Genomic DNA, 56,994 nt, shown 5'->3' on the forward strand with positions numbered 1-56,994 from the left:
TTTTGAACTTTTGCTTTGTCACAGGATGTCGCTACAGGGTCAGGAGTGTGGTGATCTGATCCTAATTTCGGCTAAAAGTTCGATTTATTCAACAAAGCCGTGCTGGCCATGATGCAGGCCGTAAGGCGGGGGGCTACCGGGGAACGGGACTATTGTCTGATCCTGCTGGCATTCCGCCACGGTATGCGTATTAGTGAGCTGCTTGATCTGCATTACCGGGACCTGGATCTCACTGAAGGGCGAATCAATATCCGGCGCCTGAAAAATGGCTTTTCGACCATTCATCCGCTGATGCCCGATAAACGTGATGCCATCGAAAGCTGGAGCCGGGCACGTAAAAACTGGCATGCGGCCCATAAAACCGATGCGATTTTTATTTCCCGCCGCGGGACACCGCTTTCCCGCCAGCAGGCTTACCGGATTATCCGCAGCGCTGGCGAGGAGGCAGGTACCGCCACCAGTACCCATCCGCACATGCTGCGCCACGCCTGTGGTTATGAGCTGGCGGAAAGGGGAACCGACACCCGGTTGATCCAGGATTATCTTGGCCATCGTAATATCCGCCATACGGTACGCTATACCGCCAGTAATGCCGCCCGGTTTGCCGGATTATGGGATCGGAATAATTTGCTGGAGAAAAATTTACAGGAACAGCGATATTGGCTTAATACGTTGATTGAAAAGGAAAAATGAAATTGCGAACAAGTCAATTGGGGCCATTTTGACCCATCGTTATAAATGGCTTATTTTTTGACTTTTTAGCGGTATGGTTGGTGATTAGTTCTTTGAATTGATGATTTTTAAGATGCTAAATCTAGTAAATTACCGAGATAAAAAGCAGAAAATGCGGGGGATAACGTGCGATACTGCCGGGCAGTCGGGAGGTTATCAGGCGGGAATGTAAAGAAAGCGCTTAAAATAAACTTATGAAAATAAGTCTGATAATTAATTTTTTTAATAAAGTTCACACTTATTGGTTGCAAAAAATTATAAAACATTTTTATCATGTAAACGGTTTGGCCCCAATTGTCCCATTAATTGGGTGAAAAACGTGCAGAACCGGCAGCCAGATCATGAGACGGACCAGAGGGATGCCTGGATGGTGCACTGGCTGCCAAATAAGGTTCGTAATATTGATTTTGTTCAAAGGAAAAAGACATGAAAATCAAAGCACTGGCAATTGTTGTTCTGTCAGGTCTGTCCCTGTGCTCTGCGGCGGCCCTGGCCGATACGGCCACGGTTAACGGCGGTACTGTGCATTTTAAAGGCGAAATTGTTAACGCCGCCTGTGCTGTCGATGCTGGCTCTATCGATCAGTCCGTGCAACTGGGGCCGGTCCGTTCAGCAAAACTGGCGACCGCTGGCAGCACCAGCTCGCCGGTTGGGTTCAACATCCAGCTGGATGATTGCCATACCACCGTTTCCACTAAAGCCTCGGTTGCCTTCTCCGGGACGGCGGTGAACAGCACCAATACCACCGTACTGGCCCTGCAGGGTTCCGCAGCGGGCGGCGCGACCAATGTCGGCGTACAGATTCTCGATCGCACCGGCACTCCGCTGGGTCTGGACGGGGAAACCTTCAGCAGTGCAACGGTACTGAACGACGGGACCAACGTCATTCCGTTTCAGGCACGTTATTACGCGACTGGCGCGGCAACAGCAGGCACGGCCAACGCCGACGCCACCTTTAAAGTGCAGTACCAGTAAGTCAGTAACCAGACAGGGATGCTATCCGGGCCAGGAGGGCCCGCTATACACAGAGGGACTGGGGTGATAACGATGCAAGGGATGAAAGCCGGATGGTTACTGATGTTGCTGCCGCTGAGTGTCCAGGCCGGTAACCGGTGGAACGTGCTATTGCCCGGTGGTGAAATGCGCTTTCAGGGGGTCATTATCGCTGAGTCCTGCCGGGTTGACACCGGGGATCGTCAGATGACGGTCAACATGGGGCAAATCAGCAGTAACCGCTTTCACGCTGTGGGCGAGGACAGCAATCCCGTGGCTTTTGAGATTCACCTTCAGGACTGTACGACAGCGGTCAGCCAGCGGGTTGGCGTGGCATTTCAGGGGGTTGCCGATGGTAAAAATCCTGATGTGCTCTCAGTGGGGGAAGGGGACGGGATTGCCTCGGGCGTTGGCATTGCGCTGTTTGATGATAAGGACCGCCTGCTGCCGCTTAACGCGCCACCACAAACATGGACCCGGTTATACGCCGGGCCGACAACGCTCCATTTTGTCGCGAAGTACCGGGCAACCAGCCGCCAGGTGGTGGGCGGTGTGGCAAATGCCCAGGCGTGGTTCTCCCTGACGTACCAGTAGCAGGCCCGCCGCCATTGCGCCAATTCGGCACAGACGCACAACAAGAGAGAAAAAAGAGGTAAGTGTGAGAAATAAAGGGGATATCGCGCGCGGTTTACTGGCGGGATTATTGCTGGTGGCCACGCTGGGAATGATGCCGCAGGCACAGGCCGGGGTGGCGCTGGGTGCTACCCGGGTTATTTACCCGGCGGGGAATAAACAGGTACAGCTGGCGGTGACAAACAACGATGACAGCAGCACCTATTTGATTCAGTCGTGGATTGAAAATGCCGCCGGCGATAAAGACAGCCGCTTTGTGATAACACCGCCGCTGTTTGCCATGCAGGGTAAAAAAGAGAACACCCTGCGCATTGTCGACGCCACCAATAACCAGTTACCCCAGGATAGGGAAAGCCTGTTTTGGGTAAATGTGAAAGCTATCCCCTCGATGGATAAAGCCAAACTCAGCGATAACACGCTGCAACTGGCGATTATCAGCCGAATCAAACTCTATTACCGCCCGGCAAAACTGGCGCTGCCGCCGGATCAGGCCGCCGAAAAGTTAACTTTTAGCCGTAGCGGTAACGCGCTGGTCCTGAACAATCCCACGCCGTATTTTCTGACGGTGACCGAACTTAATGCGGGCACCCGTGGGCTGGATAATGCGCTGGTCCCCCCCCATGGGGCAAACCCGGGTGAATCTGCCGCCAGACGCCGGGAGCACCATCACCTACCGGACCATCAATGACTACGGCGCACTGACCCCAAAAATGAAAGGCACGCTGTAACCGCAAGGGGACACACCACTTCCCCAGGGAATAAAAAGCACTGACAGCCGGGCGATGTTGACCGGAGGGACTATGTCACATTTACAATATGGGGTGGGTCACCGGGGAGCCCGGTGCGCCGGGCACAACACTCCGGGTTCTGTTTTTACTGTTACGCCTCTCTTCTTTGCCATTTGGCTGGCGTTACCGGCGGCATCAGTACAGGCCAGTGCCCCCGGGGGGGATCTCTATTTTAACCCGCGCTTTCTGGCAGATGACCCCGCGGCGGTGGCGGATCTCTCCGGGTTTGAGAAAGGCCAGGAAGTCCCGCCGGGGACGTACCGTGTCGATATTTACCTGAATGATGGTTTTATGACCACCCGGGATGTGGCGTTCAACGCCGGGGAAGGCGGCCACGGCCTGGTGCCGTGTCTGACCCGGGGGCAACTGGCGGGGATGGGGATCAATACCGCCGCGGTTGACGGAATGGCGGTACTGGCAGCGGATGCCTGTGTCCCCTTGACCGGGATTATCAAGGATGCCACCAGCCGCTTTGATGTCGGCCAGCAACGGCTGTACCTCACAGTGCCCCAGGCATTTATGGGCAACCGCGCCCGTGGGTATATTCCACCGGAATTGTGGGATAACGGCATCACCGCCGGTCTGCTCAACTACAACCTCACCGGGAATAATGTCCATAACCGTACCGGGGGCACCAGTAATTATGCGTATCTGAATTTACAGAGCGGCCTCAATATCGGCGCCTGGCGCCTGCGGGATAACTCGACCTGGAGCTACAGCAGCGGCGGGGCGGCCACCCACGAAAATAAATGGCAGCACGTCAATAGCTGGCTGGAACGCGATATTACCTCACTGCGCTCGCGGCTGACGCTGGGGGACAGCTATACCAATGGCGATGTGTTCGACGGTATTAACTTTCGCGGTGCGCAGCTGGCCTCCGATGACAATATGCTGCCGGACAGCCAAAAAGGGTTTGCCCCGGTTATTCACGGTATCGCCCGGGGTACTGCTCAGGTGTCTATCCGGCAAAATGGCTATGAAATCTATCAGAGCACGGTGCCGCCAGGGCCATTTACCATCAATGATCTCTATGCGGCGGGGAACGGCGGTGATCTCCAGGTCACCATTAAAGAAACCGACGGCAGTAACCAGGTCTTCACGGTGCCCTGGTCCACGGTGCCGAACCTGCAGCGTGAAGGCCATACCCGTTTTGCGCTGACCGCCGGGGAGTTTCGCAGTGGCGGTGGGCAACAGGAAAAGCCCCGGTTTTTCCAGGGCACGGCGCTGCGTGGCTTTGCGGCGGGCTGGACCCTGTATGGGGGAACCCAACTGGCCGATCGCTACCGGGCTTTTAACGTTGGGATAGGGAAAAACCTCGGCGAGTTTGGGGCGATATCCGTGGATATCACCCAGGCGAACGCCACCCTGCCGGATGACAGCCAACACCAGGGCCAGTCTCTGCGCTTTCTGTATAACAAATCGCTCAATGATACCGGCACCAATATTCAGCTGGTGGGCTACCGCTATTCCACCGAAGGCTATTTCAGCTTTGCGGATACCACCTACCGCCGGATGAGTGGGTATAACGTCGAAACCCAGGACGGGGTGGTTGAGATGAAACCGAAGTTTACCGATTACTACAACCTGGCCTACAGCAAGCGCGGCCGTATCCAGGCCAGCGTTACCCAACAGCTGGGGCGTACCGCGACGTTATACCTGAGCGGTAGCCACCAGAGCTACTGGGGGACGGGACGCACTGATCAGCAACTGCAAACCGGGCTGAACGCGGCCATTGATGATATCAACTGGACGGTGAGCTATAGCCTGACCAAAAACGCCTGGCAGCACGGGCGGGATCAAATGCTGGCGGTTAACGTCAATATTCCCTTCAGCCACTGGTTGCGCTCCGACAGCCAGTCCGTCTGGCGCCACGCCAGCGCCAGTTACAGCATGTCGCACGACCTGAATGGCCGGATGACAAATCTGGCAGGGCTGTACGGCACCCTGCTGGATGATAATAACCTCAGTTATAGCGTGCAGACGGGCTACGCGGCCGGCGGTAATGGCAACAGTGGTGATACCGGTTATGCGGCCCTGAACTATCGCGGGGGGTACGGCAATGCCAACCTCGGTTACAGCCGTGGCGACGGTATTAAGCAGCTGTATTACGGCGTCAGCGGCGGCGTTCTGGCCCATGCCAATGGCATCACCCTTAGCCAGCCCCTGAACGATACCGTGGTGCTTATCAAAGCGCCGGGGGCCGGGAATGCCCGGGTGGAGAACCAGACCGGGGTGTATACCGACTGGCGGGGCTATGGGGTTATCCCTTACGCCACGGAATACCGTGAAAACCGGATTGCGCTGGATACCAACACCCTGGCGGATAACGTCGACCTGGATGACGCGGTGGTTAACGTGGTGCCAACCCACGGCGCGATTGTCCGGGCCGATTTCAATGCCCATGTGGGGGTGAAAATGTTGCTGACGCTGACCCATAACGGCAAGCCGGTTCCCTTTGGGGCCACGGTGAGCACGGGTAATAGCCAGGGGGGCAGTATTGTGGCGGATAACGGCCAGGTCTACCTGAGCGGGATGCCGCGCCAGGGCAAGGTGCAGGCGGTATGGGGGGAGACGCCGGATACCCGCTGTGTGGCGCAGTACCGGCTGGCGGATCAGGATAAACAACCACTGCTGACCCAGCTGTCCGCTGTGTGCCGCTAAGGAGCCGATGATGACAGCACTATTACATTCTGCACGGGGGGGCGTCCTGGCCATGATACTGGCACTGATGGCCGGTTATGCCCAGGGGGCGGACAGCACCATCACCATCAGCGGCAATGTCCGGGATAACGCCTGTGCGGTGGGCAGTGAATCAAAAGACTTCACGGTCGACCTGATGAATAACCCGTCAAAGCAGTTTTCTGCCGTCGGGTCCACGACGGCGCTGGTGCCGTTTCGGATTGTACTGTCGCCCTGCGGCAGTGCGGTGAGCGCGGTAAAAATTGGCTTTACCGGTAATGCCGATACCAGTAACACCAGCCTGCTGAGGCTGGACAGCGGCGCGGCGTCGGCCACCGGGCTGGGGATCCAAATCCTCGATGCCCGCCAGCACGCGCTGGCGCTGAATGCCCCGTCGTCCGCGATCCCGTGGACCGCGCTGAATCATGGGCAAACCAACACCCTGAACTTTTATGCCCGCCTGATGGCGACCCGGCTACCGGTCAGTGCCGGGCATGTCAGAGCCACAGCGACTTTTACACTCGAATTTCAGTAACCGGAGGAAAAATGAAACGGCATTATGCGGCATGGCTGCTGGCGGGATTACTGGGCCCGGCCCCGCTTTTTTCCCCGGCAGCGGATATCACCATCACGGTAAACGGGCGGGTGGTGGCCGGGCCCTGTACGGTGTCCACGCCTACCCCCAACGTGCCGTTGGACGATTTGTACACCTTCAGTCTGGCTTCTGCCGGGGCCAGTTCAGCCTGGTATAACGTGACCCTTAACCTCAGTAACTGCCCGGTGGGGACATCACGGGTGACCGCCACATTTAGCGGTACCGCCGACAGTACCGGCTATTACAAGAATCAGGGGACTGCAGGCAATATTCAACTGGAGTTACAGGACAACGCTGGCGCCACACTCAATAACGGCAGCAATAAAACGGTGACGGTCAACGGCACAACCCAGGCCGCCAGTTTTCCGCTGCAAGTCAGGGCGCTGTCGGTGAAAGGCGGCGCTACCCAGGGAACCATCCAGGGGGTGATCAATGTCACCTACACCTGGGCCTGAGTCAGGAGAGTCAGTGAATGAAAAAAATACTAACCCTGTTCAGCACGCTGTTGTTGCTGGGCTGGTCGGTGAGTGCCTGGTCATTCGCCTGCAAAACCGCCAGCGGCGCCACTGTCCCCATTGGCGGCGGTTCTGCCAATGTGTATGTCGATCTGGCCCCCGCCGTGAGCGTGGGGCAAAACCTGGTGGTGGATCTGTCGACCCAAATTTTCTGCCATAACGACTACCCGGAAAAAATGACCGATTACGCGACTCTCCAGCTGGGATCGGCATACGGTGGGGTGCTGTCCAGTTTCTCCGGTACGGTGAAATATAACGGCAGCTCCTACCAGTTCCCGACTAACTCGGAAACGCCCCGGGTGGTCTATGACTCCAGAACAGACAGACCCTGGCCCACGGCGCTGTATTTAACCCCCATTAGTACCGCGGGTGGGGTCACCATTAGCGCCGGTTCGCTGATTGCGGTGCTGATCCTGCATCAGACCAATAACTTCAGCGGCGACTCCTTCCAGTTTATCTGGAATATTTATGCCAACAACAATGTGGTGGTCCCGACCGGGGGCTGTGATGTTTCTGCCCGTGATGTGACGGTGACCCTGCCGAATTACCCGGGATCGATGGCGGTACCGGTAACGGTACGCTGCGCGCAGAACCAGCGCATCAGTTATTACCTTTCCGGTACCACGGCGGATACCGCCAATACCGTGTTCACCAACACCGCATCAGCGTCCGCCGCTCAGGGGATTGGGGTGCAAATGACCCATAACGGCAGCGCGGTGGCCGCTAATAATCCCGTCTCGCTTGGCACCGTGGGGACCTCGGCGGTGAACCTTGGGTTAACCGCCACCTATGCCCGCACCACCGGGCAGGTGACCGCAGGCAACGTCCAGTCAATTATCGGGGTGACCTTTGTTTACCCGTAATCATGATCAGCGTGTTATGCGGGAGCGTGTTATTCAGGATTATGTACTCTCGCCGTGCCACTGGGCCGCGAATGGGCTACGGCTGTTGATGGCGTCAGACCAGCAGCCCGTATCACTGCTGCCTGCTGAAGGGCAGGGCAACGGGCCGCGGTTTATGACCGCAGATGTGAAGCGGCTGGTGGTCTTCCTGCCGGGGGAACCCTACTGGGGGCTGGCCACGCTGCACCAGGTGGCGGTGCTGATAGCCCTGGCAGAAAAACCCCTGCCGGTGTTGATCCTCAGCCGCAGCCCGGCGGCCTGGTTATGGAAAACGCTGCTCAACTGGGTAGGGAACCCCCGGCAACTGTCCGCGGTTCACGCGGCGCCCTCGGACTTACCCTATCCGCGCCTGGCGGGGCTGATGCAGCAGCGTTTTCGCTATTGCCCGCTGCTGAAACAACTCTTTCTGGAGGATGCTGAGCGGCGCAGAATACCCAGTGAAGGGCTGACCCGGGCTGAACTGCAAACCGCGCTGGATATGCTGCGCGGCAAAAATATTCATGAGCAAGTAAAACGGCGCGGCATTAGCCTGAAAACCCTTTATCGCCAGAAGACATCAGGGCTGAAAAAAATGGTTGAGTACCATCCCGAGCTAGCGGCCAGGTTCCCCAAATCACTCCCCAGGCACCGGTCGCTGGTGACGCTATCGGCCTTTGAGCGGGCATTTATGCGCGCCATCAGTGAGCAGCAGATAATTCCGGTGTTCCAGCCGATTGTCGACAACAACCGGCGGCTGAAAGGGGTTGAGATCCTGGCGCGCTGGCGATGCAACGACAATAGTCTGTTATTGCCCGGGGAGTTTTTACCCCATCTCCAGGCTGACATCGTGTGGCAGCAGCTGACGGCCTGGGTTCTTCAGGAAGCGGTGTGCGGGATTAATCAGTATGCCGGGGCGTTCTACTTTACGGCTAATATCCCCGCCAGCGTCGCCCGGGAACGGCACCTGCTGGCCATGGTGAAGGCGGCTACGGCGCAGTTGCACCAGCCCCAGTGGGCCGCGCGGCTGGTACTGGAATTTACTGAAACGCTTGATCTCAACCGTTTCCCCCGGGCGGCGGCGAACCTTGAGCAGCTGCAACAGGCGGGGGTCCGGGTGATGCTTGATGACTGCTTCTCGCGTAATAGCGTTTTTTTCCCCGTGAGGACCGCGCATTTTAATGCATATAAGCTGGATATGAGTATTGTCAGCGATGCACAACACGATGATCATGCCCGTAACCTGATAAAAACACTGGTGTATTATTGCCGGCTGACCGGCAGTGGCTGTATTGCGGAAGGGGTGGATAGCCAGGAAAAACGTAGATTACTTGAGGTGTTGGGGATCACGCATTTCCAGGGGTATTTATTCTCACCGCCGGTAACCCGGGAATATTTGCCCGCGCTTATTGACCATTTTTTATCCGACGATACGGTAAAATAGCAAGATAATTCTTATCTATTATAACGCTCGTTGTCAGGTAAATTGCCCGGCGGTCAATATATCAGTGATGCTATTAACAAATAACGGCTGATACTTTTTTATCAAAAACAGTTACTCGCGGTATAAGTATAGTCTATTTTTAATTTCCCGGGGGGATATTTCCCCATCTGATATTCAGTAAATTAATTGTCCCGCAAAAGTCCACATTTTAGTGTGAATTATTAAGATACTTGAACTTTTGTGAACCCCATCAATAAAAAAGTTCCAGCACTATCTTAACTTACAGTAAAGCAATGTTGTGTTGTCGTGGAGAGGGAAATATGGCTGACTTAATTGATTTCACTAGCAGACATTTTGGAAAATTAGCCTTCACCTGGATTATTCTGGGGTTTGTAGGCTGGACATCTGTCGCATATTTCGCCTGGAACAGCGGCCACGCCGGCTCCCTTGGTGGCTATGTGTTAACCAGCTGGCTGGCGTGGGGCCTTTTTCACCTTGCCCCATCATGGGCGATGTCGATGATCTTTTGGGTCAGACGTCGTATTACACCGCCCCGTTTCGGTCATTAATCTGAACATTAATTCTACCCCAGATAAAAAGGCCCGCAAATGGGCCTTTTTATAGTGAGGATAACTCGGCAGTACACATAATAAACGTATTATTTAATGCACAGTCGGGTTATTCACCGGAATACCGCGAGAGATTAATTAAATACCATACCGCCATCAATAATCAGCGCTTGCCCGGTCATATAGTCAGAGTCCGGCCCCGCCAGATAGGACACACAGGCCGCCACGTCTTCCGATTCGGAGATCCGCCCCAGCGCCACGTTTTTAGCCCACTGTTCCAGCCCCCATTCGAGGGATTGGCCGTTTTCATCAGCCACTTTTTGGGCAATACCTTCCATCATTGGGGTCCGCACGATACCCGGGCAATAGGCATTGACCGTGATCCCCCTGGCGGCCAGATCCCGGGCGGCAGTTTGGGTGATACCGCGCACTGCAAATTTAGTGGCGCCGTAGACGGCTAAATCGGGGTTCCCCACCTGGCCTGCCTGTGGGGAGGCATTGATAATTTTGCCGACAATATCGCCGCGGCGCGCCGGGGTCCGGGCGCTAAAATGTTTTAATGCGGCCTGGATACCCCAATAGACGCCGCCGACATTGACATCAAAGACCTTGTGGTAAAGTTCCGGGGTGATATCTTCCAGCGGTGTTGTTGGCCCCAGGCCGGCATTATTGACCATGACATCCAGGCGGCCATAGCGTGCCACGACGGCATCCACGGCAGCAATCACCTGGTCGCGATTGGCCACGTCCACTTTTACGGCAAGGGCGCTACCGCCCTGATCTTCGATTAATTTCACGGTTTGCTGTGCGGTTTCGTTATTGAAATCCAGGCAGCCAACTTGAAAGCCATCTTTTGCCAGACGACACGCAATTGCCCGGCCAATACCCTGACCCGCGCCGGTAACCACGGCGACTTTTGCTACTGTATTCATATTTCAGTCCTTACATAATGTTTGCTTGCGCAATGAATCTGAAATTAATAACTGCGACAAAAAATCACAGGCAGACATATCACGGTGGTGAATATGTCCTGGTCTGGTATAGCAAAAAAAATGTGTGTCATCGACCATAAAGAATAGATTTTCCCGCGTGTTATTGTTTGCCATGACAAGACGCAATAAATCGCGGCCGGAGGGGAGAATATCGGGTGGTGGGGAATCGGTTATTGTCACTATTGGTGATTATAATGACAATGAACCATTATTCGCCCGGGATGATGGGATTATACGTAAAGTGACGCACTGCCGCCGGGGCGGGTTTTAAAACGGCGATGCACCCATAAATATTGCTCCGGTGCCCGCATAATTTCGCGTTCAATGATCCGGTTCATCCATGCGGCAGCGGCAGACTCATCGCTGGCCGGATAGTCGTGCAGTTCCGGTTCAATCACCAACTGGTAGCCGCGATCATGCGGTTTACGTACCATGGTGATGGTCAGCATGGCGGCATTAGAGAGCCGCGATAAAACATAGGTACCATTGGTGGTGGCCGCATTGGGGACCGCAAAAAACGGGGCAAAACAGCTGCCTTTAGGGCCGTAGTCCTGATCCGGCGCGAACCAGACCGCTTCCCCCTGTTTCAGGGCGTTGACCATCTCTTTCAGGTGGCGGCGATCGATCATGCCTTTATTGGAGCGCATCCGCCCTTTGGTCTGGACCCACTCCAGCAGCGGGCTGTTGTGGCGACGATACACCGCCATCATCGGCTGGCAGATCCCCATAATCCGGCCACCCAACTCCAGGGACATAAAATGAACGCCGATCACCAGTACGCCACGTTTATGTTGCTGGGCATCAACCAGGTTCTGAAGGCCATCAACACTGAACCAGCGGCGCAGGCGTTTATCTGACCAGAACCAGGCCATGCCGGTTTCCAGCAGCGCCATACCCAGCGAGACAAAATTCTGTGTGATCAGCTCTTCGCGTTTTTGTTCTGTCAGTTCAGGAAAACATAGCGCGATATTCTGGCGGGCGATCCGTTCCCGACGAGCCAGAAAGCGGCGTGAGGTGCGGCCAGACCAGCGGCCGATGGCGGATATCCACGGGTAAGGGAGCTGAACCAGTAGCCACAGCACGCCTAATCCAAACCATGTGAGCCAGTAGCGCGGATGCAGCAGCGCAGGGGTAAAACGTTGATGTTGTGTCATTATAATAATCTGCGAAGGAGAAGGGGGATGTGTGCGTTGGGGTGAGCGAGCGCTACACGGCTCTTGAACAACGCTATTTAACCACAGTTCGCCCCCAGGAATAGGATGAAATCATGGAGAAATGTGTTATAAATGTTGTGGTTGTTACACAGAAGAATAATCGGCGTATCTTGATGATTTTGATAAATTAATTATCAAAAATATTGTTATCCAGCCAGTGAATAAACAATATTTTGTTGATGAATTCAGTGGTAAATGCTGTAACTGCCGCGTAATGACGGGATCTACACATTAATACATCACAAAACAGTGGTCAGATGTAACCGCAGACGACCGGTTACCTGCTGGCCGCCTGCAGCTGGTTATTTACTGAAATAGTCAAACGCCACCACTGCCAGTGCCAGCACAATGAAGAAAATAGTGGTCTTTTTCATTAGGTATTCCTGTCGCTTTATTCCCGTGGCCTGGCGTCTGGTACGTCATGCCTGTTACAACGCGTGCGCTATCATAGCGGGTGTGGCCGGTGGTGTCCCGATACGGGATCACGTTATCTGGCCGGTCCGGTGATTATTCGGCGTTTTCCAGGGTGCGGCAATCCACCAGTTTCAGTGGGTTAACGGAGTTCATATTGCGGCAGCGCGGCGGCTCGGCACTGAGCCACTCGATCAGGTACATGATCAGCGCATCAAAGAGAATTGCGGAGAGTGCGACGCCGCACAGCCAGAAAACTTTCTTGTTCAGCATAACCTTAACGTTCCTTACGATCAGTCAGCCGTGGCGGCAGTGTACGCACACGATACCATAAACGAGGCTGCAAATTAGCACGGGCCTGGCGGGGGTGCAATGGAGGTGTGCATGGCGGGCGGAGAAGGCGAAAAATAAAAAAAAGGCCGCGAATCAGGGGGAAACGCGGCCAAATATCATTGATTATGGAATGATGCTCCCCGGAGATACCGCAGAGCACCGCTACCATAACCGGTAATCGTGCAGCTAAGATGGAGAAACTAAGGAGAGATAAGCCGCTTGCGGTATGTTTATCTACGGTTAATATTTCCAGCGGGCCGCGGCAGGTGGCCCGACGGTGGCTAACAGGCAGGAGACAACATGGGTAAATATCTGGCAGTAATTAGCGCGCTTATCTTCACGGGCTGCACCAGCACGGCAGCACCGGTAACCGCCCCCGGGGCAGCGGGAATGGCGAACCCGGCGTCAGTATATTGCCTGCAGCAAGGCGGCACTCTGCGCCAGGTCCATTACGCTAGTGGGGTGAGTAATAACTGCCACTTACCCGGCGGTGAGGTCATTGATGAATGGGCGCTGTTCCACCGCGACCACCCCCGGTGAACTCAGGCCGGAGTGGGGCTGAGCCGCCCGGCTATCATCTCTGCCAGTACCAGGGCATGGTTTTGATGGGTGTTTTTGGCGCCATACAGCAAGGTGAGCGGCTGCTGCTCGCTAATACGCGCCAGGCGATCGAGATCGGGGTTACCCGCCAGCTCCTGGCGGTAGAGCGCCCGGAACCCCGCAAAGTCGATAATCTCGCGGTGCCACTGCTGGCGTATCGGGCTGGAGGGGGTTAATGACTTACACCATTCATCGTAGTGCAGCGCCTCTTTTTTAATCCCTCTGGGCCACAGTTTATCCACCAGCACCCGGTAGCCATCGTCTGCTGCCGGGGCGTCGTATACCCGTTTACACCTGATCATCATGATCCTCGCTATTGATTTGCTGTGGATGCCTGGCTGCCAGTGTAATGCCGTGGATTATGCAGATTCAAGCCATCCCGGCAGGGGGATATTCTGATTGCCATTAGCGGGGCGCTTCTGTACGCTGAGGTTCCTTATGTGCCCGTTCCATCCTTCACCATAAGGTCCCTTTCTATGACTGATTCAAGCCATATCCCCGTTATCCGTATTGCCCTGGTTGGGGACTACAGCCCCGAGATTACCGCCCATCAGGCGATTCCGTTAGCCCTCGACGATGCTGCCGCCGTTAACGATGTGCTGGCCCAGTATGAGTGGCTGGCCACAGACGCGCTGCACCACGATGAGCAACTGGCGGAATTTGACGCCATCTGGGTGGTACCCGGGAGCCCGTATCGCAGCGAAGCAGGGGCGATCAGGGCAGTGCGCTACGCCCGGGAGAATGCGGTGCCTTTCCTGGGAACCTGTGGAGGATTCCAGCACGCCATTGTTGAATACGCCCGTAATGTGCTGGGCCGCGAGGATGCCACCCACGGGGAGACGGCCAGCGAAGGCTGGACAGTTATCGCCCCGCTGGCCTGTAGCCTGGTAGAGGCCCAGGACACCATTGAATTGCGCCAGGGGACTGCCATTGCCCGGGCCTACGGGAAAGCGGAAATCAGTGAAAAATACCACTGTAATTACGGGGTCTCCCCGCTGTTCAGTGAGCAACTGACCCATCAGCCATTAAAAGTCACCGGCTGGGATGAACAGGGGGAGATCCGGGCGGTAGAACTGACCACCCACCCGTTCTTTGTGGCGACCTTATTCCAGCATGAACGCCACGCCCTTGAAGGGCGGCCATCGCCGCTGGTACAGGCCTTTGTGCGCGTCGCGGCGCGCTAAGCCGCTTATGGCTGTGCTGGCTGGGGCAAGTCGATAACCCGATCGCGCCCCGCCAGCATGCCGGAGAGGGCCATCAGCGCCGAGAGCAGAGCACACACCATCAGCGCCAGGGCCCAGCTATGGGTGATGTCATGCAGCCGCCCCATCAGCGGTGGCCCGAAAGCGGCCAGTAAGTAACCCACTGACTGGGCCATACCGGACAGCGCGGCGGCCTGGTGGGCGCTACTGGCGCGCAGGCCGATAAACACCAGCCCGAGGATCATGGTGGCACCGGAGCTAAACCCGTACAACACAATCCACAAGCTGGCCAGCCCCGGGCTGAGCCACAACCCCAGCAGACTTATCACGCCGAGTAACCCCACCAGCAGCGCAATACCACGCTGATCTTTCAGGCGGCTGATAACCAGGCCTATCACCAGCCCCGGCGCGGCGGTGGCCAGTTGCAGCAGACCGTGCAGTGAGCCGGCTTCGGCAGTGCTGTAGCCGTAATTGACCAGGATAGCCGGAAGCCAGGCAATCACCACGTAGTAGATCAGTGAGTTCAGCCCGAGGAAAAAGGTCACTTGCCACGCCAGCGGAGTACGCCAGATCTGGCGCTGGCTGAGGGCGCTGCTGCGTCCCACGCCGTTGCTGGCTTGCTGGGGTAACTGGGGCAGCCAGACTAACAGCGCGGCCAGCGGGAAGATAATCAGCGCCAGGAAGGCTCCGCGCCAGCCCAACCCGGCCTGGGCAATCGGGACGATCAGCAGGGAGCCCAGGGCGGCGGCCACCCCCATGGTCAGGGAATAACGCCCGGTCAGCCGGGCTACCTGATCCGCAAAGCGCTGTTTAATCAGCGCGGGCAATAACACGTTACCGAGGGCGATGCCGCAACCGATCACCGCCGTGCCGACATAGAGCAGGGGCAGGCTACCGGCAGATCGCAGGCCAATACCGCCGCAGATCAATAACATCGCGAGGAACAGGCTGCGTTCGGTGCCCAGCCGGCGAGAAATACCGGCCGCCAGCGGCGAGATCAGCGCAAAGGTGATTAAGGGCAGCGTGGTCAGAATACCGGTCTGGGCGGTGGTTAGCCCGTAGTCGTGGCGCAGTTCGTCCAGCAGCGGCGCAATGGCCGTGAAGGTGACGCGCAGGGTGGCGGCAATCAGCAGGATCCCGGGCAGTAAAAATAGCCCCGGGCTGCGGGTGGTGGTGGGCATCAGGTATTCCTCAGTGTGTCGCACGGTTTTTCAACGACAGATACCTTACGGCTTCCCGACGTGGCGATAAACAGACTAAAATGACAACCTATCGCTAAATTCGGACAATTTTATGCGCCAGGGGACAGAACAGCGGCTGGGGCTGAACGGCTTTGAGCCAGATTTACACCACGGGCCGGCGCTGGCTTTCCAGGTAAAAGTGGATGAGCAGCAGACCGAGATCCCGTTACATCATCACCGTAAAGGGCAGTTGATCCTTGCGCTGCACGGCGGGATCAGTTGCCACGTTAGTCGCGGGGTGTGGATGATCCCACCCCAGTATGCGGTCTGGATCCCCGGGGGGATGCCGCACAGTAACCAGGCCACCCCCAACGCGCGGCTCTGTTTTCTGTTTATCGAACCCGGGGTAGTGGCGATGCCGGAGCAGTGCTGCTCGCTGGCGATTTCCGGGCTGGTGCGGGAGCTTATCCTGACCCTGGCAGCGCGGGAAGGGCAACCGGTGACCGCCGAGCGGCAGCGGCTGGAAGCGGTATTATTTGATGAGCTGCCCCGCTTGCCCGCCGGACATTTGCAGTTGCCGGTATCGGATCACCCGAAGATCCGCGCCATGGTGGCTTTTATGGTGGCCCATCCGGCTATTCGCCGTACCCAGTCGGCGTGGGCGCGGGAGCTGGCCATGAGCGAGCGCAGCCTGCTGCGGCTGGTGGAGAAAGAGACCGGGCTGAATTTTCGCCGCTGGCGTCAGCAGCTCCAGATGATTCTGGCGATTCGGATGTTGATTGCCGGGCAAAACGTCCAGCAGGTATCCCATGCCCTGGGGTACAGCTCTACCACGGCGTTTATCACGTTGTTCAGGCAACAGGTTGGCCAGACCCCCGGCGCATGGCTGGCGGAGCTCGCCAGCCATGCCTGACAGTGGCCTGGTAGAGGGTTACCGTAGCGCGATGCGCGCAATACTGTCCGGCCCGTTGGTGGAATGGTCTTTGTTAAACGCCTGCTTGAGCGACACATACAGCGTATTGCCATCATCAGAAAGCAGCAGGCTGTTGGGGTTGGTATCAAAGGACCAGCGTTGTTTAACCGCAAAAGTGGTGGCATCCAGTTGCAGGACGTTTTTCGATTCACGCTGTGAAATATAGAGCGCGTTATGCGGTGCGCTGAATTTGATCCCCAGCGCATCGCCGGGGATACGGTTAATCACCTTACCGCTATGCTCATCAAAGACCAGCGTGGCTTTGCCCTGGGCGTTATCGGTAACGAATAACCGGCCGGTTGCCGGGTCTTCCGCCATATTCAGGAACAGGTAATTTTTCCCGTCCTGTGGTTTCCAGCGTTGTTCGATTTTATGCGTCCCGGGGTTGATAACCAGGATTTCACCGCCGCCATTAGCGGCATATATTTTATTGGTCAGCGGGGAGTAGATTATCCCGGTGACCCATTTCCCGGCATTTTTAATGGTGGTTTTTAGTGTGAATGTCCGGGTATCAACCACATCAATAAAACCGGGATCGGCGACCCGGCCAATATATAACTGCGTGCCGTGGAGCAGCATTTCGCGGGCGCCAGCCGGATTGCCGTCTTTATCTTTACCGCCGCTCAGCGCCAGGCGCTGAATAATCTTGCCGGTCCTGGCATCCACTTTTGAAATACTGCCGTCAAGCGAGTTAGTGGTGTAGAACAGCGTGCCATCATCGCTACGCACCATCCCAAAATTTTTCAGATCAGTATGGGTCTCCCCGGTGGTCTCCAGGGTGGCGGGGTTGAGCCGGTATAGCATTCCGCCCTGGGTATTTTTAAACCCCTGAGCACTGGCAACATAGATGGCATTTGCTGCCGGGGAGTAGACCAGTTCATAGAGGCCTTCCCCCAGCGGGCGCTGGATAACACGCTTATCCGGTACTGTCGCCATTGACGTTATGGCCGGTGCGGCGACGCTGGCTTGCTGAGCATGGCAGACCCCCAGAGTGAATGTTGCCATCACGGCAACGGTCAGCGAGGCCCTGGGTAAACCCAATAATGCTTTCATTCCGTCATCCTTCTGTGAATAACCCTGTTTCCCATGGCAATACCAGGGCGCAGGTATTTTTATCGTCATGCGAATAATACGCATTTGCAATAACTAAGCAAATCATCGGCGAAACCGGTATTAGCACCGGTTGCTGTTCTGCAATGAAACCGCCGCGTTTTCTGTCTGGAATGCACAACAGGCAGACGGCATCCGGTGAGAGACATCCCAATAAGCAGCAAGGTAAAGGGAGTAATTTATTGATTAATATAATAGATATATTTTGTTACATATTATGGCCATGGCCAGCAGGAGGGGGCGGCCGCATCGGGGCGCTGTCTGGGTGAGGTATCCGTTCTGGGCGGTATGGGGTGGTGGAAAGCAACATCAGCCAGCAGTGGATGCCGGCTGATGCTGTGGTTACTCGACGGTGGAGCCTTGCTTGTGGAACAGCTCCCGGAATACCGGGTAGATATCCTCCTGGTCGCGAATATGCTGGATAGCAAAATTATCAAACAGGGTTTGCAGGTGTTCATATTCACGCCACAGGGTCTGGTGGGCGCGCCGGGTGATCTCGATATAGCTGTAGTAACGCACTACGGGCAGGATCTTCTTCGCCAGCAGTTCGTGGCACAGTGGTGAATCATCGGCCCAGTTGTCGCCGTCGGACGCTTGTGCCGCGTAAATGTTCCACTGATCCGGATCGTACCGGGCCTTGATGACCTCATCCATTAATTTCAGGGCGCTGGAGACGATGGTCCCCCCGGTTTCCTGAGAGTAGAAAAACTCATGCTCATCGACCTCTTTGGCCTGAGTATGATGACGGATATAGACCACGTCGACATTTTTATAGGTCCGGCTGAGGAACAGATACAGCAGAATATAGAACCGTTTGGCCATGTCTTTAGTGGCTTGATCCATTGAGCCGGAAACGTCCATCAGGCAGAACATCACTGCCCGGCTGGAAGGTTCTGGCCGTTTTTCGTAATTTTTATAACGTAAATCGAAGGTGTCAATAAACGGCACCCGGGCGATTTGGGCGCGCAGCTCGGCAATCTCTTTGCGCAGTCGCTCTTCTTCCAGCAACTGGGCCGGTTCACATTTTTCCGTGTCGTCGAGCTGCTCCTCCAGCGCGTGCAACTGGCGACGTTTACCGGCGGTCATGGCGGTACGGCGCGCCAGTGAATTTTGTAGCGAGCGCACCACGCTAATGTTGGCGGGCACCCCGTTGGCGGTGAATCCGGCGCGGTGGGTTTTATATTCGTTCAGCTGACGGTGCTGGTTGCGTTTCAGGTTTGGCAAGGCGAGATCTTCGAACAACAGATCGAGATATTCGTCTTTCGAGATCTGAAAGACAAATTCATCCTGGCCTTCACCGTCCTGGCTTGCCTGACCCTGGCCGCTACCGCCACCGCCGCCACCGCCCCCCTGGGGCCGTTCAACCCGGTCGTTTTGCACGAAGTGGTCGTTACCCGGATGCACCCGGTGGCGCAGGCCGCCACGGCCCTGGTGAAACATCGGTTCGCTGATGTCTTCGTTTGGTATAGAGACCGATTCTCCGCTCTCAATATCGGTGACCGAGCGTTTGTTGAACGCCTCGGAGATCGATTGCTTAATTTGCGATTTGTAACGGCGTAAAAAGCGCTGGCGGTTTACCGCGCTTTTGTTTTTGCCGTTCAGTCGCCGGTCAATGAACCAGGTCATAGTTCCCCCCCAATACTGCTAATGCCAGCGCTGCAGAAGGCCGCAGCGGCGCTGCGGCCTGACGGGTCCTGGCGTTATGATGATTTGCGTACCCGCAGATACCATTCACACAACAGGCGAACCTGTTTGCGGGTGTAGCCTTTTTCCATCATACGATCGACAAAATCGTCGTGTTTTTTCTGCTCGTCGGTGGACGTTTTGGCATTGAACGAAATCACCGGCAGTAACTCTTCGGTGTTCGAGAACATTTTCTTCTCGATAACGGTACGCAGCTTCTCATAGCTGGTCCAGGACGGGTTACGGCTATTATTATTGGCCCGGGCGCGCAGCACGAAGTTAACGATTTCATTGCGGAAATCTTTCGGGTTGCTGATCCCGGCGGGTTTTTCGATTTTCTCCAGTTCGGCATTGAGGGATTCGCGGTCAAACAACTGGCCGGTATCCGGATCGCGGTATTCCTGATCCTGGATCCAGAAATCCGCATAAGTGACATAACGATCGAAAATGTTCTGCCCGTATTCCGAATAGGACTCCAGGTAGGCGGTCTGGATCTCTTTGCCAATAAACTCGGCGTATTTCGGGATCAGGTAGCCTTTGAGGAACTCAAGGTAACGTTCAGACTGCTCCTGGGGGAACTGCTCACGTTCTATCTGCTGCTCCAGAACATAGAACAGATGGACCGGGTTTGCCGCCACTTCCGCGTGGTCAAAGTTAAACACCCGGGAGAGGATCTTAAAGGCAAAGCGGGTGGACAACCCGTTCATGCCTTCATCGACACCGGCATAGTCCCGGTACTCCTGGTAGGACTTGGCCTTCGGATCGGTGTCTTTGAGGCTTTCACCGTCATACACCCGCATCTTCGAGTACATGCTGGAGTTTTCCGGCTCTTTGAGGCGCGACAGGATCGAGAAGCGGGCCAGGGTTTCCAGGGTCCCCGGTGCGCACGGGGCGTGAGTCAGCTCACTGTGGTTAAGCAGTTTTTCATAAATGCGCATCTCTTCAGAAATTCGCAGGCAGTAAGGCACCTTGACGATATAAACACGGTCGAGGAATGCCTCGTTGTTTTTGTTATTGCGGAAGGTGACCCATTCAGATTCGTTGGAGTGGGCCAGAATAATTCCGCTGAACGGCAGGGCAGAGATCCCCTCGGTACCGTTATAGTTACCTTCCTGGGTGGCTGTCAGCAACGGATGCAGGACTTTAATCGGCGCTTTGAACATTTCGACAAATTCCATGATCCCCTGGTTGGCCCGGCACAGGGCGCCGGAATAGCCATAGGCATCAGGATCGTTTTGGGCAAAATGCTCCAGCTTACGAATGTCCACTTTACCGACCAGCGCAGAGATATCCTGGTTGTTCTCATCACCGGGTTCGGTTTTGGCAATAGCAATCTGCTCCAGAATAGACGGCCATACCTTCACCACCCGGAATTTGGTGATGTCGCCGCCAAATTCATGGAGCCGTTTCGCCGCCCAGGGAGACATGATGGTGCCCAGATAGCGGGGCGGAACACCGTACTCTTTCTCCAGGATTTGTGTGTCTTCCTGGGGGTTAAACAGGCACAGCGGATGGTCGTTTACCGGGCTGCGCTCACCGTTGGCGCTCAGCACATAAATAGGCACCCGCTGCATCAGCGATTTCAGTCGTTCCGCTAACGATGATTTACCGCCGCCCACCGGCCCCAGCAGGTAGAGGATCTGTTTCTTCTCTTCCAGCCCCTGAGCCGCGTGTTTCAGATAAGAGACAATCTGTTCGATGGCGTCTTCCATGCCATAGAACTCTTCAAAGGCGGGGTAGCGGGCAACTACCCGGTTCGAAAAGAGACGGGACAACCGTGGTTCCAGGGCAGTATCCACCATCACTGGCTCACCAATGGCCATCAGTAGCCGTTCTGCCGCGTTGGCATATGCACTGCGATCTTGCCGGCAAATGGTAAGAAATTCCTGCAGTGTGAACTCTTCGTCCTTGGCAGCTTCATAACGCTGGCGATAGTGATCGAATATATTCATGGTATGCCGTCCTTTCGTTTTTTAGCACAGGTTACAGAGCCATTCGGATGAGTAATAGAGAGGCTCCAGGAAGACGTATACTGACGCTGGCCTTATCCAGCAACCGGCATGCCGGGCCGCTTTATATCCCCGCAGATGGTGTGGTAAGCCTGATCAGTGTGTTGCATCCTCGTAATTTTAAGCGTAGATGGCATTTAGAAAACTTGCACCGCCTCCCTGTAAATTTCAAATACATATCAATAACTCATCCGGCGTTACGTTACACAGATCTCAGGGTTTTTGTTCTGCCATCACAAAGATTTCACGCGGCTGACACTGGCTTGCTACCTGTGCGACGCATAATTGACGATTTGTGTAAATTAATTTTGGTATTGTAAAACGGCTAATTGGAGTCGTCGTTTAGTTTTATTAAAGGATTAAATATATTGTGACCAGGTTAATGAACGTTACCGCAGGGGCTATTATTGCCGCTACCGCATTCGCGGCGCATGCTGATGGTCCCTGGACGATTGGTGCCGGGGCAGGTTTTGTCGAGAATGCCTACAAATCCTATGATCGTGATATCTGGCCAGATCCGGTTATCGGCTATGATGGGGAGAGTGTTTGGTTTGACGGGCTCGAGGGGGGGTACTACCTGTGGAATGACCAAAGCGACAAATTGTCGGTGATGGCCAATTTTGCCCCGCAGTATTTCCGGCCTAAAGACAGTGATAACCGCCAGCTACGCCAGCTTAATCATCGCCGGCCCACCGTCATGGCAGGGCTCTCTTATGTCCACATCTCCCAATATGGTGCGCTGCGCACTTCGCTGGCCGGGGACATTCTTGACAACAGTAATGGGATTGTCTGGGATACCGCCTGGCTGTACAGCTATACCGGGGGGAAATGGGAGATCACGCCCGGTATCGGTGTGGTCTGGAACAGTGCAAACCAGAACCGCTACTACTACGGGGTGAGTTATTCAGAGTCTCGCCACAGTGGCCTGAAACACTACAACCCGGACAGCAGCTGGAACCCGTATCTGGAATTGACGGTAAACTACCATCTGACCAGTGACTGGACGCTGTACGGCACCGGGCGCTATACCCGCCTGAGTGATGAAGAGAAAGACAGCCCGATGGTGGGTAAATCCTGGACGGGGTTATTATCCACCGGGATAACCTATTCTTTCTGACCGATGGCTTGCTATAAAGCACAACAGGCCCGCATGGCGGGCCTGTTGTGCTATCCGACAGCCTGGCCGCCGTTATGCTTTTGCCACCCGGATAATCTGGGTCAGCAGAGAAGGATGTGCGGCGGTCACTTTCTGTGCTTCGGTGGCGACAGCACTTTCCACACAGACAAAGGTTTTGTAGCCGTCATCCGGCATATCGGCCATGCTCACTGACAGCGCCGGGCCGGGGTTCCAGCCCACCACATTCAGATGATGGCGATGTTCGACATCAATACGGCGCCCGAGGCGGCTATCGTGGATGACGCTGACGGCCTGCGGCTCAAGGTATACGCGGTCGGTGCGATCCGGGAAGGTCTGAGTACCGTCAATCAGGGTGCCGATTTCCGCGTTGTTCACTTTATCAATGTAGCGATTGCCCAGGCCACTGACCGACACGGCGCTGATATCACCGACATTAAAATAGCTGTGCAGGGCGCTGGTGGTTTCAAAATCACCGTGCGCTTCGAGGGTTATTTCACAGCTGGCCCCCAGTTTGTACTGGGCGGTGAGGGAGAAATCGTGAGGCCAGTACTGGCGGGAAGCATCGCTACTGTGCAGCTGGAAGGTCAGCACGACGCCGCTGGCGTCTTCACTATGACCGGTCAGGGTCCAGGGCAGGTTACGGGCAAAACCGTGGGCCGGAAGGCCCTGCCGGGCGGCGGGACCAAACCACGGCCAGCACAGCGGTACGCCGCCGCGGATAGCAACGCCTTTCTTAAACGGGGTGTTGCCGCTGAGCCACAATACGTCCTGCTCACCGGTGGGTTGCCAGTTGAGCAGGTGAGCACCCTGTAATGCCACCGCGGCGCGGACCGCCGGATGATCAACGACAATAACGTCCAGCTCGTCCTTGCGGCGCAGTGACAGCGCAGGGGTGATTTTTTCTACAACCGGCAGTGCAAAAATAGATGAAATCATTCAGATAACCCTTAGCGTAAAGCATAAAAAAGGCGACCGGAGTGGTCTTTTTTATTCAATGAGTTCATTGGCTTACTGTTTTACCAGTAATGTGGTTCCACCATTCTACAGCATAAAACCATAGATTGATCATATTGATGACCGCTGCGCTGCGACACATCCGGCGTTTAAACCTCGGGGGGCAGCCCTGGCCGCGCCTGAACGGCTCACCACGACAGGGGAATAAAAAAAGGCGACCGGAGTCGCCTTTTATAAGCCTGTTGCTGGTTACATCTTATTTAGAGATGTGAGCAATCAGATCCAGAACTTTGTGAGAGTAGCCAGTTTCGTTGTCGTACCAGGAAACCAGTTTCACGAAGTTGTCGTTCAGTGCGATACCGGCTTTGGCATCGAACACGGAAGTGCAGGTTTCGCCGTTGAAGTCGGTAGAAACAACGTCTTCTTCGGTGTAACCCAGAACGCCTTTCATCGCGCCTTCAGAAGCGGCTTTCATCGCTTTCTTGATGTCTTCGTAAGTTGCTGGTTTAGCCAGACGTACAGTCAGGTCAACAACAGACACGTTCGGGGTCGGAACGCGGAACGCCATACCGGTCAGTTTGCCGTTCAGTTCTGGCAGTACTTTACCAACTGCTTTAGCAGCACCGGTAGAGGACGGGATGATGTTCTGGGATGCGCCGCGGCCGCCGCGCCAGTCTTTGTGAGACGGGCCATCAACGGTTTTCTGAGTAGCGGTGGTCGCGTGAACAGTGGTCATCAGCGCTTCAACGATACCGAAGTTGTCGTTAACAACTTTAGCCAGCGGAGCCAGGCAGTTGGTGGTGCAAGACGCGTTGGAAACGATGTCCTGGCCTGCATAGGTGTCGAAGTTAGCGCCACGTACGAACATCGGGGTGCTGTCTTTGGACGGGCCAGTCATAACGACTTTTTTCGCGCCAGCAGTGATGTGTTTACGTGCAGTTTCGTCAGTCAGGAACAGACCAGTTGCTTCAGCAACGACGTCAACGCCTGCTTCGTTCCACTTCAGGTTAGCCGGGTCACGTTCAGCGGTAACACGGATTTTTTTACCGTTAACGATCAGATGACCGTCTTTCACTTCAACGGTGCCGTTAAAACGACCGTGAGTGGAGTCATATTTCAGCATGTAAGCCATGTATTCAGCGTCTAACAGATCGTTGATTGCAACGATCTCGATGTCAGAACGTTCCTGAGCAGCACGGAAAACAATGCGACCGATACGGCCAAAACCGTTGATACCTACTTTGATAGTCATATATTCCACCAGCTATTTGTTAGTGAATAAAAGGTTGGCTGTAAAATTACAAAAACCTTACTCAGCGTCAAGCGGAATCGTGTCAATCATTGCGACAAATCAAACGTATGACCACGTATTATTCAATGTATTCCACCTGACAGCCTGAACGCCTCAACCCATATGGGGCCGGACGCGTCGATTTTAAAGGGGTAAATGCATAAAAATGTGATTGTCATCACAATTGTACCCCCAGTAAGACAACCGCCGAGAATTAACACCAAATGAGTTCGGTTACTGTTAATGTTTTGTTAGAATAGAAGGGATAATGTTATCTGTCTAACGTGCACAAGATACCCCTATGAGCAGATCCGATTCCGCTGAAAACGTAAAGCAAACCCTGAGCGATGTTCAATTTTACGTTACCCAACAACGGGGTACCGAAGCCCCCTTTACCGGCCGCCTGCTGCATAACCAGCGTGATGGCCTCTACCACTGCCTGGTCTGCGACGCGCCGTTGTTTACCTCGCAGAGTAAATTTGATTCCGGCTGCGGCTGGCCGAGTTTCTTTGAGCCTGTGACGCCGGACGCTATCCGTTACCTGGAAGATACCTCCCACGGTATGCGTCGGGTAGAGATCCGCTGTGCGAAGTGTGATGCCCATTTAGGCCACGTCTTTCCCGATGGCCCACAGCCCACCGGCGAGCGTTATTGCGTCAACTCGGCCTCCCTGAGCTTTATTGACGGCGCCGACGGCGGCAAAACTAACGGCTAAAGAAACGATTCAGCAAATTATTCCATTCGGGGGAGCACCAATGAATCTCGACGATATGATCACCTCACTGACACCAGAGGTCTATCAGCGCCTGGCCACCGCCGTAGAATTAGGCAAGTGGCCGGACGGGGTAGCGCTGACAGCGGAACAGAAAGAGAACTGCCTGCAACTGGTGATGCTGTGGCAAAGCCGCAACAACCATGACGCTCAACATATGACCCTGAACACCCAGGGGCAGATTGAGATGAAAAGTAAGCAGCAGCTCAAGGCGGATTTTGGCGTGGTGCCGCCGCCTATCACCACGCTTAAACCTCAGTAATTGCCCGCCGCCGGATGGGGCTGTTCCGGCGGCCTATCCGCCGTGGCTTTCCAGCCAGTCCGTCAGGGTGTACAACGTGGCCCCGGCGGCGGCCATGTCCTGAAACGCCAGCGCGCTGTCCTGGGGGGTAATATTCACCCCCCGGCAGCCGTCGGTTATCACATCCACCTGATAGTGCAGATCCAGCGCATCAAGCACGGTGAATTTGACACAATAATCCGTGGCCAGCCCGAGGATAACCAGATGGGTAATCTGCCGCTGGCTCAGCCAGTCATGAAGCCCGGTTTGCTGGCGGTGGCCATTGTCAAAAAAGCCGCTGTAGCTGTCGATGCGCGGATCCTGGCCTTTATCCATGATCACACAGATCCCCTGGCTGTCCAGCAGCGGGTGCAACGCGGCGCCATTGCTATGCTGGACACAGTGATCCGGCCACCAGGTCTGTGCCAGGCCATCAAGGGTTCCCTGGGTATAGGGTTGCGCCTGCTGAACCCGGGCAAAGCTGCCGTGATCGGCGGGGTGCCAGTCCCGGGTGGCCACGACCGCCGCCCCGCGGGCGTTGAACACCGCTATCAGCTGATTAGCAATATCAACCGTACTGTCCCCCTGCGGTACCGCCAGGGCCCCGCCGGCACAAAAGTCATTCTGTAAATCAACCAGCAGTAAAGCAGACTGTTTCATGATGGCTCCGTTGTCAGGTATCAGTCGTCAGGGGTTAGTTCGCCGCGCAGGTTCGTGGTCATCGCTCTGCGGATTTCCTCAACAGTCAACCCCAGACTGAGCAGGTAATGCAACTTGGTCAGCGCCGCTTCGACAGTCATATCATAACCACTGATCACCCCCGCCTGGGCCAGCGCGTTGCCGGTGGCATAGCCCCCCATATTGACCTTCCCGGAGATACACTGGGTGAGGTTAACCACGATAATACCGCGCTGGCAGGCTTCGGTAAGCGTGGCGAGAAACGCCGGTTGCTGGGGGGCATTCCCCACGCCGTAAGAACGCAGGATCAGCGCCCGTACTGGCTGGCGCACAAAATTGCTGACCACCTCGGCGGATATCCCCGGGTAGATGGTCACCACCCCAATGGGCTGGGGAGTAATCGGATGAACAATCAGCGGGCCGCTCTGGGCCGGGGCCGGGGGGGTATTCAGGCGGCGGATATTGATACCGGCTTCCAGCAGGGGCGGCAGATTGGGGGAGTCGAAGGCATCAAAACCATCGGCATGGGCTTTGGTGGTGCGGTTTCCCCGGTACAGCCGGTTATTAAAGAACAGGCTGACGTCGTTGATCGGGTAGTTCGCCGCCACATACAGGGCATTCAGCAAATTAATCTGCCCGTCTGATCGCAGCTCCGCTAACGGGATTTGTGACCCTGTCACAATGACCGGTTTGCCGAGGTTTTCCAGCATAAACGACAGGGCAGAGGCGGTAAACGCCATGGTGTCGGTGCCGTGCAGGATCACAAAACCGTCGTAATGGTCGTAATTCGCCTGGATATCATCGGCAATATGCTGCCAGTCCTCCGGCGTCATATCCGAAGAGTCCATCAGCGGCTGGTATTCATGGATGGTGAAGTCCGGCATTTCCGGACGGTGAAACTCCGGCATCAGTGCCAGCTGGCGCTGTAAATGGCCGGATACCGGTACATAACCGTGGGCAGAGCGTTGCATACCGATGGTGCCGCCGGTATAGGCGACATAAATGGATTTCTTTGCCATAGCTTACTCGGGCCTGTAATAAACAGCCGCAGTATAGAGGGGGACGGGGGAAAAAACAGCCCGGGAATCCCCGGGCCGTTGCGTTTGATTATTTGATGTCCGCACAGTTGAGGCAGAACGCATAGCGATTGCGCGGGTCGTTAAACATTGACAGCTTGTCGCTTTCCACTTTAACCGCACTGGCGGCATCTGCCAGCGGCGCCGGCAGCGCCGCGCGGATGGCTTCCGGCAACATGGCGCGCACCGAGCCATTCAGGCTTGAGAACACCAGATCCAGCATTGACGGATCGTCCTGGTAGTAAGAGAGGGACCAGGTTTTCAGCTTCGCCAGCCCGGCGGCTTTAGCGACGGCGTCATCAAAATCCCCCAGACTGTCTACCAGGCCATTGTTTTTTGCGTCCTGGCCAGTCCAGACATGGCCCTGCGCAATCTGATCGATCTGCTGCGGGGTTTTATTCCGCGACTTCGCCACCAGGTTAATAAAGCGCTGGTAGCCGTTCTCGATAGACAGCTGGATCATCTGCTGCACTTCCAGCGGTAGCGCTTTGGTGGTGGAGACATCCGCCAGCGGCGAGGTGGCCACCCCGTCGGTGTTGACGCCAATCTCACGCAGGCTATTTTCCAGGGTGTTGACCACCCCAAAGATGCCAATGGAGCCGGTAAGGGTGCTCGGGTTCGCGACGATGTAATTCGCCGGGGTCGAGATCCAGTAGCCCCCGGAGGCCGCCATCCCGCCCATAGAAACCACCACCGGTTTGCCCGCCTCGCGCGCGGCTTCCAGCTCTTCACGGATCAGCTCAGAGGCGCTGACGCTGCCCCCCGGGCTGTTAACCCGCAGGACGATAGCTTTTACTGCCGGATCAAGGCGCGCTTCGCGGATCTGGTGGGCCGTGGTATCACCGCCGACATTCCCCGGGGTTTCTTCCCCGTCCATAATCGCCCCGCTGGCATAAATCACCGCAATGGTCGAGGACTGACGGGGTTTGGCTTTGACCTGATAGTCATACAGGCTGACGGCCTGGAAATCTTTGTCTTTCTTATTCCAGCCAAATTTCTCGGTAAGGGCTTTTTCTACCTGAGCCGGGGTGGCCAGGGCATCAACCAGTTTGCTGTTCAGGGCGTACTGGGCCGTATCACCGGAGAGCTTTTGCAGCGCATCGAGGGTTGCCTGGGCCCCCGGGAAGAGCTGCTGGGCGGTAATCTGGCGGTTAGCCGCCACGGTGTTCAGGTAGTTCTGCCACAGCTCGCCAATCCAGCGGCCGTCTGCCTCCCGGGCAGCCGGGGACATATCGTCGCGGATAAACGGCTCCACCGCAGACTTATACGTGCCGACCCGGAACACATGGGTAGAGACTTTCAGCTTATCCAGCAGGGATTTGTAATACAGGCCGTTAGTGGCAAAACCATGCAGGTCTACCATCCCCTGAGGGGAGAGCCAGATTTTATTGGCAAAGCTGGCCAGATAGTATTGCCCCTGGCTGTAGCTGTCGCCGATGGCGTACACCGGTTTGCCGCTATCGCGAAATTCGCGCAGCGCCTTACCGATATACTGCATTGATGGCTGATCGCCCCCGGCAAAATCTTTTAAATCCAGCACCAGGCCGGTGATATTGCTGTCGGTTTTCGCCTGACGGATTGCATCGACGATATCAAACAGGGAGTTTTCCTGCAGTTTGTCGGTGTTGGCACCAAACAGCTGGCGGCCAATAATGCCGATTTTGTTGCTAACGGAGGGTTTGTCTACCACCACCCCGGTGATATCCAGCAGCAGTGCGCCGCGTGCGGTTTCCGGTGAGGTAGAGCTGGATTGTACCCAGATGCCGGCAATAATCAGCACCAAAGCAATAAAGATCAGATTAAAGAACAGTGAGCGGGTGAAATTAAGCAACCGCCATGTCCATCTAAAAAATGCGCTTATATAACGCCAGAGGGTACGCATGTCTTCTCCATATCATAGAATGTGAGCTCCCTGACATTCGGACAGGGTGGTGGTCTATCCTAAAGACCGATTAGCCCCTTGTCAGCAGGAAATCGGGGCGGACTGTAACAAAATACCTTGCTATGTTAGTTTTGTGCACAAATCGGAAGACAGGAGCGAGTTAAATGGATGCACTTGAATTGCTGGTTCAGCGCCGCAGCGCATCGCGGCTGGCGGAACCTGCCCCCGAGGGGGATGTTCTGCAAAATATTCTGCGGGCCGCCATGCGCGCCCCGGATCACGGCAGTTTGCAGCCCTGGCGTTTCACGCTGATTGAAGGCGAAGGCCGCGACCGGTTTAGCCAGCTGCTGGAGCAGGCGGCCCGTGAAGCGGGTGAGGATGACAAACGAATTGAAAAGGCCCGCACCGCGCCGTTCCGTGCGCCACTGATTATTACGGTTGTCGCCCACTGTGAGCAACATCATAAAGTGCCCCTGTGGGAGCAAGAGATGAGCGCCGGTTGCGCGGTGATGGCGATGCAAATGGCCGCGCTTGCCCAGGGGTTTAACGGCATCTGGCGCAGCGGTGTGTTAACCGAAAGCCCCGTGGTGCGCACGGCGTTTGGCTGCCGTGAGCAGGACAAAATTGTCGGCTTCTTATATCTGGGCACCCCCCAGTTAAAATCGTCCACCACCCTCAGCGTGGTTGACCCGGCGCCGTTTGTGCGTCGGTTCTGATGCCAGACTGCCCGGGTCGCCGGGCAGTTATGGTTACGCTTTATCCGCCGCTGCCGGCATTTTGCCGTCCAGCCCCGCGAATTCAGAGTCCGGCACTTACCTGTGGCAGCCCGACGCGCTACCATAGGCTGCCGTGTTGCCAGAGGGCATTGGCGGCATCACCCGGTGCGTGTTTATCCATCAGCAGGAGTAGTCCATGAGTGAGCATTCCGTAACCCCCGATAACGTCCGTTTGACCCAATACAGTCACGGAGCAGGTTGTGGTTGTAAAATTTCCCCCAAGGTGCTGGAAGCTATCCTGCACAGTGAGCAGGCGAAGTTTGTTGACCCGAACCTGTTGGTTGGCAACGAGACCAGCGACGATGCGGCGGTATATGACCTGGGTAACGGTACCTGCATCATCAGCACCACGGACTTTTTTATGCCCATCGTTGATGATGCCTTCGATTTTGGCCGTATCGCAGCCACTAATGCCATCAGCGATATTTTTGCCATGGGCGGTAAACCTATCATGGCTATCGCTATCCTCGGCTGGCCGATTAACGTGCTCTCGCCGGAGATTGCCCGCCGGGTAATTGAAGGCGGCCGTTTCGCCTGCCAGCAGGCGGGGATTGCCCTGGCCGGCGGGCACTCTATTGACTCCCCGGAGCCCATTTTTGGTCTGGCGGTCACCGGCGTTGTATCTAGCGAACGAATTAAGAAAAACAGCACTGCCGAGGCGGGCTGCAAACTGTTCCTGACCAAGCCGCTGGGCATTGGTGTCCTGACCACCGCCGAGAAAAAATCCCTGCTGCGCCCGGAACACCAGGGGCTGGCAACCCGCGTGATGTGCCAGATGAACCTGGCCGGGGCGGATTTTGCCGCCATCGACGGGGTCAAAGCGATGACCGACGTCACCGGCTTTGGGTTGCTGGGGCACTTGAGTGAAGTCTGCCGCGGTGCCGGTGTCCAGGCGCTGGTGCGCTACCAGGATGTGCCTAAACTGCCCGGGGTGGAGGAATACATTGCCCAGGGCTCCGTCCCCGGGGGCAGCGGGCGTAACTTTGCCAGCTATGGCTACCTGATGGGGGAGATGCCGCAAGCCTGGCGCGATCTGCTGTGCGATCCGCAAACCTCCGGCGGCTTATTGCTGGCGGTCACCCCGGATGCGGAGGCCGCTGTTCAGGCCGCAGCCGCAAAATACGACATCACGCTGACCGCCATTGGTGAGCTGCGTGACGCCCGCGCCGGGCGGCCGATGATCGAGATAGTATAATCTGATGCGGTTGTTTATTGCAGAAAAACCGAGCCTGGCCAGGGCCATTGCCGACGTGTTGCCTAAGCCCCACCGCAAAGGGGATGGGTTTATCGAATGTGGTAACGGCCAGGTGGTGACCTGGTGCATCGGTCACCTGCTGGAGCAGGCCCAGCCGGATGCTTACGATAGCCGTTTTGCCCGCTGGAACCTCGCGGACTTACCGATTATTCCCGAGAAATGGCAACTTCAGCCCCGGGCTTCAGTAACCAAACAGCTTAATGTCATTAAGCGCTATCTCCATGAGGCCAGTGAAGTGATCCACGCCGGTGACCCGGATCGCGAAGGGCAACTGCTGGTGGATGAGGTGCTGGACTATTTACACCTGCCGGCGGAGAAGCGCCAGCAGGTCCAGCGCTGCCTGATAAACGATCTCAACCCCCAGGCCGTGGAACGGGCCATTGACCGGCTGCGGGCCAACAGCGAGTTTATTCCGCTGTGTGTTTCCGCCCTGGCCCGGGCCCGGGCGGACTGGCTGTACGGGATCAATATGACCCGGGCCTGGACTATCCTTGGCCGGAATGCCGGTTATCAGGGGGTATTGTCCGTGGGCCGGGTACAAACACCGGTACTGGGGCTGGTGGCGCGGCGGGATGAAGAGATTGAAAACTTTGTCCCCCGGGATTTTTTTGAGGTCAAAGCCCATATTGTCACCCCCGCAGACGAGCGTTTCGTGGCGGTATGGCAGCCCAGTGAGTCCTGTGAGCCTTATCAGGATGAAGAAGGGCGCCTGCTAAACCGGGCCCTGGCGGAACATGTGGTCAGGCGCATTGCCGGCCAGCCCGCCGCGGTGACCGCCTATAACGATAAGCGCGAGTCAGAACCGGCGCCGCTGCCGTTTTCGCTCTCCGCGCTGCAAATTGAAGCGGCGCGCAAGTTCGGCCTGAGTGCGCAGAACGTGCTGGACATCTGCCAGAAGCTCTACGAAACCCATAAGCTTATCACTTATCCGCGCTCCGACAGCCGCTATCTGCCGGAAGAGCATTTCGCCGGGCGCCATGCGGTACTCAACGCCATTGGGGTACATGCGGCGGATTTACTGCCCCAGCCGGTGGTGGATGCCGATCGCCGTAACCGCTGCTGGGACGATAAAAAAGTGGATGCCCACCACGCCATCATTCCCACCGCGCGCACCGGCCAGGTGCGCTTAACGGAGCATGAGTCCCAGATTTACCAGCTGGTGGCCCGCCAGTATCTGATGCAGTTCTGCCCGGATGCGGTGTTCCGTAAATGCGTTATCGATCTGGACATTGCCGGTGGCAAATTTATTGCCAAGGCGCGTTTCCTGGCCGAGGCCGGATGGCGCACCTTACTGGGCAATAAAGAGCGCGATGAAGAGAACGACGGCACCCCGCTGCCGGTGGTGGCCAAAGGGGACAGTTTATTGTGTGAGAAGGGCGAGGTTGTTGAACGCCAGACCCAGCCGCCCCGGCACTTTACCGACGCGACACTGCTGTCCGCCATGACCGGGATTGCCCGCTTTGTGCAGGATAAAGATCTGAAAAAGATCCTGCGCGCCACTGACGGGCTGGGCACTGAGGCCACCCGGGCCGGGATCATTGAGCTGTTGTTCAAGCGCAGCTTTCTGGTGAAAAAAGGCCGCTATATCCACGCCACCGAGGCGGGGCGCGCCCTGATCCACGCCTTGCCGGAGATGGCCACCCGCCCGGATATGACCGCCCACTGGGAGTCGGTATTAACCCAAATCAGTGAAAAGCAGTGCCGCTATCAGGATTTTATGCAGCCGCTGGAATCAACGCTGCATGATCTGATTGGCCAGGCGCGTAATACCTCGGTGCGGCAGTTCCGCCAGGTGGTAGTGTCTGCGGGCAGTGAGCAGAAGGCACCGCGGCGAAAGACGAGGAAAAAGCCCGCCGCAACTGATTAGCGGGCCGGTGATTGCCCGGCACAGGCCGGGCAATTATGCGGGTCAGACCCCCGGGATTAACGCGACAGAGGGCTTAAATAACCCCCTGGGCTATCATGGCATCCGCCACCTTAACAAAACCGGCGATGTTCGCCCCCTGAACATAGTTGGTTTGTTGCTGCTCGCCGCCGTATTCGACGCAGTGCTGGTGAATATCCAGCATAATATGGTGCAGGCGGGCGTCGACTTTTTCCGCTTTCCAGCTCAGGCGCGCCGCGTTCTGGGCCATTTCCAGCCCCGACGTGGCTACCCCACCGGCATTCGCCGCTTTACCCGGCGCAAACAGCACCCCGGCATCGAGGAACAGCGTGGTGGCGTCAATGGTGGTCGGCATATTTGCCCCCTCCGCGACCGCTTTCACCCCGTTGGCAATCAACACCCGGGCGGCGTCGGTATCCAGTTCGTTCTGGGTGGCACAGGGCAGGGCGATATCGACCGGAACCGCCCAGGGCTGCTGGCCTTCCAGATAGGCTAAGCCGAACTCCCGGGCATAATCTGCGACCCGGCCATCGCGGCTGGCTTTGATTTCGCACAGTCGGGCCAGTTTTTCCGTGGTGAAACCGGCTTCATCCACCACGGTGCCGCTGGAGTCAGACGCGGTCACCACCCGGGCGCCGAGGGCCATGGCTTTCTCAATGGCATACTGGGCCACATTGCCGGAGCCGGACACGGCCACCCGCATCCCTTCAAAATCCAGCCCGTGGCGTTTCAGCATCGCCTGGGTGAAGTACACCAGTCCGTAGCCGGTGGCTTCCGGGCGGATCAGACTGCCGCCGAAGGAGAGCCCTTTCCCGGTAAAGACACAGGCGCTGTTGTTAGACAGCTTACGCATCATCCCGGCCATAAAGCCCACTTCGCGCCCGCCGACCCCGATATCCCCGGCGGGGACGTCAGTATCCGGGCCGAGGTGGCGATACAGTTCGGTCATCAGGGCCTGGCAAAACCGCATTACCTCACCGTCGCTTTTGCCTTTGGGATCAAAATCACTGCCGCCTTTACCGCCGCCCATTGGCAGAGTGGTCAGGGCATTTTTAAAGGTTTGTTCGAACCCGAGGAATTTCAGGATAGACAAGTTAACGGACGGATGGAAGCGCATCCCGCCTTTATAAGGGCCAATGGCGGAGTTGAACTGCACCCGCCAGGCGCGGTTTACCTGCACCTGGTTATGGTCATCGACCCAGACCACGCGAAACTGAATGGCGCGCTCCGGCTCTACCAGGCGCTCCAGCAGTGAGAGCTGGCGGTAACGGGGGTGTTGTTCGAGGAAGGGCCACAGGGTGGACATCACTTCCCGGACGGCCTGAGCAAATTCCGGCTGGTGCGGGTCCCTGGCGTGAACCCTATCAAGAAAAGCAGAGAGCGAAACAGACTGATCCATAGCGATAAGAACCTCTTATGGTAATGCGGTTGTAATTATGATGGTTGTGTTAAATTTTGGCTTGCCACCGCACTATACCACCCGTAACCCTAAGTACATCAAGGGGAAATATGGCGCTGCGCTAAAATAATTATCTGCGGGGGATCATCATAAAAAATGATGATAATCCGGGGGTTTTACCCGGTGATATCGCGCCGGATAAACGCCTCCAGCAGCGGAATATCCGCCGGGGCGAGGGGGTAGTCCCGGGCCTGCCCGGGGGTGCACCACACCAGGGCACTGTGGCTGGCGGTCTGTTGCAGGCTGCCGCTAAACTGCGGCACACACCAGGCGTGCAGGTGGATTATCCGCCCCGAGACGGCCTGCCGGTGGCTGGCAATCCACTCACTGGGGGATGCGCTGATCCCCAGCTCTTCGGCCAGCTCCCGGCGCAGGGCCTGGGGCTGGGTTTCACCGGGTTCCACTTTGCCGCCGGGAAACTCCCACAGCCCCGGTTGATCGCTGCTGGCAGAGCGGCGGGCGAGTAATATTTTGCCGTCCATCACTATAATCGCGGCGACAACATCAATCGTTTTCAGCATGGTTGTCAATATTCAGTAGCCAAAAATGACATATTATCCCCGCCTTCCGATAACCGAAAGTCAGGAGTCTTCGGTGAGCCAACAATCCCCCTGGGTTAAGCCATTAACGGCGTTGCCCGCGTCATTGCGCCCGCTGGTGGCGTTACAGAAAAAACATTATGGCCAGTTGCTCAATCCCACCCGCTGGTGGGGGCGCAGCCCGTTTCTGTTCTGGCTGGTGGGGCTCTTTGTCGGCCACCTTGAGCGCCGGGCCTCGCCGGTCGCCCCGCTGACCCGGGCGCTGGTGATGACCCGGGTCTCCCAGCGCTGCCACTGTGCGTTTTGCATTGATGCCAATAGCCTGAAGCTGGCCGGGCATCAGGGCGGGCAGGATAAACTGCTGAAGGTGGCCCAGTGGCAGACTGCCGGGGGCTTCAGTGATGCCGAGCAAGCCGCGCTGGCCTATGCAGAGGCGATGACCGCCACCCCGCCACAGATTGACGCGGCGCTCAAGGCCCGTTTGCAGGCGCACTATAATGATCAGGCGATCACCGAACTCACGGCGATTATCGCATTCCAGAACCTGTCGGCGCGCTTTAACAGCGCGCTGGCGATCCCGTCCCAGGGGCTTTGTGCGGCAAAAGGGGTGGATACTGATGTTAGATAGTCGCCTGCATCCGCTGGTGAAACCGCTCCTTAACGGGATGGTGGCGCGCATTGACCGGCCCGGGGTCAGCCCCGATGGGCTAACGCTGATTGGTTTTGCTATTGGGGTATTGACCCTGCCGTTTCTGGCGCTGCACTGGTATCCGGCGGCGGTGCTGACCATTGTGCTCAACCGGCTGTTTGATGGCCTGGACGGGGCGCTGGCCCGGCGGCGTGGCTTAACCGATGCCGGGGGGTTTTTAGATATTACACTGGATTTTCTGTTTTACGCCCTGGTGCCGTTTGGCTTTATCCTCGCCGATCCGCTGCACCACGGGTTACCCGGCGCCTGGCTGCTGTTTGCTTTTATCGGTACCGGCAGCAGTTTTCTGGCGTTTGCCGCCCTGGCGGCGAAACACCAGATAACCTGCCCGGATTATCCCCATAAATCGTTGTTTTACCTCGGGGGGCTGACCGAGGGGAGCGAAACAATCCTGGTGTTTATCCTCAGCGCGCTGTTTCCGCCGTTCTTTCCCTGGCTGGCGTGGATTTTTGGGGCTCTGTGCTGGTTCACCACCCTGACCCGCATCGCCGGGGGCTACCAGGCCCTGAAACAGGCGGCGCGGCGCTAACATCACGGGGGCTGGCCCCCGTGATGGTTGACCCTGCGCGGTTAGCGGGTGCTGTCCGGGGTGCGCGGGCCGGTGGCTACCGGGTTGTGCGGATCACTGCTCCACTCATACCAGCCGCCGTCATAGAGGGCGATATTTTTCCAGCCCATGGCCCGGGCATACATAAAGGTTTCTGCCGCCCGCCAGCCGGTGCCGCAATAAAACGCCACTTGCTGATCGGGCCGGATATGCCAGCCCGCCCACATGCTTTCAATATCACCGGCACTGCGCATGGTGCCATCCGGGTTATGGAAATCTTCCATATGGGTTGAATCACTGCCCGCATGGCCCCAGCGCGCGCCGGCAATATCGCCTTTCGGTTTGATATAGCTGTAGCCGCTGGTGGTGCCGATAAACTCCGGCCAGGAGCGGATGCTGACCAGGGAGGCGTCATTACGGTGCAGCAGCGCCCGGGCCTGTTCAGTATTGAGCATTAACTGGGGCTGGGCCGGAATGGTCACCCCGAAGTCCGCCGCGGGTGGCTGGGGCGACGGCAGGCCGCGTTCGACGGGTAAATCCGCCGCAGACCAGGTTTGCCATCCGCCGTCCAGCAAGCGCACGTCGCTCACCCCGGCATAGAGCATTATCTGGGCAACCCGGGCGGCGGCATAGACATCGCGGCTATACAAAATCACCGTGGTGTCATGGCGCACACCGTGTTTGGCCAGCATCGCCTTGAGTGCCGGCGCGGAGACGGTATTCCACAGCGGCTCGCTTTCTACCTCGTTGGTGTCAATATAACCGGCCCCGGGGATATGGCTCAGCAAGTAGCGTTTCGGGGCTCCCCAGCCCGCCTCAAACACTTTCCAGTCGCCCTGAGGTTTGGCGATGACCGGCTTGTGGTGTTGCAGATCGAACAGCCACTGGGGGTAAACCAGTTGTTCAAAATGCGCTAAGCGCTGCAGACGGGCATTGTCACGCAGCGCATCTTGCAATAGGACCAGATGGGTGAACTTTATCCCGCGCAGCCGCTTGCGGACCGCGGCTACCTGCTCGCTGTCACCATACAGGGCAATCGGGGTGTCCGGCATCAACTGGTGCTGCCGGGCCCAGGCCGCCAGTTGATCGTCGCTCATGGCGTCCAGCCAGGTGGCGGACAAGTTAAGGGCCTGGGGCTCATGGCCAGATGTCGCCCCCTGGGGGGCGGGCCAGCCATTGAAAAACGCGCTGGGGCGGGTGTCAATAATTGCCCCGCGTTGCTGCTGGATTTGCGCCAGAGTGGCCTGGTCTGGGGCCGCCGCGCAGGCGTGGCTGACCAGTCCACTTCCCAGCAGCAGGGAGAGGGCCAGCGTGGTTAGTTGAGAAACACGTTTCATCGAGTAACCCGGAGGTAAGTAAAAAAGAGGCGCTATTGTGCCGGTAATTCCCCGGGGTTACTTTGCGCTAACGCATAGCCGGGGCCCATTGGGCCATCTGGAGCGCCCGCCCGCCGGGGGGGATATCCTGGGCATCGTGGGTCACCTGGATAACCGGGATGGCGCGTTCGGCCACCCGGGAAAAGACCCACTGGCGAAAATCAGCGCGCAGGGTGCTGTCCAGCCGTGAGAACGGCTCATCCAGCAGCAGTGCCCGGGGCTCTGCCAGCAGGGCGCGTAACAGGCTCACCCGGCTGGATTGTCCCCCGGAAAGGGTGGCCGGATCGCGGTGAAAAAATCCCCCCAGCCCGGCGTGCGCCAGGGCGGTTTCTGCCCGGGCGATACGCTGGCGCGGGTTACCACTCCCTGCCGGAAGGGCCACCAGTAAATTGTCGCCAACACTGAGGTGGGGGAATAACAGCGGCGCCTGAAACAGGATCCCGCAACGGCGCTGTGTGGTTGGCAGGTGGTCAATTCTGGCCCCCGCCAGCCACAGCTCTCCTTGTGCGGTCATGCCCGGTGGGAGCGCACCGATCATCCAGTGCAGCAGGCTGGACTTTCCGCAGCCAGATGGCCCCATCAGGGTTAATACTTCCCCCGGGGCGACAGTGAAATTCACCGCCTGTAACAGCGGCTGGCGGTGGTTGTTGAGCGCCAGATGGGCAACCTGCAACATCAGAGAACTCCTTGCCGGCGCCGGGCCTGCCAGCGGCGCAGGGCGGCGGATAACAAAAATAGTGCCAGCGGCAGCAGCGCCAGCAAAAGCGCCTGGCCGGACTGGCGCTGGACATCGCCACCGCTGCTGAGGGCGACCGCCTCGGTGGTCAGGGTCGGGATCCGGCCGCCCCCGTTATACAGCGTGCTGAGGTATTGGGCGACGCTGACCGAGAACCCGATAGCAAAGGCCGTCAGCAGGGGGCGCAGCATCAGCGGTAACGTCAGGCGCCAGAAACGGCGGGCGCTACCCCATCCCAGGGTCCGGGCGGTCAGCGCCAGTCTGGGGTCAATGGCGCGCCAGGCGGGTTGCAGCACCATCAGCATCCAGGGCAGCACCCATAACAGATGGCTCCAGATAACCCCGGCCAGTTGACCATCCAGCCCGATAGCCAGCAGGGTGTGGTATTGCCCGCTGATAAGCGGCAGGGCGGGCAGCACCAGGGGCAGCCACAGCAGGCGGCTAACGCGGCTGAGCCCGCTGTACAGCCATAACAGGCTGACTACCCCCCCGATAGCGCTACTTAGCAGGCCGATGATCAGGGTGTTATACAGTGGGCGCAGGTCCAGCCACTGCCAGGCAGTCAATGACACCGCCAGGGAGGCGCTAAACGGCACCACCAGCGATGTTACCGCCAGAATGGCCAGCGCCAGCCAGGTGACGCTAGTAATAATTCCGCCCCCCAGTGGGCCGATAACCGGGATGATATCGCGGCGTCGTTTACCGCCAGGATGGGTGCTGCACCGGCAGAATAACCGCCACAGCAGCCACCCCAGCAGGCTGAGCCCGGCCAGCAACAATACCAGCAGCAGCGCCACCAGTAACCCGGCCTGCTGGCGCGCGGGGTCAGCATCATTCAGCCACTGCCAGCTAAGCACGGCGAGGGTCGGCGGGTTGCCGGGGCCAATAACAAGGGCGACATCCACCACCGAGAGGCTCCAGGCCGCAGAGGCCAGCAGCGTTGGCACCAGGGCAGGCAGTAACCCCGGCACCACCGCCAGTATCACCGCCTGCCAGGGGCGGTAACCCAGGGTCCGGGCGGCCATCATCCGGGGGGCGACTTCTTCGCGGCCAATCAGGCCCGCCGTGACCCAGAGCAGAAATCCCCCCTCTTTCAGGGCCAGCACCAGCCCCATCCCCAGCCCCCAGGGATCGGCGATGCTGTGATAAGCCGGCCAGATCCGGCTTAGCCAGCCGCCGTCGCTGAACAGCAACAACAGGGCGCTGGCAACGGCGAGGTGCGGCACCGCCAGCAGCCAGGGTAACTGCCGGAGCTGGCGCTGCCAGCGCGGGCCGGGCCAACTGGCCGACACGATAACCAACACCAGTAACAGCGCGCCGCCCAGTGCCACCAGGGTGGAGATCAGTGTGGCGGCCAGAGCCCGGGGGAGTTGCGCTTCGCCCAGCAGCAGCCCCCAGCCCGGGGGGCTGGCCAGTGCCTGGACGCAGTTATACAGCCCCGGCAGTATCGGGAAGCCAATGATCCCGGCCGCCAGCAGGCTTAATCCGGTGGTTAGCGGGTGCCGTAGCGGTGCAGCCATGCCTGCTCCAGCAGTGGTACCCAGGCGGCATTCGGTTCGCCGAGCACGGCTACTGGTTCCTCTGGCTGATGACGGGCGAGCCGTTCACCCCAGGGGGCGGGCACCTTCTGCGCATCGAGCACGCTGGGATCGCCCCAGACCGCAGGGTCGGTTTTGGCGGCCTGGGCCGGTGGGGATAGCAGATAGTTAGCCACCACCTGGGCGGCGGCCTTAGCGCGGGCATTGGCCGGGATGGCGACAAAATGCACGTTGCCTATCATCCCGCCCCGAAAGCCAAATGTCTGGCTGTCCGCGGGCAGCTGTTTGCTCAGAACCAGATGGCGGGCGTGGGCCGGGTTAAAGGTCATCGACATCATCAGCGCCCCCTGGGCGAACAGGCGATCCAGTTGGCCCGGGTTGGCGGGGAAGTCTTTCCCCTGGCGCCATAACAGCGGGTGGAGCTTATCCAGATAGGCCCAGAGCGGCGCGGTGACCTGGCCGACGGTGGCGGGGTCCGGCGGCTGGCGCAGGGCCCGGGGATCCGGGGTCAGCATGCTGAGCAGTTGCTCAAGAAATGCCGTGCCGGTGAAATCCGGCGGCCGCGGGTAGCTGAATTTCCCGGGGTTAGCCCGGGCGGCATCCAGCAGCGCCTGGCTATCCCCGGGGTGGGGGGACGACTGGCGAGTAATAAACAGCAACTGGGCACTGCCCCAGGGGGACTCTGACCCGTCGGTGGGGTGGGTAAAATCTTCCTGAACCGGGAGCGCGGTGTTGACATAGCGCCAGTTGGGGAGCTGTTGCGCCCAGCCCTCCAGCAGCAACCCCTGGCGCTTGAGGGTGTAAAAATTCTCCCCGTTAACCCACAGCAAGTCGACGGAGCCGCCATCTGTGCGGCGGCCGCTGGCGGTCTCAGTGGCGATGCGTTTTACGCTGTCTGCCGCATCGGCAATGTGCACAATATTAAGGGTGATATTGTAGTGGCGCTTCATCTCGGCGCTCACCTGGTCGAGATAACGATTCACCGCGCTATCACCGCCCCAGGCATTAAACCAGACGGTCTGGCCGCTGGCCTGCTGGCGGGTGGTTTGCCAGTCTGCCGGGTGTGCGGCGCCGGTCAGGGAAAATAACAGCGCGACCATCAGCGATAACGCGAACGGCAGGGGGAGGCGTTTCAACGGGGGCTCCTGTGCGTAAACCTTTTCGCCAGCGCCGGGCGAATAACGCGCACCGCCAGCGGTAACAGGCCGATAAGTATCAGCGCCAGGAGCATGCCCGGCGAAACAATATCCTGCAGGCGATGTATCTGGCTGAGCTGATGCCCGGCATTCAGGTAGATAACCGTGGCCGGTAACATCCCCAGTTGGCTAACCCACCAGTAACGCCAGAGTGAGAGGGGGGTGAGGCCCATCAGCAGGTTAACCAGGAAGAACGGGAACAGCGGCATCAGGCGCAGGGCGAACAGGTAATAGCTGCCGTCCCGGGCGATGCCCCGATTGACGCGGGCCAGCCGGGTACTGAATCGGCGCTGTACCAGGTCGCGCAGCAGATAGCGGCTGGTTAACATCGCCAGGGTGGCCCCGGCGGTGGAGGCAAATGAAATCAGCAGGGTGCCCCACAGCAGGCCAAATTGCGCCCCGGCAAGCAGGGTGAGTACCGTAGCCCCGGGAAATGACAGCGCCGTGGCCAGGATATACACCGCGAAAAATACCCCCGCGGTTTGCCAGGGGGCGTGCTGCGCCAGCAGGGTAAAGTGTTGCTGGTAAGCCAGCACGGATGTGAGGCTAAGTGCTCCGGGGGGCAGTAGCCACCACCCACAGAGCACCAGGGCCAGTACCATAAACAGTAAAAAGCGGCGTGGGCCTTTCATCAACAGCGTACCCGACAATCAGAGATCAAATACCACCCAGGCCGGAGCATGGTCTGAGGGTTTTTCCATTCCGCGGATCTGATAGTCGATACCGGTTTCAACACAACGGCTGGCCAGCGGCTGGCTGGCTAACAGCAGATCTATTCGCAGCCCGCGGTTATCGTCGAACCCTTTCGAGCGGTAGTCAAACCACGAGAAGTGATCAGCAGTTTGCGGGTTAGCGTGGCGGTAGGTGTCCACCAGGCCCCAGTTAAGCAGGCGATCCATCCACTCACGCTCTTCCGGTAAAAAGGAACACTTCCCGGTGCGCAGCCAGCGTTTGCGGTTTTCTTCGCCGATGCCGATGTCCAGATCGCTGGGGCTGATGTTCATATCCCCCATAATCAGTACCGGTGATTCCCGGGTGAGTGCGGTGGTCAGATAATCTTGCAGGCTCTGGTAAAACGCCTGTTTGGCCGGGAACTTGGTCGGGTGGTCGCGGCTTTCCCCCTGGGGGAAGTAACCATTAATCACCGTAATATTCCCCAGCGCCGAAGGGATCTCCGCCATGATCAGGCGGCGCTGGGCATCTTCACCATCGTCCGGGAAGCCCCGGCGCACCGACACCGGTGTCGCCTTGGTAAGTAAGGCGACACCGTAGTGGCCTTTTTGCCCGTGGTAGAACACGTTGTAGCCGAGTTTTGCCACCTCCTCCAGCGGAAACATATCGTCATGCACTTTGGTTTCCTGGAGGCCGATAACGTCCGGCTGGTGCTGCTCGACAATGGCAGCTAACTGGTGGGGACGTGCGCGCAGTCCGTTGATATTAAAAGAGACAAATTTCATATTCGCCGCCAATTTTGCAGATGAAGGTGGCTGGATGTTAGCAGAAAACGCGCGCCACTGCCCGCTTACTCTGCATTGCGGTTCGCTATAATAAGCACAGTGGACAGGGGAGAGTGTCAATAATGATGCTTCGCGATGGTTATTATTCCTCTGAGGGCGCATTTCTGTTAATTAAGCGGCAAATTTAATAAATAAACAGAATATTCCTGGATACGACTATCGAAAATGATATCCGGGGAGTATACTTCTTCATAATCTCTTAGTAATCAATGCAGTGTAATAATCTTAAAATAAAAATTCACTATTTATTCTTTATTCCTCCATAATTGGTTAGAAAATGTTTTTTATCCTTTCACTGTTTTACGGATGCATTGATTAATTGACTTAATTAGTCGTAATATTAATTTCGTCAACACGGCACGGTCCCCCAAATAATACTGAACGTGCTGCTGAATAACCAAATATAAGGATACTGATAATGCGTAAGTTAACTGCAATTTTTGTAGCATCTACTCTGGCTCTGGGCGCAGCAAACCTGGCTCATGCTGCGGATACCACTGCTGCACCAGCAGCTAACACCGCTGCCGGGCACCATATGAAAGGCCCTCATCGTGGCGGCATGCACGACATGATGTTTAAAGACCTGAACCTGACCGACGCGCAGAAAACCCAGATCCGCGACATCATGAAAGCTGAGCACGGCAAAATGCAGCGCCCGTCAGTAGATGAACGCCGCGCGATGCATGACATCATTGCCAGCGACAGTTTCGACAGCGCTAAAGCGCAGGCTGCAGCAGACAAAATGGCAGAGCAGGGTAAAGCCCGTATGCTGGCACATATGGAAACCCAGAACAAAATTTACAACATCCTGACACCGGAACAGAAAAAACAGTTTAACGCTAATTTTGAAAAACGCCTGACCGAACGCCCGGCACGCGGCCATGCTGCGCCGGCAGCAGACGCTGAATAACACTAGCTAACGGAATTTGCTTCTATAAGACCGCCGGTCTTGCCCGTCATCAGCAGATGATGGGCAGAACCGGCGGTTTTGTTTGATCTGCGCCCGGTTCGCTATCAGCGCGAAATGGGTGAGGCCGCCCACTCTCTGACACCGTTCAGGTAACCGGTAATCAACTGGGTTAGTACCGGCTGCAACTGTTGTGCTTTGGCCGGTAGCCAGCGGTAAGGCGGATGTTCATCCATATACAAGTTTTGGGCGATGATCACTTGCAGGGCGCAGATACCCTCCTCTGGCCGGGCCACCGCCCGCAGCGCATACCCCTCACGGAACGGGCCATCCACCGCATAACGCAGCTGTTTGTACTTATCCAGCCCGCGGGTGATCGCTTCCAGAACGGCGGCCGGGCAGCGCTCTGCGTTGCCGGTCAGTATGTTGATGTCGGCGTTATTGGTCACCAGCCGTGACGACAGCGCCTGGATATCCAGCAACTGGGCATAGCCGTACTGGCGTTTGAGCCGCTGTAATTCACTGTTGACCTGCTGATGCCAGGGTTTCCAGATTTGCTCGAAGACTTGCTCGCGATCTTTAATGGTCGGGGCCTTGCCCGGGGTAAAACTCGGTGTGCCGTCCTGCAAGGTTTGCGGCCAGAGATCGCTGTTCTGGTGGTTACCCGGCGGCGGGCAGTCCACATCGATAACCATACGCGAATAATTGGCCATCAGAATACTGGCCCCGGCGGCCCGGGCAAATTGCCACAGTTTATCCTGATGCCAGTCGGTATCCGGTAAGGCCCGCGCCTGTGGGATCAGCGCGGCGGAAACATCGGGGGTTAGCTGGGTGCCGATATGTGGAACGATGATCAGCAGGGGAAGGCTCCCCTGGGAAAACTCAAATGCGCGCATCTGTATCACTCCCTGAAAAGTCACACTCACTGTAACAGTGGCAGGCTTGATCCAAAGCCTGGTTGATATTTGGTTGGTATCTGGTTGCAATAATGTTATTAACAAGCCTATGGCTAAGATTAGCATGAATTATGAATCTGCGGCGGCCCAGGCCAGGGAACTGTGAGCCAGATGGTGGTTAATAATGGCGATTCCGGGGGCATCGCCGCCCCGGGAAAATGAGATCCGGCGCGGAAAAATAGCCGGGTAGGTGGCAAAATGGCACTGATAGATTAATTTGTATAGACAAGTCTATACCAATAATTGATTAACAACAGGATGTCTTTATGCCCCAGTCAGCCCCGTTATGTGAACTGGCCCCCGGCCAGGTGGACCTTGCAACCCTGCGGACTATTTATCAGGGTGGGGTACGGCTCTCGTTGTCGGATGATGCCTGGGAACAGGCCATGGACGCGTGCGCCACCGTGGTCAATATCGTCGATAGCGGGGAAACCGTCTACGGCATTAATACCGGCTTTGGCCGCCTGGCCCAAACCGCTATCCCGCATCATCAACTTGAGGCGTTACAACGTAACTTAATTTTATCGCACAGCTGTGGGGTGGGAGAACCCCTGCCCGATGCGGTGGTCAGGCTGGTGCTGGCGATAAAAATTATCAGCCTCGGCCGGGGGTGTTCCGGGGTGCGCCCGGTGGTTATCGAACATTTACTGGCGTTATTTAATGCCGGTGTGCTGCCGCTTATCCCGGAGAAAGGCTCAGTCGGGGCTTCCGGGGACCTGGCGCCGCTGGCGCATATGGCGCTGGTGCTGATTGGTGAAGGTAGCGTCATTATGCAGGGGGAACACTACCCCGCCAGTGAGGGGCTGGAGCGGGCCGGGATTGCGCCCCTGACCCTCGGCCCTAAAGAGGGGCTGGCATTGCTTAACGGCACCCAGGTCTCTACGGCGCTGGCGCTGCGCGGATTGTTTGAGGCAGAAAATATCTTCGCCGCCGGGCTGGTGGCCGGCGCACTCTCCAGTGAGGCGATTAAAGGCTCGGTAAAACCGCTGGATCGCCGTATTCATGAGGCCCGGGGCCAGGTGGGGCAAATTGCCGTTGCCGGGGCGCTGCGTGGCCTGCTGAACGGCAGCCCGATTGTTGCCTCCCACCAGGCATGCTCCCGGGTGCAGGATCCCTATTCAATTCGCTGTGTTCCCCAGGTGATGGGGGCCTGTCTGGATAATTTATGCTATGCCGCCCGGGTGCTGGCCATTGAAGCTAACGCCGCGTCGGATAATCCGCTGGTGTTCAGTGAGGACGGGATTGTGCTCTCCGGGGGGAATTTCCACGCGGAGCCCGTGGCGTTTGCCGCGGATATTATCGCCCTGGCCGTGGCGGAGATTGGCGCGATTTCTGAACGGCGCATCGCCTTACTGCTGGATGCGCAGCTCTCCGGTTTACCGCCGTTTCTGATTAATGAAGGGGGGCTGAACTCCGGCTTTATGATTGCTCAGGTCACGGCGGCGGCGCTGGCGTCGGAGAATAAGTCCCTGGCGCACCCGGGGAGTGTGGACAGCCTGCCGACCTCTGCCAACCAGGAAGATCATGTCTCTATGGCCGCAGGGGCCGCCCGGCGGTTAGGGGCGATGTGTTTTAACAGCGCCACTATTGTTGGTATTGAGGCGATGGCGGCCGCCCAGGGGATCCATTTTCATCGCCCGCTGCGCAGTACGCCACTGCTGGAAAATGTGCTGGCCGCCATTCGCCAGCGGGTCCCGTGGCTGGATAAAGACAGATATATGGCCCCGGACATTGAGGCCATGCGGCTATGGGCGACCGGTGGGCAGTGGCCGCAGCCGATCATGCGTATTTTGCCGTCTGGTGACGGCCACAGCCGCCAGCGTGGAGATTAACGCCCCCGGGTGGCGTAGCTGCATAACAGCGATCCACCCACCACCATTGCCACTCCCTGCCAGAAAGGCCAGCCGGGCGAGAGCCCCAGCCACAGGCTGGCCAGCAGGGCGGATAGTACCGGGGTAAAATAGGACGCTGCCGCCAGTACCGCCATATTGCCGTGCTGGATCCCGTGGTTCCAGGCGGAATAGGCCAGCGCCGTGGAGGCCCCCATAAAGGCCAGCTCCAGGGTTGGCCCCGGGCTAAAATGCAGCGGCGGTTGTGCGGTGAACAGGTATTTCCCCCACAGCACCAGCGCCGTTGCGCAAAAAAACAGACTGACCCCGTTCTCGCCGTTGCTCCAGCGGTGGGTCAGATTGCAGTAGAGTGCCCAGACCAGCGCGGCACTGAACGCCAGACCGTAAGCGAGTGGGTTGTCCTGCATGTTGTGCCACAGCGCGCTGAATGACCACGGGCTGCCCCCGCGCATCACCTGGAACACCCCGAGGACAGAAAGCGCCAGCCCCGGCCATAGCCAGAGGCTGCTGCGCTGCTGGTTAATCACCAGGGCCAGCAGGATAGTGAGCCCCGGCCACAGGTAGTTGATCATACCCAGCTCCAGGGACTGGCTGCGGCTATGGGCGAGGCCAATCGCCAGCGCGAGGCTTATCTCATAACCGACAAACAATATCCCGCCCACGATCAGGTAGCGGCGCGGCAGGCGGCCCGGCCGGGGAATACCGCGGCTGAGGCATAACAGCACGGCGCTCACGCTGTACACCAGTGCGGCACCGCCGGTGGGGCCAAAGGCCTCGCTGATGCTGCGCAGCAGCCCAACGGACGTGCTCCACAAGAGGACGGCCAGCAGGCCCGCCAGCGTGGCGCGTGACGTCGTGGCGGGCAGGATCTCCTGATGTTCGGTCATCGTTTTACTCTCACGGGATAACCCCCGGCAGCGGCGGGGCCAAAATGAAACCGGGCTGAGAATACTCAGCCCGGTGGTGACACGGTATAGCAAGCAGGCTATCAGGCGCCGATATGTTCCGCAACGCCCTGCTCGTCGGTTTGCGCGCTGGCTTCCAGCTCGCCTTCGTTTTTCGACAACATGGCGGTGGCGATACCGTTACCGAGCACATTAATGCCCGAGCGGCCCATATCGAGGAAGTGGTCAATCCCCATCAGCAGTAAAATACCGGCCACCGGAATGTGGAAGCCCGGAATGGTGGCTGCCAGCACAACCAGCGCCGAGCGCGGCACCCCGGCAATCCCTTTCGATGCCAGCATCAGGGTTATCATCAGTACCGCGATTTCGCTGCCGCTGAGGTGGATATTGTAGGCCTGGGCAATAAACATCGAGGCGAAAGAGCAATAGACCATCGAGCCGACCAGGTTAAAGGAGTAACCGATGGGCAGGACAAACGCCGCGATATTTCGCGAGCAGCCGAAGCGCTCCAGCTGGTCGAGGGTTTTCGGGTAGGCCGCTTCCGAACTGCTGGTGGTAAAGGCGACGATCACCGGATCTTTTAACATTATCAGCAGGCGGTAAACGTCTTTTTTGAGCACCACATAGCCCGCCGCCAGCATCACGATGCAGCTCAGCAGGATAGCAACATAATAGCCGCCAATAAATGAAGCGTAATTGGCGAGGATCCCCAGCCCCTGGGTAGCAATAACCGACGAGATCGCCGCAAAAATAGCCAGCGGGGCAACGTACATCACATAGCCGGTGACTTTAAGCATAATGTGGGAGACCACATCCAGAGCGGCCACCAGCGGCGCGTTAAATTTTTGCCCCAGTGACGCCCCGGCAATACCGAAGAACATCGCGAAGACGACGATTTGCAGGATTTCGTTATCGGCCATTGCGCCGACGATGCTGGTAGGAATGGTATGGGTAATAAACGCTTTCAGGGTCATCCCGCTGACCGCCAGACCGGTTTGCACCTCGCCCGCGGGCACGGTCAGGTTCAGGCCACGGCCCGGGCCTTCGAGGCTGACAACCAGTAATCCCACCAAAATGGAGATAATCGAGGAGGAGACAAACCACAACATGGCCTTGCCGCCAATCCGCCCGATGGTTGAGGTTTCCCCCAGACGCATAATGCCCACGGTGAGGGTACAAAAGACCAGCGGGGCGATAACCATCTTAATTAGCCGTAAGAATATATCGGTGAGCAGGGTGATATTATCTGACCACGCGGTTATCGTCTCCGGGGATGACAGTTGATGGATAAGCGCCCCGGTAACGATCCCCGCGACCATGAACAGTATGATGTATAAAGTGAGCTTATTTGAGTTTGACACGTTACCAAAAGCCTATCTTGCCTGAAACTGGAATGGATACCGGGACGCCAGCGTGAATGTATTATTATGTGGCGTATTTTTATTCGTTATATAAATTGTATTAAAGTGCCATCAGATACAACCTTTTTTTATATTTTATTTATTTTGTTTAGAAAACAAACGTCTGATATTTGGCGTGGTGAGATAATGATTTTTAATAACAAATTATTTACTTTGTGGCCGTGATAATAATCCCCGGTCAACGGGGAATATTATCTGCCATATAATCACAGGGGGAAAAGATGCCCGGTAACGTCCAATTGCGGGCAGGGTGTGGACATGGTGCGGCGCCCCAGTGCCGCCAGGAGAGGTCACAAGGGACGCGTGCCGTTATCAGTGTAACCAGGTCAGCCCGGCATCCGGGGTGAATTGTGCATTATAACGGGCCTGAAAGTGTTTCAATTCCCCGATATCCGGCTCCAGCTCGCGCAGAAAGCCCATTGCCAGGCGGATATGCCCGTCGGTAAGCGGGGTGGCCAGCCGGGCTTTGCGCAACAGCCGCAGCCAGTGCTGGAGCGTCAGCTCGCTGCTGTCGATAATAACAACCTGCCAAATCAGTAATACCTGCACCGCATTTTGCAGATGCACTTCATTCGGGCGCGCCAGGTAGCGCATAAATTCCCCGCCCGCGGTGTGGCCCATCTGATCGACCATTGATTCAACCACCACCGGCTGAATCGCCAGCCGCTCAGTGATGCGGCGTACCGCCCGCCGTGGCCCCGATGTCAGCACGCGGAAACCAACGATAAATACCACCACCAGGGTGGCCAGTGCCAGCCAAACCATCTGTTTTCTCACTTAATTGCCCGGGCGCCATCATACGGGACCAACCGCCGGTATCGCAATCAGAAGCATACCGGACAGGCGGTTATCGCTATGGCGTAACTGAAGGCGCTGGGTGTCGCATTGCGGTGGTCAACCGGGGCGTTGCGCAACATCCCCCGGGGCACTCTCTATCATCAAGTTGTTAACATCAGGTAATGCAACATCGTGTATCTGCTGCCATTTTTATCGAGGCTGTCGCAAATATGAATGCGGCTTTTGATAATTATAAACCATCGTTTTATAGATCGGTGACATCAGTCCAGAGTCTCTTTGTATTTCTGCCATCAGCGGGGGGAGTCTGGCAGAGAGAAAAAGGTTTCTCATCGCCGGTGATTTTACTTTACCCGTAAAGCCCGGCGCATTCCCTGAACGGAAGCGCGGATGTGCTCACCTAACGCTACGGGGTTACGCAAATGACAACAACAGCACGCAAGCCAGGCCTGATTAATTATCTTGCCTATGGCTCAGGGGATTTTCTTGGTGCCGGAACCACGGCGCTTACCGCCGCCTGGTTACTCTATTTCTATACAACGTTCTGTGGGCTTACCCCCATTGAGGCAACCTTTATTTTTGCCATGGCAAGGGTACTGGATGCGGTTGTCAGCCCGCTGATGGGGTTCCTGACTGATAATTTTGGCTCGACCTGGCTGGGGCGTAAATTTGGCCGGCGGAAGTTCTTTATCCTGCTGGGCATTCCCTGTGTCTTCAGTTACAGCCTGATGTGGGTCGGGGAGATGCACTACTGGTACTACTTATTGACCTATCTGGTGTTTGATGTGGTCTACACCATGATCCTGGTGCCCTATGAAACCCTGGTCCCGGAAATGACCGATGATTTCAAAGAGAAAACTAAATTTTCTGGCGCCCGTATTGCCCTGGCCCAGCTCTCGGCAATCCTTGCGGCGTTCCTGCCGGGGATTTTGCTGAGTTATTTCGGCAAAGACAATCCCGATTCGTTTTTCTACGCCAGCCTGGTGTTCTCAACCATGTGTGCGCTGGTGCTGTCGCTGGTCTGGATTTACACCTGGGAACGCCCCCGGGAAGCGTGGACCGAGGCCCAACTGCGGGCCGAGGAAGAACGCAAAGGGCTGACCCTGAAACAGAGCCTGAAACGCCTTAACGTTGAGCTGGCATCCACCCTGCGGATCAAAATTTTCCGCCAGCATCTGGGGATGTACCTCGGGGGCTATATTGCCCAGGACGTGTTTAATGCGGTGTTTACCTACTACGTGGTTTTTGTGCTGATGCAGAGCGCGACTGTGGCCTCCAGCCTGCTGGGCACCATGGCAATCCTGCAGTTTATCTCGGTGATTGCCATGATCCCGCTATGTATCCGATTCGGGCCCGCGCCCTCTTACCGTATGGTGGTGGTGTTATTTGGCCTGAGCTCACTCTCTTACGCCGTGCTCTGGTATGCGGGTCTGAGTGATGTGATGTCGCTGCTGGTACTGGTGTCTGCTCTGGCAGGGCTGGGCCGTGGGGGGATCAACTACGTGCCGTGGAATACCTACACCTATATTGCCGATGTCGATGAAGTGATAACCGGCCAGCGCCGGGAAGGGATCTTTGCCGGGATCATGACGCTGACGCGTAAAGCCTCCCAGGCCGGGGCGGTGATGCTGGTGGGGATTGTGATGCAGCTCTCTGGTTTTGTCAGCGGCCAGAGTGAGCAGCCCCCGGCAGTGGCCCATACCATTCTGATGATCCTGAGTGTTGGCACCGTTGCGGTACTGGCCGTCGGGTTCTTTATCTCACTGAAGTTCAAACTGAATTTGCAAACCCACAGCGTGCTGCGTGAAGAAACCGCCAAAATGCGCACTGCCGGGCGCGCCACCCCTGAATCTATTACCCCGGAAGCCCGCGCCACCGTTGAGATGCTGGCCGGCATGCCTTACGACAATCTGTGGGGGAATAACAATATTGGTTATCTCAACCGTAATAAAGCGGCCGCACCAAAACTTGCCGCACCGTCAGCCATGAAGTCGACATTGAGCAGAGGTTAATTCGATGATTATTTATCCCGTTAAACACAGCCCGTTATTGCGCCAGCCAACGCGTTTTATTGCCCGCGATGAGCTGAAAGCCATGATCCATAAGATAACCGATAATCTGATTAATATTCACGACAATAGCGGCCAATTTTTACTGCGCCTGGATGATGGCCGGGTGATCGACACCAAAGGCTGGGCCGGCTGGGAGTGGACCCACGGGGTGGGGCTGTACGGGATCTGGCAGTATATGAGCCAGACCGGCGATGAAAAAATGCGCGCCATTATTGATAACTGGTTTGCGGACCGGTTTGCAGAAGGGGCCACCACCAAAAATGTTAATACCATGGCCCCGTTTCTGACCCTTGCCAACCGCTATGCAGAGACCGGTAACCCGGCCTGGCTACCGTGGCTGGAGAGCTGGGCGGAGTGGGCGATGCACGACATGCCGCGCACTGACCACGGCGGTATGCAGCACATTACTCTGGCGGAAGAGAACCACCAGCAAATGTGGGATGATACCCTGATGATGACCGTACTGCCGCTGACCCGGATTGGCAAATTGCTCAATCGGCCGGACTATGTGGAAGAGGCCACCTACCAGTTCCTGATGCATGTCCAGTACCTGATGGATCGCAAAACCGGGCTGTGGTTCCACGGCTGGAGTTTTGACGGCCAGCATAATTTTGCCCAAGCCCGCTGGGCCAGGGGAAATAGCTGGCTGACCATGGTTATCCCGGATTTTCTGGAGCTGGTTGATCTGCCGGAACACAGTGCGGTACGCCGTTACCTGATTCAGGTGCTGGAGAGCCAGGTGGCGGCGCTGGCCACATGTCAGGATGACAGCGGGTTATGGCATACCCTGCTGGATGATCCTGACTCCTATCTGGAGGCGTCGGCAACCGCAGGCTTTGCCTACGGCATCCTCAAGGCGGTGCGGATGCGTTATATCGGCAAGCACTATGCGGCGGTGGCGGAAAAAGCCATTCAGGGCATTGTGCGCAATGTCTCCCCGGAGGGGGAGCTGCTGCAAACCTCATTCGGCACCGGAATGGGGCAGGATCTGGAATTTTACCGGCAGATCCCGCTCACCTCGATGCCTTACGGCCAGGCGATGGCGATCCTCTGCCTGACCGAGTATCTGCGCACCTATCTGTAACCGGGTACTGAACGGCTAAGCCGGGAGCGATGACCAAAAAAAGCCCGCCCTCAGCGCACTGAGGGCGGGCGATGAACCCGACAGGGTTAACGAACATTACATCCGTTCGATGGTTTCGATACCCAGGGTATCCAGGCCCAGTTTCAGCGTTTTCGCGGTGAGCAGGGCCAGCTTCAGGCGGCTCTGGCGCACGTTGTCGCTGTCGGCATTGAGGATCGGGCAATGTTCATAGAAGCTGGAGAACAGCCCGGCCAGATCGTACAGGTAGGAACACATCACGTGCGGGGTACCGTCACGGGCTACCACGGTGAGGGTTTCTTCAAACTGCAACAGGCGGGCGGCAAGTAACGCTTCGCGGTCGTCATTGAGCACCACCGGGGCGCTCAGGGCGCTTTCATCGATCCCGGCTTTGCGGAACACTGACAGCACACGGGTATAGGCATACTGCATATACGGCGCGGTGTTACCTTCGAAGGCCAGCATATTATCCCAGTCGAACACGTAATCAGTGGTACGGTTCTTGGACAGATCGGCATATTTTACGGAGCCGATCCCGACAGCGTTAGCCAGTTTTTTCAGCTCGTCTGCGTCCATATCCGGGTTCTTCCCGGCCACCAGGCGCTGGGCGCGATCCAGGGCTTCGTCGAGCAGGTCGGACAGTTTGACTGTCCCACCGGCACGGGTTTTGAACGGCTTGCCGTCTTTGCCCAGCATCATACCGAACATATGGTGCTCCATCGGTACCGAATCCGGCACATAACCGGCTTTGCGCACGATGGTCCACGCCATCATCAGGTGCTGGTGCTGACGGGAGTCAATGTAGTACAGCATCCGGTCGGCGTGCAGTTTCTCGTAGCGGTATTTGGCGCAGGCGATATCCGTCGTGGTGTAGAGATAGCCACCGTCTTTCTTCTGGACGATAACGCCCATCGGTTCGCCTTCTTTGTTTTTAAACTCGTCGAGGAACACCACGGTGGCGCCTTCACTTTCCGTTGCCAGGCCTTTTGCTTTCAGGTCGGCGACAATCGTCGGCAGCATCGGGTTGTACAGGCTTTCACCCATAATGTCGTCTTCGGTCAGGGTGACGTTCAGACGTTTATAGGTGGCCTGGTTCTGGGCCATGGTGATGTCCACCAGCATGCGCCACATTTTCAGGCAGTATTCGTCACCACCCTGCAGTTTAACCACATACCCACGGGCGCGTTTGGCGAATTCTTCGTCTTCGTCGTAGGCTTTTTTCGCTTCGCGGTAGAAGGCTTCCAGGTCAGACAGCCCCATGTCCGCGGAGTTTTCCTGCTGCTGTTTTTCCAGCAATGCGATCAGCATCCCGAACTGGGTGCCCCAGTCGCCGAGATGGTTGGCGCGGATAACGCGGTGGCCAAGGAATTCCAGGGTACGGACGGCGGCATCACCAATGATGGTGGAGCGCAGGTGGCCGACGTGCATCTCTTTCGCCACGTTAGGGGCAGAGTAGTCCACCACCACGGTTTGCGGGTGAGCAACAGGAGCTATCCCGGCGCGGTCGCCTTTCACGGCGTCATCAATATTACCTGCCAGGAATGCAGGATCGAGGAAGATATTAATAAATCCAGGCCCGGCAATTTCAGTTTTACTGGCGATCCCAGACAGATCCAGGTGGTTTATCACCTGCTCAGCGAATTGTCGCGGTGGCACGCCCAGTTTTTTCGCGATAGCCATCACGCCATTGGCCTGATAATCGCCGAACTGAACTTTTGCTGACTGACGAACCTGCGGTTCGCAATCCGCAGGCGCACCTGCGGCAATCAGTGCCTGACTGACTTTTTCTGAGAGAAGAACCTGAATATTCACGGCTTACCTTACTTTTATAAACGCCGCTCAGACTACCGAACGGCAGGCATATTATTGATAAAATTATGGCGATTATACTGTATTTCACCGGGAGCGTCAGCATCGGCAGGCACCACGGTTATACCCGGAACTGGCGAGGGGCAAATAACTGCGGTAGATTAGCCGTTTTCTTAACCCGGAGGCGACCATGGCCCACTGGTATGATATTGAGCAACTGGCGGATATTGCCGGGGATTTACCGCGATTTATTGCTGAACTTCAGCAACTGGCCGCAACGCTGCAACTCGATGTAACGCCCCTGACGGCGGACCATATTTCACTACGCTGCCACCAAAATACCACCGCAGAGCGCTGGCGGCAGGGGTTTGCCCAGTGTGCCACCTTGTTGTCTGAGAATATCATCAACGGCCGGCCTATCTGCCTGTTTAAACTGACGACGCCGGTGACGGTCGGCCACTGGAATATTAAGGTTGTCGAATTGCCCTGGCCCGGGGAAAAACGCTACCCCCATGAGGGCTGGGAACATGTGGAAATTGTCCTGCCCGGCCCCCCGGAAACCCTGAATGCCAGAGCAGTGGCCCTGTTGGGCGATCGGGGGCTGGCAACCCCGGGAATCGCTTTAAAAACCAGCGCCCCCCGGGGCGAAAAAGAGCGCTTACCCAACCCGACACTGGCGGTTACCAACGGCAGGGTGACCATTAAGTTCCACCCGTGGAGCATTGAAGCCGTCGTGGCCAGCGAACAAGAGGCTCCCTGAGTGACATCCCGGGCCGTGAAGCCCGGTAAGCAACGCGGCTAACCCACCAGTGCCTGTCTGAGCCGGGTAATCGCTTCCTCCAGGGTGCTGGCCGGGCAGCCAAAGTTGATGCGTACAAATTGCGGGGCGCCAAAATCTTCACCCGGGGAGAACCCCAGCCCGCGCGCCGCAAACCAGCGGGTGGGGTTATCCACCCCCAGACCGCTGGCATCCACCCAGGCCAGATAGGTGGCCTGAGGGGCCACCATTTTTAACCCCGGTAATGTGCTAACCGCCTCTGCCAGCCGGTCCCGGTTGTGGCGCAGGTAGCCGAGCAGCGCCTCGCGCCAGGGGCCGCCGTTTTGCAGGGCGGCGGTGGCGGCGGTCAGCGCCAGCAGATCCACATGGGGCAGGATACCGTTCCCGGTCGCCACAAAGCGGCGCCGCAGCTCAGGATTGGGGATCACCGCAAATGAGGCACCCAGACCGGCAATATTCCAGGTTTTTGACGGTGACATTAGCGTAATCGAGCACTGGGCGGCGTCTTCACTCAGGGTGGCAAACGGGATGTGGCGTGCAGCCGGGTCGAGGATCAGATCACAGTGGATCTCGTCGGAGCAGACAATGAGATCGTGCTCCCGGGCAAAGGCGAGGTGTGCCTCCAGTTCTGCTTTGCGGTAGACGGTGCCCCCGGGGTTTTGCGGGTTGCAGAGCAATAGCAGTTTTTCTGAGCCATCCATGTCGGCGGTCAGGGCCGGGAGATCGAGTTGCCAGCGTCCCTCCCGGAGGCGTAGCGGCGCATGCCGCTGCCGGCGCGCCGCCAGACGGGCTGCTTTATGAAACGGCGGGTAGATAACCGCCGGGGCAATGCTCTGCTGTTCCGGGCCGGTAAATGCCCGGAGCGCGAGGTTTAAGCCCGGGACCACCCCGGGAATAATCACCAGCCACTCTGGGCGAATGTGCCATTGATACTGGCTGGCGAGCCAGTGGACTATCTGCTCAATAAACGGTTGCGGGTGTCCGGTATAACCAAACACGCCATGATTCACCCGCTGGTTAAGGGCGTTAATAATGCAGGGGGCAGAGCGGAAGTCCATATCGGCAACCCACATCGGCAGGACATCTGCGGGGTATTTATTCCATTTAACACTGTCGCTGTGACGACGCTCGATCCTTTCATCAAAATTGAATGTCATGATACGGGGTCCTGGAAAATGGTTTTTCAGCTTATCACGGTGGCGATAAGCGACGACAGACTGTCTGAAAATTAAGGAGAAAGTAGTGCCATTACTGGAAATTT

General features: G+C 57.2%; 53 protein-coding genes and 1 pseudogene (1 of these 54 only partly in view). 27 read left to right on the plus strand and 27 right to left on the minus strand.

The window, feature by feature from the left end; genetic code table 11:
* The first annotated feature begins 108 nt into the window (after positions 1-108).
* From F9C28_RS02960 to F9C28_RS03005, 10 genes and pseudogenes are all read left to right on the plus strand, one after another.
* A complete protein-coding gene (locus F9C28_RS02960; protein ID WP_199013728.1) occupies positions 109-693 on the plus strand; it encodes a tyrosine-type DNA invertase in 585 nt (194 codons plus the stop codon).
* 465 nt (positions 694-1,158) lie between these two features.
* On the plus strand, positions 1,159-1,707 hold the full coding sequence (gene fimA / locus F9C28_RS02965; RefSeq protein ID WP_199013731.1) for a type 1 fimbrial major subunit FimA: 549 nt from the start codon (positions 1,159-1,161) through the stop codon (positions 1,705-1,707).
* 72 nt (positions 1,708-1,779) lie between these two features.
* Complete coding sequence (gene fimI / locus F9C28_RS02970) at positions 1,780-2,319, plus strand: type 1 fimbrial minor subunit FimI (protein WP_199013869.1); 540 nt, start codon at positions 1,780-1,782, stop codon at positions 2,317-2,319.
* 130 nt (positions 2,320-2,449) lie between these two features.
* Positions 2,450-3,086 (plus strand): annotated as a pseudogene (locus F9C28_RS02975) (fimbria/pilus periplasmic chaperone).
* Between the two features lie 72 nt (positions 3,087-3,158).
* Entirely contained in the window at positions 3,159-5,807 is a 2,649-nt protein-coding gene (locus F9C28_RS02980; protein ID WP_199013732.1) for a fimbrial biogenesis usher protein, read from the plus strand.
* Between the two features lie 52 nt (positions 5,808-5,859).
* On the plus strand, positions 5,860-6,360 hold the full coding sequence (gene fimF, locus F9C28_RS02985; protein ID WP_233148882.1) for a type 1 fimbrial adaptor subunit FimF: 501 nt from the start codon (positions 5,860-5,862) through the stop codon (positions 6,358-6,360).
* An 11-nt stretch (positions 6,361-6,371) separates the two neighbouring features.
* Positions 6,372-6,875: a type 1 fimbrial minor subunit FimG gene (gene fimG / locus F9C28_RS02990; RefSeq protein ID WP_199013734.1), complete on the plus strand. Its 504-nt coding sequence runs from the start codon at positions 6,372-6,374 to the stop codon at positions 6,873-6,875.
* A 17-nt stretch (positions 6,876-6,892) separates the two neighbouring features.
* Positions 6,893-7,798 carry a fimbrial protein gene (locus tag F9C28_RS02995; RefSeq protein WP_199013735.1) on the plus strand — a complete coding sequence of 302 codons (906 nt, stop codon included), beginning with the start codon at positions 6,893-6,895 and terminating at the stop codon, positions 7,796-7,798.
* 16 nt (positions 7,799-7,814) lie between these two features.
* Positions 7,815-9,257 (plus strand): EAL domain-containing protein, encoded by a 1,443-nt coding sequence (locus tag F9C28_RS03000; RefSeq protein WP_199013737.1) that lies wholly within the window; start codon positions 7,815-7,817, stop codon positions 9,255-9,257.
* Between the two features lie 320 nt (positions 9,258-9,577).
* Positions 9,578-9,826: a hypothetical protein gene (locus tag F9C28_RS03005; RefSeq protein ID WP_199013739.1), complete on the plus strand. Its 249-nt coding sequence runs from the start codon at positions 9,578-9,580 to the stop codon at positions 9,824-9,826.
* Positions 9,827-9,960: 134 nt separating this feature from the next.
* On the opposite strand, the gene F9C28_RS03010 is transcribed toward F9C28_RS03005, so the two are convergent.
* The 3 genes from F9C28_RS03010 to F9C28_RS03020 form a co-directional block, all read right to left on the minus strand.
* The gene (locus F9C28_RS03010) at positions 9,961-10,758 is read right to left on the minus strand and encodes a (S)-acetoin forming diacetyl reductase (protein WP_199013741.1); all 798 of its coding nucleotides are present in this window, start codon (positions 10,756-10,758) and stop codon (positions 9,961-9,963) included.
* 290 nt (positions 10,759-11,048) lie between these two features.
* Complete coding sequence (gene lpxP, locus F9C28_RS03015) at positions 11,049-11,972, minus strand: kdo(2)-lipid IV(A) palmitoleoyltransferase (RefSeq protein ID WP_199013743.1); 924 nt, start codon at positions 11,970-11,972, stop codon at positions 11,049-11,051.
* Positions 11,973-12,539: 567 nt separating this feature from the next.
* Positions 12,540-12,713, minus strand: coding sequence for a DUF2556 family protein (locus F9C28_RS03020; protein ID WP_199013870.1), 174 nt, complete (start codon positions 12,711-12,713; stop codon positions 12,540-12,542).
* 363 nt (positions 12,714-13,076) lie between these two features.
* Here F9C28_RS03020 and F9C28_RS20370 point away from each other — a divergent pair, with 363 nt between their 5' ends.
* Positions 13,077-13,316, plus strand: a complete 240-nt coding sequence (locus tag F9C28_RS20370; RefSeq protein WP_199013745.1) for a putative hemolysin — start codon at positions 13,077-13,079, stop codon at positions 13,314-13,316.
* Positions 13,317-13,318: 2 nt separating this feature from the next.
* Here the strand turns inward: F9C28_RS20370 and F9C28_RS03030 are convergent, their stop codons facing one another.
* Entirely contained in the window at positions 13,319-13,678 is a 360-nt protein-coding gene (locus F9C28_RS03030; RefSeq protein ID WP_199013871.1) for a DUF488 domain-containing protein, read from the minus strand.
* A gap of 174 nt (positions 13,679-13,852) precedes the next feature.
* Between F9C28_RS03030 and F9C28_RS03035 the strand changes: the two genes are divergently transcribed.
* Positions 13,853-14,560 carry a CTP synthase C-terminal region-related (seleno)protein gene (locus F9C28_RS03035; RefSeq protein WP_199013747.1) on the plus strand — a complete coding sequence of 236 codons (708 nt, stop codon included), beginning with the start codon at positions 13,853-13,855 and terminating at the stop codon, positions 14,558-14,560.
* Between the two features lie 5 nt (positions 14,561-14,565).
* Here F9C28_RS03035 and F9C28_RS03040 read toward each other — a convergent pair whose 3' ends face one another.
* A complete protein-coding gene (locus F9C28_RS03040; RefSeq protein ID WP_199013749.1) occupies positions 14,566-15,759 on the minus strand; it encodes an MFS transporter in 1,194 nt (397 codons plus the stop codon).
* A gap of 112 nt (positions 15,760-15,871) precedes the next feature.
* Between F9C28_RS03040 and F9C28_RS03045 the strand changes: the two genes are divergently transcribed.
* Entirely contained in the window at positions 15,872-16,672 is an 801-nt protein-coding gene (locus F9C28_RS03045; RefSeq protein ID WP_199013751.1) for an AraC family transcriptional regulator, read from the plus strand.
* An 18-nt stretch (positions 16,673-16,690) separates the two neighbouring features.
* Here the strand turns inward: F9C28_RS03045 and F9C28_RS03050 are convergent, their stop codons facing one another.
* The 3 genes from F9C28_RS03050 to yeaG form a co-directional block, all read right to left on the minus strand.
* Complete coding sequence (locus tag F9C28_RS03050) at positions 16,691-17,785, minus strand: YncE family protein (protein ID WP_199013753.1); 1,095 nt, start codon at positions 17,783-17,785, stop codon at positions 16,691-16,693.
* A gap of 399 nt (positions 17,786-18,184) precedes the next feature.
* A complete protein-coding gene (locus F9C28_RS03055; RefSeq protein WP_199013755.1) occupies positions 18,185-19,468 on the minus strand; it encodes a YeaH/YhbH family protein in 1,284 nt (427 codons plus the stop codon).
* A gap of 74 nt (positions 19,469-19,542) precedes the next feature.
* Entirely contained in the window at positions 19,543-21,477 is a 1,935-nt protein-coding gene (gene yeaG, locus F9C28_RS03060; RefSeq protein ID WP_199013757.1) for a protein kinase YeaG, read from the minus strand.
* Positions 21,478-21,916: 439 nt separating this feature from the next.
* Here yeaG and F9C28_RS03065 point away from each other — a divergent pair, with 439 nt between their 5' ends.
* Positions 21,917-22,651: a MipA/OmpV family protein gene (locus tag F9C28_RS03065; protein WP_233148883.1), complete on the plus strand. Its 735-nt coding sequence runs from the start codon at positions 21,917-21,919 to the stop codon at positions 22,649-22,651.
* A gap of 72 nt (positions 22,652-22,723) precedes the next feature.
* Here F9C28_RS03065 and F9C28_RS03070 read toward each other — a convergent pair whose 3' ends face one another.
* Together F9C28_RS03070 and gapA are read right to left on the minus strand one after the other, a co-directional pair.
* On the minus strand, positions 22,724-23,608 hold the full coding sequence (locus F9C28_RS03070; protein WP_199013761.1) for a D-hexose-6-phosphate mutarotase: 885 nt from the start codon (positions 23,606-23,608) through the stop codon (positions 22,724-22,726).
* 274 nt (positions 23,609-23,882) lie between these two features.
* A complete protein-coding gene (gene gapA, locus F9C28_RS03075; protein WP_199013763.1) occupies positions 23,883-24,878 on the minus strand; it encodes a glyceraldehyde-3-phosphate dehydrogenase in 996 nt (331 codons plus the stop codon).
* Between the two features lie 340 nt (positions 24,879-25,218).
* Here gapA and msrB point away from each other — a divergent pair, with 340 nt between their 5' ends.
* Together msrB and F9C28_RS03085 are read left to right on the plus strand one after the other, a co-directional pair.
* Positions 25,219-25,632: a peptide-methionine (R)-S-oxide reductase MsrB gene (gene msrB, locus F9C28_RS03080; RefSeq protein WP_199013765.1), complete on the plus strand. Its 414-nt coding sequence runs from the start codon at positions 25,219-25,221 to the stop codon at positions 25,630-25,632.
* A gap of 40 nt (positions 25,633-25,672) precedes the next feature.
* On the plus strand, positions 25,673-25,951 hold the full coding sequence (locus tag F9C28_RS03085; protein ID WP_199013766.1) for a YeaC family protein: 279 nt from the start codon (positions 25,673-25,675) through the stop codon (positions 25,949-25,951).
* 33 nt (positions 25,952-25,984) lie between these two features.
* Here the strand turns inward: F9C28_RS03085 and pncA are convergent, their stop codons facing one another.
* The 3 genes from pncA to sppA form a co-directional block, all read right to left on the minus strand.
* Positions 25,985-26,629 (minus strand): bifunctional nicotinamidase/pyrazinamidase, encoded by a 645-nt coding sequence (pncA, locus tag F9C28_RS03090; RefSeq protein WP_199013768.1) that lies wholly within the window; start codon positions 26,627-26,629, stop codon positions 25,985-25,987.
* A gap of 20 nt (positions 26,630-26,649) precedes the next feature.
* A complete protein-coding gene (ansA, locus tag F9C28_RS03095; RefSeq protein ID WP_199013770.1) occupies positions 26,650-27,666 on the minus strand; it encodes an asparaginase in 1,017 nt (338 codons plus the stop codon).
* Between the two features lie 88 nt (positions 27,667-27,754).
* The gene (sppA, locus tag F9C28_RS03100; protein ID WP_199013773.1) at positions 27,755-29,605 is read right to left on the minus strand and encodes a signal peptide peptidase SppA; all 1,851 of its coding nucleotides are present in this window, start codon (positions 29,603-29,605) and stop codon (positions 27,755-27,757) included.
* 164 nt (positions 29,606-29,769) lie between these two features.
* Here sppA and F9C28_RS03105 point away from each other — a divergent pair, with 164 nt between their 5' ends.
* The 3 genes from F9C28_RS03105 (at position 29,770) to F9C28_RS03115 (ending at position 33,503) form a co-directional block, all read left to right on the plus strand.
* Positions 29,770-30,321: an NAD(P)H nitroreductase gene (locus F9C28_RS03105; protein ID WP_199013774.1), complete on the plus strand. Its 552-nt coding sequence runs from the start codon at positions 29,770-29,772 to the stop codon at positions 30,319-30,321.
* 196 nt (positions 30,322-30,517) lie between these two features.
* Entirely contained in the window at positions 30,518-31,576 is a 1,059-nt protein-coding gene (gene selD / locus F9C28_RS03110; protein WP_199013775.1) for a selenide, water dikinase SelD, read from the plus strand.
* Between the two features lie 4 nt (positions 31,577-31,580).
* Positions 31,581-33,503: a DNA topoisomerase III gene (locus F9C28_RS03115; protein ID WP_199013777.1), complete on the plus strand. Its 1,923-nt coding sequence runs from the start codon at positions 31,581-31,583 to the stop codon at positions 33,501-33,503.
* Positions 33,504-33,576: 73 nt separating this feature from the next.
* On the opposite strand, the gene gdhA is transcribed toward F9C28_RS03115, so the two are convergent.
* Together gdhA and F9C28_RS03125 are read right to left on the minus strand one after the other, a co-directional pair.
* Positions 33,577-34,920, minus strand: a complete 1,344-nt coding sequence (gdhA, locus tag F9C28_RS03120; protein ID WP_199013779.1) for an NADP-specific glutamate dehydrogenase — start codon at positions 34,918-34,920, stop codon at positions 33,577-33,579.
* Between the two features lie 176 nt (positions 34,921-35,096).
* The gene (locus tag F9C28_RS03125) at positions 35,097-35,501 is read right to left on the minus strand and encodes a pyrimidine (deoxy)nucleoside triphosphate diphosphatase (protein WP_269846405.1); all 405 of its coding nucleotides are present in this window, start codon (positions 35,499-35,501) and stop codon (positions 35,097-35,099) included.
* Positions 35,502-35,574: 73 nt separating this feature from the next.
* On the opposite strand from F9C28_RS03125, the gene F9C28_RS03130 reads away from it, so the two are divergent.
* Positions 35,575-36,147 carry a carboxymuconolactone decarboxylase family protein gene (locus F9C28_RS03130; protein WP_199013780.1) on the plus strand — a complete coding sequence of 191 codons (573 nt, stop codon included), beginning with the start codon at positions 35,575-35,577 and terminating at the stop codon, positions 36,145-36,147.
* The gene (locus tag F9C28_RS03135) at positions 36,137-36,757 is read left to right on the plus strand and encodes a CDP-alcohol phosphatidyltransferase family protein (RefSeq protein WP_199013781.1); all 621 of its coding nucleotides are present in this window, start codon (positions 36,137-36,139) and stop codon (positions 36,755-36,757) included. Before F9C28_RS03130 ends, F9C28_RS03135 begins: the two co-directional genes overlap by 11 nt.
* Before the next feature lie 41 nt (positions 36,758-36,798).
* On the opposite strand, the gene F9C28_RS03140 is transcribed toward F9C28_RS03135, so the two are convergent.
* From F9C28_RS03140 to xthA, 6 genes are all read right to left on the minus strand, one after another.
* Positions 36,799-38,112, minus strand: a complete 1,314-nt coding sequence (locus F9C28_RS03140) for a rhodanese-like domain-containing protein (RefSeq protein ID WP_199013782.1) — start codon at positions 38,110-38,112, stop codon at positions 36,799-36,801.
* A 67-nt stretch (positions 38,113-38,179) separates the two neighbouring features.
* Positions 38,180-38,827 (minus strand): ATP-binding cassette domain-containing protein, encoded by a 648-nt coding sequence (locus F9C28_RS03145; RefSeq protein WP_199013783.1) that lies wholly within the window; start codon positions 38,825-38,827, stop codon positions 38,180-38,182.
* A complete protein-coding gene (locus tag F9C28_RS03150) occupies positions 38,827-40,407 on the minus strand; it encodes an ABC transporter permease subunit (protein ID WP_199013784.1) in 1,581 nt (526 codons plus the stop codon). The genes F9C28_RS03145 and F9C28_RS03150 overlap by 1 nt, the downstream gene beginning before the upstream one ends.
* The gene (locus F9C28_RS03155; protein ID WP_199013873.1) at positions 40,380-41,525 is read right to left on the minus strand and encodes an ABC transporter substrate-binding protein; all 1,146 of its coding nucleotides are present in this window, start codon (positions 41,523-41,525) and stop codon (positions 40,380-40,382) included. Before F9C28_RS03155 ends, F9C28_RS03150 begins: the two co-directional genes overlap by 28 nt.
* A 32-nt stretch (positions 41,526-41,557) precedes the next feature.
* The gene (locus tag F9C28_RS03160; RefSeq protein WP_199013785.1) at positions 41,558-42,253 is read right to left on the minus strand and encodes a TVP38/TMEM64 family protein; all 696 of its coding nucleotides are present in this window, start codon (positions 42,251-42,253) and stop codon (positions 41,558-41,560) included.
* Positions 42,254-42,271: 18 nt separating this feature from the next.
* Entirely contained in the window at positions 42,272-43,078 is an 807-nt protein-coding gene (xthA, locus tag F9C28_RS03165; RefSeq protein WP_199013786.1) for an exodeoxyribonuclease III, read from the minus strand.
* A 478-nt stretch (positions 43,079-43,556) separates the two neighbouring features.
* Between xthA and spy the strand changes: the two genes are divergently transcribed.
* On the plus strand, positions 43,557-44,048 hold the full coding sequence (gene spy / locus F9C28_RS03170; RefSeq protein ID WP_199013787.1) for an ATP-independent periplasmic protein-refolding chaperone Spy: 492 nt from the start codon (positions 43,557-43,559) through the stop codon (positions 44,046-44,048).
* A 104-nt stretch (positions 44,049-44,152) separates the two neighbouring features.
* On the opposite strand, the gene F9C28_RS03175 is transcribed toward spy, so the two are convergent.
* Positions 44,153-44,941, minus strand: a complete 789-nt coding sequence (locus tag F9C28_RS03175; protein WP_199013788.1) for an N-formylglutamate amidohydrolase — start codon at positions 44,939-44,941, stop codon at positions 44,153-44,155.
* 326 nt (positions 44,942-45,267) lie between these two features.
* Between F9C28_RS03175 and hutH the strand changes: the two genes are divergently transcribed.
* Positions 45,268-46,833, plus strand: a complete 1,566-nt coding sequence (gene hutH / locus F9C28_RS03180; RefSeq protein ID WP_199013789.1) for a histidine ammonia-lyase — start codon at positions 45,268-45,270, stop codon at positions 46,831-46,833.
* Here the strand turns inward: hutH and yddG are convergent.
* The 3 genes from yddG to F9C28_RS03195 form a co-directional block, all read right to left on the minus strand.
* Positions 46,830-47,738, minus strand: coding sequence for an aromatic amino acid DMT transporter YddG (gene yddG / locus F9C28_RS03185; protein ID WP_408641432.1), 909 nt, complete (start codon positions 47,736-47,738; stop codon positions 46,830-46,832). The genes hutH and yddG overlap by 4 nt on opposite strands.
* A 101-nt stretch (positions 47,739-47,839) precedes the next feature.
* Entirely contained in the window at positions 47,840-49,117 is a 1,278-nt protein-coding gene (locus tag F9C28_RS03190; RefSeq protein WP_199013790.1) for a dicarboxylate/amino acid:cation symporter, read from the minus strand.
* Positions 49,118-49,489: 372 nt separating this feature from the next.
* Complete coding sequence (locus F9C28_RS03195; protein ID WP_199013791.1) at positions 49,490-49,942, minus strand: DUF1198 domain-containing protein; 453 nt, start codon at positions 49,940-49,942, stop codon at positions 49,490-49,492.
* 452 nt (positions 49,943-50,394) lie between these two features.
* On the opposite strand from F9C28_RS03195, the gene F9C28_RS03200 reads away from it, so the two are divergent.
* Positions 50,395-51,984: an MFS transporter gene (locus F9C28_RS03200; RefSeq protein ID WP_199013792.1), complete on the plus strand. Its 1,590-nt coding sequence runs from the start codon at positions 50,395-50,397 to the stop codon at positions 51,982-51,984.
* 4 nt (positions 51,985-51,988) lie between these two features.
* Positions 51,989-53,128: a beta-galactosidase BglB gene (bglB, locus tag F9C28_RS03205; RefSeq protein WP_199013793.1), complete on the plus strand. Its 1,140-nt coding sequence runs from the start codon at positions 51,989-51,991 to the stop codon at positions 53,126-53,128.
* 96 nt (positions 53,129-53,224) lie between these two features.
* Here bglB and argS read toward each other — a convergent pair whose 3' ends face one another.
* Positions 53,225-54,958: an arginine--tRNA ligase gene (argS, locus tag F9C28_RS03210; protein WP_199013794.1), complete on the minus strand. Its 1,734-nt coding sequence runs from the start codon at positions 54,956-54,958 to the stop codon at positions 53,225-53,227.
* Positions 54,959-55,145: 187 nt separating this feature from the next.
* Between argS and F9C28_RS03215 the strand changes: the two genes are divergently transcribed.
* A complete protein-coding gene (locus F9C28_RS03215; RefSeq protein ID WP_199013795.1) occupies positions 55,146-55,715 on the plus strand; it encodes a VOC family protein in 570 nt (189 codons plus the stop codon).
* 38 nt (positions 55,716-55,753) lie between these two features.
* On the opposite strand, the gene F9C28_RS03220 is transcribed toward F9C28_RS03215, so the two are convergent.
* Positions 55,754-56,890, minus strand: coding sequence for a MalY/PatB family protein (locus F9C28_RS03220; protein WP_199013796.1), 1,137 nt, complete (start codon positions 56,888-56,890; stop codon positions 55,754-55,756).
* Positions 56,891-56,975: 85 nt separating this feature from the next.
* On the opposite strand from F9C28_RS03220, the gene cutC reads away from it, so the two are divergent.
* Positions 56,976-56,994, plus strand: the start of a protein-coding gene (cutC, locus tag F9C28_RS03225) for a copper homeostasis protein CutC (protein ID WP_199013797.1). The gene runs 716 nt beyond the window's last position; the window shows 19 of its 735 coding nt (coding positions 1-19); the start codon lies at positions 56,976-56,978; its stop codon lies off the right edge, out of view.

This window comes from Shimwellia pseudoproteus (genome assembly GCF_016415625.1).
Taxonomy (GTDB): Bacteria; Pseudomonadota; Gammaproteobacteria; order Enterobacterales; family Enterobacteriaceae; genus Shimwellia; species Shimwellia pseudoproteus.

What these genes read in the sequence shown, in the direction of transcription:
- F9C28_RS02960 (WP_199013728.1), top strand. Translation starts at nt 109, where the DNA reads ATGATGCAGGCCGTAAGGCGGGGGGCTACCGGGGAACGGGACTATTGT.
- fimA (WP_199013731.1), top strand. Translation starts at nt 1,159, where the DNA reads ATGAAAATCAAAGCACTGGCAATTGTTGTTCTGTCAGGTCTGTCCCTG.
- fimI (WP_199013869.1), top strand. Translation starts at nt 1,780, where the DNA reads ATGCAAGGGATGAAAGCCGGATGGTTACTGATGTTGCTGCCGCTGAGT.
- F9C28_RS02980 (WP_199013732.1), top strand. Translation starts at nt 3,159, where the DNA reads ATGTCACATTTACAATATGGGGTGGGTCACCGGGGAGCCCGGTGCGCC.
- fimF (WP_233148882.1), top strand. Translation starts at nt 5,860, where the DNA reads ATGATACTGGCACTGATGGCCGGTTATGCCCAGGGGGCGGACAGCACC.
- fimG (WP_199013734.1), top strand. Translation starts at nt 6,372, where the DNA reads ATGAAACGGCATTATGCGGCATGGCTGCTGGCGGGATTACTGGGCCCG.
- F9C28_RS02995 (WP_199013735.1), top strand. Translation starts at nt 6,893, where the DNA reads ATGAAAAAAATACTAACCCTGTTCAGCACGCTGTTGTTGCTGGGCTGG.
- F9C28_RS03000 (WP_199013737.1), top strand. Translation starts at nt 7,815, where the DNA reads ATGCGGGAGCGTGTTATTCAGGATTATGTACTCTCGCCGTGCCACTGG.
- F9C28_RS03005 (WP_199013739.1), top strand. Translation starts at nt 9,578, where the DNA reads ATGGCTGACTTAATTGATTTCACTAGCAGACATTTTGGAAAATTAGCC.
- F9C28_RS03010 (WP_199013741.1), bottom strand. Translation starts at nt 10,758, where the DNA reads ATGAATACAGTAGCAAAAGTCGCCGTGGTTACCGGCGCGGGTCAGGGT.
- lpxP (WP_199013743.1), bottom strand. Translation starts at nt 11,972, where the DNA reads ATGACACAACATCAACGTTTTACCCCTGCGCTGCTGCATCCGCGCTAC.
- F9C28_RS20370 (WP_199013745.1), top strand. Translation starts at nt 13,077, where the DNA reads ATGGGTAAATATCTGGCAGTAATTAGCGCGCTTATCTTCACGGGCTGC.
- F9C28_RS03030 (WP_199013871.1), bottom strand. Translation starts at nt 13,678, where the DNA reads ATGATCAGGTGTAAACGGGTATACGACGCCCCGGCAGCAGACGATGGC.
- F9C28_RS03035 (WP_199013747.1), top strand. Translation starts at nt 13,853, where the DNA reads ATGACTGATTCAAGCCATATCCCCGTTATCCGTATTGCCCTGGTTGGG.
- F9C28_RS03040 (WP_199013749.1), bottom strand. Translation starts at nt 15,759, where the DNA reads ATGCCCACCACCACCCGCAGCCCGGGGCTATTTTTACTGCCCGGGATC.
- F9C28_RS03045 (WP_199013751.1), top strand. Translation starts at nt 15,872, where the DNA reads ATGCGCCAGGGGACAGAACAGCGGCTGGGGCTGAACGGCTTTGAGCCA.
- F9C28_RS03050 (WP_199013753.1), bottom strand. Translation starts at nt 17,785, where the DNA reads ATGAAAGCATTATTGGGTTTACCCAGGGCCTCGCTGACCGTTGCCGTG.
- F9C28_RS03055 (WP_199013755.1), bottom strand. Translation starts at nt 19,468, where the DNA reads ATGACCTGGTTCATTGACCGGCGACTGAACGGCAAAAACAAAAGCGCG.
- yeaG (WP_199013757.1), bottom strand. Translation starts at nt 21,477, where the DNA reads ATGAATATATTCGATCACTATCGCCAGCGTTATGAAGCTGCCAAGGAC.
- F9C28_RS03065 (WP_233148883.1), top strand. Translation starts at nt 21,917, where the DNA reads ATGAACGTTACCGCAGGGGCTATTATTGCCGCTACCGCATTCGCGGCG.
- F9C28_RS03070 (WP_199013761.1), bottom strand. Translation starts at nt 23,608, where the DNA reads ATGATTTCATCTATTTTTGCACTGCCGGTTGTAGAAAAAATCACCCCT.
- gapA (WP_199013763.1), bottom strand. Translation starts at nt 24,878, where the DNA reads ATGACTATCAAAGTAGGTATCAACGGTTTTGGCCGTATCGGTCGCATT.
- msrB (WP_199013765.1), top strand. Translation starts at nt 25,219, where the DNA reads ATGAGCAGATCCGATTCCGCTGAAAACGTAAAGCAAACCCTGAGCGAT.
- F9C28_RS03085 (WP_199013766.1), top strand. Translation starts at nt 25,673, where the DNA reads ATGAATCTCGACGATATGATCACCTCACTGACACCAGAGGTCTATCAG.
- pncA (WP_199013768.1), bottom strand. Translation starts at nt 26,629, where the DNA reads ATGAAACAGTCTGCTTTACTGCTGGTTGATTTACAGAATGACTTTTGT.
- ansA (WP_199013770.1), bottom strand. Translation starts at nt 27,666, where the DNA reads ATGGCAAAGAAATCCATTTATGTCGCCTATACCGGCGGCACCATCGGT.
- sppA (WP_199013773.1), bottom strand. Translation starts at nt 29,605, where the DNA reads ATGCGTACCCTCTGGCGTTATATAAGCGCATTTTTTAGATGGACATGG.
- F9C28_RS03105 (WP_199013774.1), top strand. Translation starts at nt 29,770, where the DNA reads ATGGATGCACTTGAATTGCTGGTTCAGCGCCGCAGCGCATCGCGGCTG.
- selD (WP_199013775.1), top strand. Translation starts at nt 30,518, where the DNA reads ATGAGTGAGCATTCCGTAACCCCCGATAACGTCCGTTTGACCCAATAC.
- F9C28_RS03115 (WP_199013777.1), top strand. Translation starts at nt 31,581, where the DNA reads ATGCGGTTGTTTATTGCAGAAAAACCGAGCCTGGCCAGGGCCATTGCC.
- gdhA (WP_199013779.1), bottom strand. Translation starts at nt 34,920, where the DNA reads ATGGATCAGTCTGTTTCGCTCTCTGCTTTTCTTGATAGGGTTCACGCC.
- F9C28_RS03125 (WP_269846405.1), bottom strand. Translation starts at nt 35,501, where the DNA reads ATGCTGAAAACGATTGATGTTGTCGCCGCGATTATAGTGATGGACGGC.
- F9C28_RS03135 (WP_199013781.1), top strand. Translation starts at nt 36,137, where the DNA reads ATGTTAGATAGTCGCCTGCATCCGCTGGTGAAACCGCTCCTTAACGGG.
- F9C28_RS03140 (WP_199013782.1), bottom strand. Translation starts at nt 38,112, where the DNA reads ATGAAACGTGTTTCTCAACTAACCACGCTGGCCCTCTCCCTGCTGCTG.
- F9C28_RS03145 (WP_199013783.1), bottom strand. Translation starts at nt 38,827, where the DNA reads ATGTTGCAGGTTGCCCATCTGGCGCTCAACAACCACCGCCAGCCGCTG.
- F9C28_RS03150 (WP_199013784.1), bottom strand. Translation starts at nt 40,407, where the DNA reads ATGGCTGCACCGCTACGGCACCCGCTAACCACCGGATTAAGCCTGCTG.
- F9C28_RS03155 (WP_199013873.1), bottom strand. Translation starts at nt 41,525, where the DNA reads ATGGTCGCGCTGTTATTTTCCCTGACCGGCGCCGCACACCCGGCAGAC.
- F9C28_RS03160 (WP_199013785.1), bottom strand. Translation starts at nt 42,253, where the DNA reads ATGAAAGGCCCACGCCGCTTTTTACTGTTTATGGTACTGGCCCTGGTG.
- xthA (WP_199013786.1), bottom strand. Translation starts at nt 43,078, where the DNA reads ATGAAATTTGTCTCTTTTAATATCAACGGACTGCGCGCACGTCCCCAC.
- spy (WP_199013787.1), top strand. Translation starts at nt 43,557, where the DNA reads ATGCGTAAGTTAACTGCAATTTTTGTAGCATCTACTCTGGCTCTGGGC.
- F9C28_RS03175 (WP_199013788.1), bottom strand. Translation starts at nt 44,941, where the DNA reads ATGCGCGCATTTGAGTTTTCCCAGGGGAGCCTTCCCCTGCTGATCATC.
- hutH (WP_199013789.1), top strand. Translation starts at nt 45,268, where the DNA reads ATGCCCCAGTCAGCCCCGTTATGTGAACTGGCCCCCGGCCAGGTGGAC.
- yddG (WP_408641432.1), bottom strand. Translation starts at nt 47,738, where the DNA reads ATGACCGAACATCAGGAGATCCTGCCCGCCACGACGTCACGCGCCACG.
- F9C28_RS03195 (WP_199013791.1), bottom strand. Translation starts at nt 49,942, where the DNA reads ATGGTTTGGCTGGCACTGGCCACCCTGGTGGTGGTATTTATCGTTGGT.
- F9C28_RS03200 (WP_199013792.1), top strand. Translation starts at nt 50,395, where the DNA reads ATGACAACAACAGCACGCAAGCCAGGCCTGATTAATTATCTTGCCTAT.
- bglB (WP_199013793.1), top strand. Translation starts at nt 51,989, where the DNA reads ATGATTATTTATCCCGTTAAACACAGCCCGTTATTGCGCCAGCCAACG.
- F9C28_RS03215 (WP_199013795.1), top strand. Translation starts at nt 55,146, where the DNA reads ATGGCCCACTGGTATGATATTGAGCAACTGGCGGATATTGCCGGGGAT.
- F9C28_RS03220 (WP_199013796.1), bottom strand. Translation starts at nt 56,890, where the DNA reads ATGACATTCAATTTTGATGAAAGGATCGAGCGTCGTCACAGCGACAGT.